Origin of the sequence: Aestuariivirga sp., assembly GCF_037139295.1 — a bacterium.
In the GTDB taxonomy this organism is placed as follows: Bacteria; Pseudomonadota; Alphaproteobacteria; order Rhizobiales; family Aestuariivirgaceae; genus Aestuariivirga.
This window is the reverse complement of record NZ_JBAXGR010000026.1, coordinates 1-44,505: the sequence shown is the minus strand read 5'-3', so window position 1 is coordinate 44,505 and position 44,505 is coordinate 1. Positions and strand designations below refer to the sequence as shown.

Genomic DNA, 44,505 nt, shown 5'->3' with positions numbered 1-44,505 from the left:
GCGACGACTGCCGAACAACCCGCCCCCGAGGCACCGGAGACCGACACCACCCAGCAGACGGCAGCCGCTCAGCCGGAAGCCCCGCCTGAGGCTCCGGCCGCCACAAGCGCCCCCGACAGCGCCGAGATTCCAGCCTTCGACACCGTTCGTGTCGAAAAGACCGGCGAAGCCGTGATCGCCGGAACCGCGGCCCCGGGAGCGGACGTGATCGTCAAGCTCGATGGAAAGCCGATCGGCGAGACCACGGCCAACAGCGATGGCGCCTTCGTGCTGGTGCCCTCGACCCCCCTGCCTGTCGGCAGTGGCGCGCTGACGCTCGAGGCCAAGGCCCCGGGTGCGGCTGCCGCAACGCCGTCCGAGCAGAGTGTCGCCGTCATCGTGCCGGCCGCTGACCAGCCGCAGGAGGCCCTCGTCGCCGTCGTCAGCCCCGACCAGCCCACCCGCGTGCTCCAGAAGCCCGAGGCAAAGCCAGCCGAGACCACCACCGCGCCTGCCGTCACCCCGGCCGCTGAGAAGCCGGCCAAGCTCGTCTCCATCGATGCCGTGGACTATGATCCCGCAGGCAACATCGTGTTTTCCGGCCAGGGCAACGAGGGCAACACGGCCCGCGTCTACATCGACAACAACATCATTGGTGATGCCCCGGTGGGGGCTGATGGCCGCTGGACCTTCTCCGCCACGGCCGAGGTCACCCCGGGCGTTCACACGCTCCGGGTGGACGGCCTCGATGGCGAAGGCAAGGTCCTGAACCGGGTCGAGGTGCCCTTTGTGCGCGAGGAGCAGAAGAAGGTGGTCGAGGCCACCCCGCCTGCCGCAACCGCGGACGCCCCGCAGCCTGAGAGCACGTCCAAGACCGATGCCGAAGCCACCCAGCAGGCGCCCGCCGCGACCACGCCGGCGACTCCGGCCAAGCCCAAGGAAGGCCGTGTCGTCATCCAGCCGGGCAACAACCTGTGGAGGATTTCGCGCGTACTCTACGGCGATGGCTCCAAGTTCACGATGCTCTATGAGGCCAACAAGGACCAGATCCGGGACCCAAACCGCATCTATCCCGGCCAGGTGTTCAAGACCCCGGACGTGGCGGCGAGTTCGGAATCGATCGACCCGAAGCGCCGCGACCAGTTGACGCCTGAGGAAAACGCGGGCTCCGGCCAGTAGTTTCCGCTTCGCAAGGGGGCTCCGGCTACCTATATGCTGCTCTCATGAGCCGCAGGACGCCCCCCAGCATCGACAAGCCCGTTAACGTGGATGGAGACGAATGGTCCATCCTGCGTGACATGCTTCCCTATCTCTGGCCCGCGGGCCACCCCGGCCTCAAGGCACGGGTGATCTTTTCGCTGGTGGCGCTCGTGCTCGCCAAGGTCGTCACCGTGGCGGCTCCCTACGCCTTCAAATATGCAACCGACGCGCTGACCGGCAAGGCGGACGTGGCCACCACCGCCATCACCGCCATCGTGTTCTTCGTTTTGGCCTATGGCTTCGCCCGCATCATGATGGTGGTGCTGGCCCAGATCCGTGATGCGGTCTTCGCCAAGGTCAGCCAGCGCGCGGTGAAGGAACTCGCCGTCCGCACCTTCCGCCATCTGCACGCCCTGTCTCTCAAGTTCCATCTCGAGCGCCGCACCGGCGGCCTGTCGCGCATCGTGTCGCGCGGCACCATGGGCATCGACACGGTGCTGCGCTTCTCGCTGTTCAACACCTTCCCGACGATTCTCGAGATCGCGCTGGTCGCCGGCATCCTCGCCTGGTCCTATGGCTGGCTCTATGCGGTGGTCATCCTTGTCACCGTCGTCGCCTATGTCGGCTTCACCTATGCCGCCACCGAATGGCGCATCAACATCCGCCGTGACATGAACGCGGCGGATACCGAGGCCAACACCAAGGCAGTGGACAGCCTCCTCAACTTCGAGACCGTCAAGTACTTCGGCAACGAAGAGCACGAGGTGCAGCGCTACGCCCGCTCGATGGATAGTTATGAAGTTGCCGCCGTGAAGACCTGGGTGTCGCTCTCCGTGCTCAACTCCGGCCAGGCCGTGGTGTTCTCCATCGGCCTCACCGTGGTGATGATCATGTCAGTGCTCGCGGTGAAGGCCGGCCATGCCACGGTCGGCGACTTCGTGATGATCAACGCGTTGATGATCCAGCTCTACATGCCACTCAACTTTATCGGCTCCTCCTACCGCGAGATCAAGCAGGGCCTTATCGACGTCGAACAGATGTTCACGCTGCTGAAGGTCAATGCCGAGATCGAGGACAAACCGGGCGCGCGCGCCCTGAAGGTCGGTCCCGCCGACGTCGTCTTCGAGAACGTCTCCTTCGCCTATGACGCAGAGCGCCCGATCCTCAAGAACCTGTCGCTGCGCGTGCCGTCGGGCAAGACGGTGGCCATCGTCGGCCCGTCAGGTGCGGGCAAGTCCACCATCTCGCGGCTCCTCTACCGTTTCTATGACGTGAACGGCGGCCGCATCCTGATCGACGATCAGGACATCTCGGACGTCACGCAAAAGTCGCTGCGCGCCGCCATCGGTATGGTCCCGCAGGACACCGTGCTGTTCAACGACACGATCCGCTACAACATCCGCTACGGCCGCCCCGATGCGACCAACGAGGAAGTGGTGGAGGCCGCCCGCATGGCGCAGATCCATGATTTCGTGATGAGCCTGCCCAAGGGCTATGACGCGCTGGTCGGCGAGCGTGGCCTCAAGCTGTCGGGCGGCGAGAAGCAGCGCGTCTCGATTGCCCGCACCATCCTCAAGGGCCCGCCCATCCTCATCCTCGACGAGGCCACCTCGGCGCTCGACAGCTTCACCGAGCACCAGATCCAGGCGGCGCTCAAGAAGGTGTCGGAAAACCGCACCACGCTGGTCATCGCCCACCGCCTGTCCACCGTCATCGACGCCGACGAGATCATCGTGCTGGAGCGCGGCCAGGTGGCCGAGCGCGGCACCCATGAGGAGCTCCTCGCGGAAGACGGCATCTATGCCGCCATGTGGAACCGCCAGCGCCAGGTGGAGCAAGCCCGCGAAATCCTCAAGGAGGCTGAAAATGAAGTGGCCGCCGTCATCGGCATCCGCGACGTCGAGGCGCGTGAGCGCGCCGCGGGGGTCACGCCCTAAACCGCTTTTCAATCCCCTTTCAACTCGGTAGACCTCACGCCCATGTCGATCGCCAAGTCCGTTTCCGAAGTCCTGGTCCCTATCCACAAGGAGGGCTACCGCTTCATCGCCATTTTTGCCGCGGTGACACTGGTGCTGTTCTGGCTTCATTTCGGGCCGCTGGCCTGGATTGGCGTCATCCTCACCCTGTGGTGCGCCTATTTCTTCCGCGATCCTGAGCGCGTGACGCCGGTCCGTGACGGGCTGGTGATTTCCCCCGCCGATGGCCGCATCAGCGCCATCGAAGAGGTGATCCCGCCGGTCGAGCTTGATCTGGCGCGTGAACCGGTCACCCGCATCTCGGTGTTCATGAATGTCTTCGACGTGCATGTGAACCGCTCGCCACTCGATGCCACCATCCGCCGCATCGCCTATGTGCCGGGCCTCTTCGTCAATGCCGACCTCGACAAGGCCTCTCTCGACAATGAGCGCCAGGCCTTCACGCTGGAGCGCGCCAACGGCCAGCGCATCGGCGTGGTGCAGATCGCGGGCCTCGTCGCTCGCCGCATCGTGAAGTTCGTGAACGACGGCGAGCATTTGTCCGCCGGCCAGCGCTTCGGCCTCATCCGCTTCGGCAGCCGGGTGGACGTCTATCTTCCCAGGGGTGCTAAGTCGCTCGCCTGCCTCGGCCAGCGCGCCGTGGCCGGCGAAACCGTGCTCGCCGATCTCGATGCCAGCGAGCCTGAACGCCAGGGGCGCCCCAGCTGATGGAACGCGAGACGGAGAGCGTGGACCAGGCTGTAGGGGTGGATCAGGGCCAGCGCCGCTTCCGCATGGTGCCGGTGCGCTTCCTGCTGCCCAACATGATCACGCTGCTCGCCCTGTGCAGCGGCGTCACCGCCATCCGCTTCGCCTTCGAGGGCCGTTACGAACTGGCAGTGGCCAGCGTCATGCTGGCCGTCGTGCTCGATGCGGTCGATGGCCGTCTGGCGCGCTTCCTCAAAGGCACCTCGCGCTTCGGCGCCGAGCTCGACTCGCTTGCTGACTTCGTGAACTTCGGCGTCGCACCCGCCATCCTGCTCTATGTCTGGTCGCTCAACTCGCTGCGCACGCTGGGCTGGGTCATCTGCCTCGTGCTGGCCATCTGCTGCGCGCTGCGCCTGGCCCGGTTCAACGTGGCGCTGGATGATCCCAACAAGCCTGCCTGGGCCAACCGCTTCTTCACCGGGGCGCCTGCGCCGGCGGGTGCGGGGCTGGCGCTGCTGCCCTTCTACCTCGGCTTTCTCGGCATCATCGACGAGGGCCATGGCTGGGCGCTGCTGATCGGACCCTACATCGTCTGCGTCGCGTTGCTGATGGTCAGCCGCGTTCCCACCTTCTCCGGCAAGCATATGGGCCGCATCCGTGGCGACATGGTGTTGCCGGTGCTCGGCCTCGCCGTGCTCGCCGTGGTGATGCTGATATCCTATCCGTGGGAGTTCCTGTCGATCGTCAGTGTCATCTACCTGGCGCTCATCCCCGTCAGCATCAGGTCCTATCGCAAGCTCAGCGCGGGCGTTGCACACCATAAGGCTTCGGAGCCGCCAGCGGCTAGTTGAACACCGCTGAAACGCTGCCCGTCGATCTGAGCGTGAAGCTGCATTGCGTCTTGCGTCCCCCGCAGATGCCCGACCAGCCGCCGAATATCTTTCCGGTCGCGGGAACTGCCGTCAGCGTGATCCTTGCGCCTGCTGGAAACGGATTGGTGCAGCTGTCACCGCACGTCAGGGTCTGGCCCGATGAGCTGATCTGCACAGTGCCACTGGCCGCCCCGGCCTTGGCATAGCTCAGGGAATAGATCGGAAGCGTCTCGAAATTGGCGCCCACGGACTTTGCTGACGACAACCTCACGATGCATGTCGACTTCTTGCCCCTGCATGCTCCCGTCCAGGTGGTGAGTGCGGCTCCATAGGCCGCGTTGGCTGTCAGTATCACCTTGGTGTTCTTGCCATAGCTGCGCGCGCAGCTGCCGGAGCAGCTCGTCTCCTGCCCATCGGCGAGGACGGAGATCGAGCCTGCGCCGCCGCCTGTCTTGCTGATCGAAAGCGTCGTGGGCGGCCCGGAAGAGATCGGGAAGAACGCGGCGAACACCGATTTCGCTGCGGTCATGGTGATGGTGCAAGTGGCCTGGCCCGCGCAGGCACCGCCCCATCCGGCGAAGGACATGCTGGCGCCTGGCGTCGCCGTCAGGGTCACCGACGTGCCAGGGGCATAGGTGCTCACGCAGCTGGCGGTGCAGCTTGACTTGCTGCCGGCGGGCGAGAACGTCACGGTCCCCTTGCCGTTGATAGTGAGATTGATGGCAAGGCGCCCGTCGCTTGTATCGATCTTTTCGAGCGCCTCCATGACGTCGATGCGCGGCGTGGTGATGGCGGCATTGCGATAGTCGGTCACGGATTGGCCGGTGTCGCGCAGCGTGGTGAGAATGTCGTCGACAGATGCGCCGGGTGCCTTCTGTCGCAGAACCGCGAAAGCGCCCGCCACATGTGGCGCGGCCATGGAGGTTCCGTGCTTCGTGGCATAGGCGCCGCCCGGTATCGACGACAGGATGGGAGAGCCCGGGGCCAGAAGCGAAAGCTCTTCATAGGCGTTGGAATAGCAGGCCACCTTGTCGATAGCGGTGGGTGAACTCGCAATCCCGGCACCACCGCATGTGCCCCAGTTCGAGTCGGAAACCGAACCCACGCTCACTGCGCTGGAGATGCAGGCTGGAAAGCTGATGCTGCTTGAAGACCCGTCATTGCCGCTTGAGATGATGGCCGCGATGCCTGCTGCCTTGAGCTGATTGATCGCGGCCGTCATCGAAGGCAGGGCGTCATCGCAGGTGGTGGAGAATCGGACGGACCATCCGAGGCTCATGTTCACAGCTGAAATGCTGTAGCTGCCCCGCAATTGGTAGACGCGCTCCAGCGCGGCCAGGACGTCGGCAGCATTGGTGCCCGTTCGTCCCCCGCTCGAGGTGAAGACATTGATGGATATGAGCGTGGCATCCGGTGCAATGCCGGAAAAGGCGTTGGAACTATAGCCTGCGGCAATGCCCGCCACATGTGTTCCGTGATCGCATTCGGTTGACCCCACGCAGGGCATGCCCGACCCGCTCGACGTTGAGCTGCTGCTGCCACCAGGGCACTGCCTGTTCGTGTAGCAGGCCTCGGAAACGATGCGCCCGCCAAGGAAGGGGTGGTTCTTGTCAACGCCCGAGTCGATGATGGCGATGGTCTGGTCCTTGCCGGTGTATCCATCCGCCCAGGCTTGGGGCGCCCTTATCAATGCCGCTGATTGGGCGAGGTTCGCCCGGAGAACCATGTTTTCCGTGATGCTGATGACGTCCGGGTCGGTGGAGAGCTTGTCGAGTTCGGCGGGCGTCACTTCGAGGGCGACAAACGGAATGCTGCTGTAGCTGCGGAAGGAGCTTGGCGCACGGGTGATGGCGGCGGCAAAGCGCGCCCGCAGGGCGGTGGAGGCAGCCGCAATCTCCCGGCCCTGCCGCTGGGCTTCGGCAGTGCCAAGCTTCGAGGCGGGGGCGAAAGGAACCTTCAGCCCCACAATGACCTTGACGGTGCCATTGCGCTGGGCGGTGGCCCGCAGGCCCGTGACGGCGGCAGAGGTGCTGAGCGTGGCCCCGCCTTCGATGCTGGCCTGGCTCTGCCCCGCGGCCTGGAGCAGCACCCGCTCGGCGGCCGAGCCGGGTATCGTCTGCCAGAACAACGTCAGGAGGAGAAGGAGAGTCCAGTGCAACCACCGCATGAAACACACCCGTGAGTAGAAAAATACTCACTTTAGTTAATGTACGGCGATACAACTTTCAAGGGATAAATTCTCTGATATTGACTACTTTCCCTTAACTTTTTTGGCAATCCATTTCAGCCTCACAGCACCCGCGCCAGGTCTGCAATCAGGTCGTCCGGGTTCTCGATCCCGACTGACAGCCTGAATACGCCATCCCCCGCATAGTCGCGGTAGCGGCGCAGCTGGTCCGGGTCATGCCGGAAGGTCGAGGTCTGGATATCATCCGTGCCGATCCAGTAGACGAGGCTGCGGTGGTGGCCGAGCGACACGGCGTAATGGATGATTTCGAGGTCCTTCACCATCCGCGCGGCGATGGCGGGGCCTGCCTCCTTCGTCTGGAATGTCATCATGCCGGAGAAGTTCCGCATCTGGCGCTCCGCCAGTTCATGCTGCGGGTGCGACGCGAGGCCCGGGTAGAACACGCGTGACACGGCGGGGTGTTCCTCCAGGAAGCGCGCCACCTTCAGTGCGGCCTCCTCATGCGCCCGCATGCGGATGGGCAGTGTGGCAGCACCCCGGAGGATCAGCCAGGCATTGAACGGCGACAGCACGCCGCCAAAATGCACCGTCGCCTCGAGGTTCAGCGCGTCGAGTTCGGCCTTGCGCCCGATCACGGCGCCACCCATCGCATCGCCGTGGCCGCCAATATATTTGGTCAGCGAATGCACCACGAAATCCGCACCCAGTTTCAGCGGCTGCGTGGCAATCGGCGTGGCATAGGTCGAATCCACGGCCACGTCGCGCACGCCCCTGTCATGCGCGAGCTTCGCCAGGGCCTCGATGTCGCAAAGCTTCATCGTCGGGTTGGCGGGGGTTTCCAGCCACAGCATGCGGGTATTGGGCCGGATTGCCGCGGCAACCTCCTCGATGCGGGAGACGTCGACATAGGACGCCTCGATCCCGAAGCGGGGCAGGGTGTCGCGCGCCAGTTCGGCGATCCCCACGTAATTGGCATCCGGCACGATCAGGTGGTCGCCGCAGCTCAGCCTGCCGCAGATTACCGCATGGGCTGCGGCCACGCCGGAGCCGAAGCACAGGGCCGCCTCGCCACCCTCGAGAGCGGCCAGCTTGGCCCCGAGCTGGCTCACATTCGGACTGCTGACACGACCATAGACAAAGCCCTCGTAGCCCTGCTCGTCACGCGCCGAGAAGCCAGTCACCGTTTCCGGCGCGAAGGTAACCGACATCACGAGGTTGGGCGAAGAGGCGCGGGTGGCCGGATCGACGAACTCCCCGGCGTGAACGGCTGCGGTTTCAGTATGCCAGCCGCGGTTGCTGCCCGGTTTTTCGGTCATGATCCGATTTTTCCTTTCGTGTGAATCTGGCCTATGATGCGGGCGGGCAGGCGAATCCGCAACTGCTGCCGTGGAGAAGATTCAAAGCACAGCATGAGGTGGGACCAACCCCATTGGAGCGGCAAGCCGCGACCTGGCTCCGGGCTGCGGCAAAAGCTGCGACCCAACGCCTTTGCGCGCCTTGCCCGCAGCTGTGCGAATTACCGTATGGTGGTGGTGGCCGTGGCCCTGCTGCTCACTGCGGCCCTGGCGGGCTTTGCCGCCACCCGCCTGTCGATCGACCCGGACCAGCAACCGCGCATCGGGCTCGACCAGGGGACGGCCAACCTGCAGGCGGAGCTTGCTGCCAAATTCCCAGGGGTGGAGCAGACCTTCCTCGCTGTCGTGTCGAGCAGCGATCCCGAGACGGCGCGCCAGCAGGCACTGGCGCTCGCCGCCATGCTGCAGCAGCAGAAGGACCTGTTCCTCTCTGCCTTCGTGCCGGGCACCGGCGCCTTCTACGACACAAACGCGCTGCTCTATCAGGATGGTGACACCGTGCGCGCGCGCGTCGATGCGCTGCTGCAGCTGGAGCCGCTCTATCATGCCATGGCGTCAGCTCCCGACATGGGCGGCTTTGCGGCCCTTGTCACTGAGATCGGCAATGCGGTGGAGCAGGGGCGCTCGCCGCCCGGCCTCGAATCCCTGCTGATGGCCGCCTCCACCGCCATCGAGGCTGAGGTGAAGGGCAAGCCCCGCCCGCTCGACTGGCAGGCGCTGGCCAATCTCGACACGGAAGCCCAGTCACGGCGGTGGTATGTGCTCGCCACGCCCGTTCCCGGCATGGAGCGCGAGGCAGCAGCGGCCTCTCGCAAGGCTTCTGTCGGCATGCAGGACGTGAACTGGCTGTGGCCGCGCCGCGCGCTCGCCTCCAGCCCCAGCGAGCTGCGCGACTTCGTGGTGCCGGCGCTGCTGTCCATCCTGCTGACACTCGTCCTGCTGTTCGCCGCACTCGGCTCGCTGCGCCAGGCGCTGGCCGTGCTGATGACGGGCGCCTTCACCCTGTCCGTGGCAGGCGGCGTGGCGGCGGCACTGGGCTCGCCGCTCGACGGCGCCACCTGGTCATTCGCGGTCGCCGTGCTGGCCCCGGCCATCGTGACGGGCGGCGTCATCGCCGTCGCCTTCGGCCAGGGCCGCTCGCGCGGGCTGGCGCCCATGCAGGCGGTGATGCTGGCCGCGCATCGGCAGGGCAGCTTCGTCTCCTTTGTCATCCTGCTGTTTGGCGTGGTGTGGGCCTCATGGCTGTTGCGCTATCTGCCCTCGCTCAGCCATTTCGCGGCCATCGCGCTGGCGGGCTGTGCTGCGGCGTGGCTGTCATCGCTCACCGTGCTGCCCGCCGCACTGGTTCTCACGACGCCGCGCCAGGCCGAGGTTCCGCCGCACTGGCTCGATGATGCGATGGGCGAGCACGGCGCTCCCGCGGGCAAAGCTGCGCTCGACATTGCCGCCATGGTGCTGCTCGCCGCGGCCGTGTTCTCGATGGTGTTTCTCCCCGGCATGCGCTTCGGAGAGCGCCAATTGCCGTCCTCGCCGCCGCCCTATCTCGAAACGCCCGATGCACGCGGTGCTGTTCACATCCTTGCGCCTGAAGCCGGCGTAAAGGAGATCGTGGGAAGGCTCTCGGCCCTTCCCGAAGTGGGGGCGATCCGCACCGCGCAGCAGTTCCTGCCGCCCGATGCCGGTCCCAAGATAGCCGAGCTGCACCGCCTCACGGCGCTCGGCCCCTTCGACCCGGCCTTCGGCGAGGTCGCCGATGAGGTGACCCTGAACCAGAACTTCCAGGACCTGCAGACCCAGCTGACCAACATCGCCAATGGCCCGGCCTCAACGCCACAGCTGCGCGAGGCCGCGCTGCGCCTGCACCGGGCGCTGGACCTCTTCGTGGCGCCGGAGCCGCCCGACGCGCAGCACGTCGCGGCGCTGGAGAAGTCGCTGTTTGGCGGGCTCGCCGCGATGTCGAACCTGGTGCAGCAGCTGGCGGTGATGCAGCCGCCGGCAGTTGCCGATCTCGAACCACAGCTCCTCCACCGCTTCGTGGCGCAGGATGGAACCTGGCGCATCGAGGTGATGCCGCGGTCCGGCACCGGAGAACTCTCCTTCGCTGCAGCCTTGCGCCGCGCCGTGCCGCAGGCGGCGGGCGAGCCCATCGTCTCGCTCGTTCGCAACGAGATGATTCATCACGAGGCCATCCTCGCTCTCGGCATCGCCCTGCTGGCAGCTGCTGCCGTTGTGGTGGCCGCGCTGCGCAGCCTGCGCGGGCTGGTGCTGTCGATGGCGCCCGCCGCAGCCTTCATCTCGCTCACGGCCGGGGTCACGGTGATGCTCAACATCAGCCTGAATGCCGCGATGCTGGCCGGCATCAGCGCGGCCATCGCGGTGCTGATCACCTGTTCGATGCTGATCGCTGTCAGGCTGCGCGGTGGCGCAGCGGCCATGCAGTCGCATATCCTGCCGTTGCGCGCCGTGTTGTTGCCGCCCATCACCCTGGCGGGGGCTGCGGCACCCCTGGTCATTTCCTCGCGCCCGGCCGTGGCCGAACTCGGCGCCTCGCTGTCGATGCTGTTCCTGATCGTCGCGCTGCTGATCGTCCTCTTGGTTCCCGCACTTGCCCGCTGGCTGGACCTTCTGGCCGAACCCGCTCCCCGGGCCGTCCACCGCCAGGAATGACGTTACTGGCGACAAGTGAAATTTTAGGTGGTATCTTTTTCTGCAGGTGTCACGGCGCGAACACCTCACAGAAACTAGACAGGGAGCAAAAAATGAAAGTGCAGTTCAGTCTCAAATCTTGGCTCATCGGATGCAGCCTGATTGCGATGACAACCACAGGTGCATTTGCCGAGGTCATCTACAACCGGGGCAATTCAGCCGACCCGGAGTCTCTCGACCCGCACAAGACCTCCACCGTCTATGAAGCCAACATCCTGCGCGACCTGTTCATGGGCCTGATGATCCAGGACGCCAAGGCCCAGGTGCAGCCCGGCGCCGCCGAGAGCTTTACCGTTTCGGCCGACGGCAAGACCTACACCTTCAAGATGCGCAAGGGCGCGCTGTGGTCCGATGGCTCGCCGGTGACGGCAGATGACTTCGTCTATTCCTGGCGCCGCCTGGTCGATCCGGCCACCGCCTCTGAATATGCCTACATGCTGGCCCCCGTGACCAACGCCGAGGACATCACCGCCGGCAAGAAGAAGCCCGAGGAACTGGCCGTCAAGGCCATCGATCCCGAGACCTTCGAAGTGACGCTCAACGCGCCCACGCCCTATTTCCTCGAGATGCTCACCCATCAGTCCACCTATCCGGTGAGCAAGGCCAACATCGACAAGCTGGGGGCGGACTTCGTGAAGGCCGGCAAGCTCGTCTCCAACGGCGCCTATGTGCTGACGGAGTTCGTGCCGAACGATCACATCAAGGCGGTCAAGAACGACAAGTTCTATGACGCGGCCAACGTCAAGATCGATGTCGTCAACTTTATCCCCACCGAAGATCGTTCGACCGCGATGAAGCGTTTCGAGGCGGGCGAGCTCGACTCGAACGACGACCTGCCGACCGAGCAGCTCGCCGACCTCAAGGCGAAGTTCGGCGACCAGATCCACATCGGCCCCTATCTCGGCACCTATTACTACGCCTTCAAGATCGACAAGGCGCCTTGGGACAATGTGAAGCTGCGCCAGGCGATCTCGGAAGCCATCGACCGCGACTACCTCGCGGAGAAGGTCTGGCAGAACACCATGATCCCGGCCTATTCCTTCGTGCCGCCCGGCATCACCGGCTATGAGACGCGCACCACGGACTATGCCGAGAAGTCGCAGCTCGACCGCGAGGACGAGGCCAAGAAGGTGCTGGCGGAACTGGGTTACGGCCCCGACAAGCCGCTGAAGATGGAAATCCGCTTCAACACCTCTGAGAACCACAAGAACACTGCGGTCGCCATCCAGGAACAGCTGAAGCCGCTCGGTATCGAGGTGTCGCTCGTCAACACCGACACCAAGACGCATTACGGCCTGCTCGAACAGCACGGCGACTTCGACATCGCGCGCGCCGGCTGGATCGCCGACTACAAGGACCCGGAAAACTTCCTGGCCCTGTGCAAGACCGGCACCGGCAATAACTATGCCGCCTATTCCAACAAGGAATACGATGACCTGATGGCCGCCGCCGCTGCCGCGGCCACGCCGGAGGAGCGCATGAAGCTGCTGTCGGACGCCGAGGCCATCGGCGTGGCGCGCGACCTCTGCGTGGTGCCGCTGCTTTATTACAGCTATCACAACCTCGTCTCGAACAAGGTCAAGGGCTGGGAGAACAACGTCATGGACGTTCACCCCACCCGTTTCCTCGCCAAGGAATAGTCCCGCAACAGTGAATGGCCGCCTTGCTCGCGAAGAGCAGGGCGGCCTCCCACCCAAAGCTTGAGTTGCGGACATGCTGCGTTACGTCCTGAGGCGGTTCCTCACCGCGATCCCGACACTGTTCGTGATCGTGACGATCTCGTTCTTCCTGATGCGCGTGGCGCCCGGCGGCCCCTTCAACCAGGAAAAGGGCCTCAACCCCATCATCAAGGCCAATCTCGAGCGGGTCTTCCACCTCGATCAGCCGCTTTGGAAGCAATACCTGCTCTACCTCAACAACCTGATCCACGGCGACTTCGGCCCGAGCTACAATCTGCCCGATTTCACGGTGGCCGAACTCTTCGCCGACGGCCTGCCGATCTCGATCGAGCTCGGCGGATCCGCCCTCGTGCTGGCACTTCTGTTCGGCGGCATCCTCGGCATCATTGCAGCACTCTACCAGAACAGGCCTGCGGACTATGCCGTGATCGCCACCGCCACGGCGGGTTCGACCATCCCGACCTTCGTCATCGCACCGCTGTTCCAGCTGTTCTTCGCGCTCACTCTCAAGTGGTTCCCGGTCGGCGGCTGGGGTGATGGCGCCTTCATCAACAAGGTCGGCCCCGTCCTTACCCTCATGCTGCCGCAGCTCGCCATCGTGGCGCGCCTGATGCGCGGCTCGATGATCGAGTCCCTGCGCTCCCACCACATCCGCACCGCCCGCGCGCTGGGCCTGTCCGACTATTCGGTGATCATCAAGCACGCGCTGCGCGGCGCGCTGCTGCCCATCATCTCCTATGCAGGCCCCGCCGCCGCTGCACTGCTCACGGGCTCGATCATCGTCGAGACCATCTTCTCCATCCCCGGTGTCGGCCGCTACTTCGTCGAGGCGGCACTCAACCGCGACTACACGCTGGTCATGGGCACCGTGGTGGTCATCGCCATCTTCACCATCGTCTTCAACCTCATCGTCGACATCCTCTATGCCGTGGTCGACCCGCGGGTGCGCTATGACTGACGTGTCGCTCACCCCCGCCACGCAGGGTCGCTCGCTGTGGGCGGACGCCTGGAACCGCCTCAAGGCCAACAAGGCCGCCATGGTGAGCCTGTGGTATCTGCTGTTCATGGGCGTGATCTGCATCGTGGGCCCGTGGTTCACGCCGCATGACTTCACCACCATCTATCAGGACTATACGCGCGTGCCGCCCAGCCTCGAGGCCTATCCAAAGGCCAATGCCATCGATCTTGCTGTGAAGGACGCCGTGAAGCGGAGCCGCCTCGATCTCGTCGGCTGGCAGGAGCGCGACGGCAAGGTCTTCATCACACTCACCTCCGCCAAGCCCATCGACGAGCGCGTGACGCGCTACATCGACCGCTCCGACGTGTTCGAGGGCGCGCAGATATCGGAGAAATCGACCGACGGCATGACGATGACGATCAGTGCCGACGTCCAGAAGAAATACTTCTTCTTCGGCACCGACAATAACGGCCGCGACCTGCTGACCCGCACGCTCATTGCCGGCCGCGTGTCGCTGGCCATCGGCCTTCTCGCCGGACTGGTCGCGGTGTTCATCGGGGTGCTCTATGGTGCCATCTCGGGCTTTGCCGGCGGACGCACCGACGAGGTCATGATGCGCATCGTCGATGTTCTCTATTCGCTGCCCTTCATCTTCTTCGTCATCATGCTGGTGGTGTTTTTCGGACGAAATTTCGTGCTGATGTTCCTCGCGGTGGGTGCCGTGCTGTGGCTCGACATGGCGCGCATCGTGCGCGGCCAGGCGCTGTCGCTGAAGCGGCAGGAATATGTCCAGGCGGCGGAGGCACTGGGCGTTTCACCCGGTGGCATCCTGCTGCGCCACGTGGTGCCGAACCTGCTGGGCCCGGTCGTCATCTACATGACGCTGCTGGTGCCGCAGGTCATCATCCTCGAGAGCTTCCTGTCTTTCCTGGGGCTTGGCGTGCAGGAGCCGATGTCGAGCTGGGGCGTGCTCATCAGCCAGGGCGCCAAGAACATTCCCAGCGCCACATGGCTGCTGATCTTCCCCTCCTTCTTCCTCACCACCACGCTCTTCGCGCTGAATTTCATCGGCGACGGCCTGCGTGACGCGCTTGACCCGAAGGACCGCTGAGATGAGCGAGCGCATCCTCGATCTCCGCCACGTGAAGGTTGAGTTCTCGACCATCGACGGCGTGGTCGAGGCTGTGAGGGGCGTCAACCTGCATGTGAAGGCCGGCGAGACGGTGGCCATCGTCGGTGAGTCCGGTTCCGGCAAGAGCCAGCTGATGATGGCGGCCATGGGCCTCCTTGCGAACAACGGCAAGGCGACGGGCCAGGTCGACTATCGCGGCACCAACCTGCTGGCGATTTCGAAGTCCGCGCTCAACGACATCCGCGGCGCCAAGATCACCATGATCTTCCAGGAGCCGATGACCTCGCTCGACCCTCTCTATTCGATCGGCGACCAGCTGATCGAGCCCATTCGCAAGCACCAAAACCTTGGTGAAGCGGATGCGCGGGCACGCGCCATCGAAATGCTGCGCCTCGTGCGCATTCCGGAACCGGAACGCCGCATGCGCTCCTACCCGCATGAGATGTCGGGCGGCCAGCGCCAGCGCGTGATGATCGCCATGGCGCTCGCCAACAACCCCGACCTGCTGATTGCCGATGAGCCGACGACAGCACTCGACGTCACCATCCAGGCCGAGATTCTTGAGCTCATGGCCAGCCTGCAGCAGCGGCTCGGCATGGGCATGGTTTTCATCACCCATGACCTCAATATCGTGAAGCGTATCGCGCATCGCGTCTATGTCATGCGCCGTGGCGAGGTGGTGGAAGAGGGCGAGACGGTTGAACTCTTCGCACATCCGAAGCACCCCTATACCAAGGCACTGCTTGAAGCTGAGCCCACGGGCCGCAAGCTGCCGGTGGCGCCCAATGCCCGCAAGATGATCGATGCCACCGATGTGCGCGTTACCTTCCGTTTGGGCGGTGGCTTCATGTCCGGCCCGCCGCTGGAGTTGCGCGCGGTGGACCGCGTGTCGATGACGCTCCGCCAGGGCCAGACCATCGGCATCGTGGGCGAGTCGGGTTCCGGCAAGTCCACCTTCGCGCGCGCCGTGCTGCGGCTGCTGCCCAGCGAGGGCGCCATCAGTTTCGAGAACCGCTCGATTCAAGGCCTCACGCGAGAGGAGATGCGGCCCTTGCGCCGCGAGCTGCAGATCGTGCTGCAGGACCCCTTCGGCTCACTGAGCCCGCGCATGACGGCGGGCCAGATCGTCACCGAAGGCTTGCTCGTTCATGAGCCCTCGATCTCGCGTGCCGAGCGCGACAAGCGCGCTGCGCAGGCGCTGGAGGAGGTGCAGCTTGATCCTTCCCTGCGCAACCGCTACCCGCATGAATTCTCGGGCGGCCAGCGCCAGCGCATCGCCATTGCCCGCGCCATCATCCTGAAGCCCAAGGTGGTGGTGCTGGATGAGCCCACCTCGGCGCTCGATCGGCAGGTGCAGAAGCAGATCATCGACCTGCTGCGCGACCTGCAGCAGGCGAACAACCTGTCCTACCTGTTCATCAGCCATGATCTCGCCGTGGTGCGCGCCATGGCTGACCACATCATGGTGATGAAGGACGGAAGGATGGTGGAGCAGGGGACGCCCGACGAAGTGATGGAACACCCGCGCGAAGACTATACACGGCGGCTGATGGCGGCGGCCTTCGCGGAGTGATCAATGCCGGTGCACTCCGGCATCATTCCCGTTCCTCATCATCGCCGGGCTTGTCCCGGCGATCCTCTTTGGTCGCTACCACAAAGGATGCCCGGGACAAGCCCGGGCATGATGAATAACCAAAATACGCCGCCCTCAGATATCCAGCGCCTCGATGTTCATGAAGGCCGTGCGCAGCGCCTTGGACCATTCGGTGGACAGCATCTTGAAGTAAGGATCATCCAGCCCGATGCGCTTGGTGTGCTCGATCTTCAGCGTGCCACGCTCATAGGTCAGGAGGTCGATGGGCAGCCCGACGCTGAGGTTGGACCGCAGCGTGGAGTCAAATGACAGCAGCACCATCTTCGCGGCATCGCCCAGCTTCATGTCATTACGTGCCACGCGGTCGAGGATGGGCTTGCCGTATTTGTGCTCGCCGATCTGGAAGAACGGCGTGTCGACCGTCGCCTCGATGAAGTTGCCGGCGGCATAGATGTTGAACAGGCGCGGGCGCTCCTTGCCGATCTGCCCGCCGAAGATGAAGCTCGCCGCGAAGGCATCGCCATTGGCCTGGAGGTGGTCGCCGTCGATTTCCTTTACATCGCGGATCGCCCTGCCCACGAGACGTGCCGCCTGGAACATGGTCTTGGCGGCATACAGGTTGTTCTCACCCGTCTTCTTGCCACGCGCGGCCTGAATGCCTTCCGTCAGCATGCTGACGACGGCCTGGGTGACGGCAAGGTTGCCTGCGGTGAGCAGCACGAAAACGGCCTCGCCCGGCCTCTCCCAGGTGAAGAGTTTCTTGAACTTGCCGACATTGTCGACGCCTGCATTGGTGCGGGTGTCGGCGGCCATGACCAGGCCCTCGTCCAGCAACATTCCCACGCAATAGGTCATTCCGAGTCGTCCGGGAAAATCAGCGATGGCCTACTGTTGTGCGATCTCGACACGGACTTCAACCCTCATCCGCTCGGTATTTCCACCCCGGCGCGAGCCCCGGATGGGGGCGACCCCTGCCGCGTCCAGTCCGGCCGCAACACGTACGTAGTTATCGGTCGGGCACTTGGCATTGGCGGGGTCGAAGCCCACCCAGCCCAGGTCCGGCACCAGGGCTTCCGCCCAGGCATGGGAGGCGGTGGAGGAGGCGCCCATGCCGGTCACCAGATAGCCCGTCACATAGCGCGCCGGGATTCCGGCGGAGCGGCAGGCGGCGATGAAGATGTGGGCATGGTCCTGGCACACGCCGCGCCCGTCGGCGAAGGCTTCCGCCGCTGTGGTGTGGGCGTGGGTGGCGCCCAGTTCATAGGCGACGTGACCGTGGATCTCGGCCATCAGCGCGTGAAGCCCGGCCAGCACGCTCCGTCCGGTGAACTGTTTCTCGGCCAGCGCGCGGAGCGAGGCGGTTACCGTGGTGGGCCGCGTCTGGCGCAGGAACACCGCATCGGGTGCGGCCATGGTGAGCCCCCTCACGAGGCCTGCCGCATCCGTCACGTCCACCACGCCGTCGGCCACGATGGCCACGGGTCCTTCGATGTTGTCGAAGGTGACCATGTGCACGCGGTTGCCGAAGCCATCGGTGTAGCTCAGCGCCCGGTCGAAGCCGGGTGCCGTGATCGACCACGACACGGTCTTCTGCGCCGCGAAGTCCACCGGCCACAGGTGCAGGCGCTGTGCCGAATAGGCCAGCGGCGTATCGTAGTCGTAGTGGGTCTCGTGGCGGATGGCGAGGCGCATGGGCTACGGGAAGTTGTAAGTGGTGGCGATGGCGTGTGACAGCTTGGCATTTCCGGTGATGAAGTCCTGCAGGAATTCGTGCAGGCCGGACTGGAAAATCTCCTCCATCCTGGCGTTCTTCAGCCGCTCATGCGTGTCATGGGCCTGCTGGTGGCAGTCATATGTTGCGCCGTAATGGCTGGCGAGGCCCTGCAACGACCGGTTCACCCAGCCGTAGGAGAAGATGAGCGAGCGCGGCATTTCCTCGCGCAGGATCAGGAACTCCGAAATCAGCCAGGGACGATAATGCGAGTCGCGGTAGAACCAGCGGTAGGAGCGGTGGCCGGAAACCGAGCGCAGGATCTGCGCCCATTGCTGCATGTCGATGTCGCTGCCCACGTCGGTGGCCTTGGGCAGCAGGATGAAATACTTGACGTCGAGGATGCGCGCCGTGTTGTCGGCCCGCTCCATGAAATTGCCGAGCTGGCTGAAGTGGTAGGTGTCGTTACGCAGCATGGTGCCGAGCAGCGCGCCGCGGAATGACATCACCCGCTGCTTCACCCACTCGAGGAACACGGGCAGCCGGTCCGCCGTCATGGACGAGGGCTTCACCTGGGCGAGTTCATTCCAGGTGGCGTTGATGCTCTCCCACACGTCGCGCGTCAGTGCCGTGCGCACCGCGCGGCCATTGTTGCGCGCCGTCTTGATGCAGGAGCGGATGGAGGATGGGTTGTCCTCGTCGAAGATCAGGAAGTCGATGACCCTGGCCGTGACGATCTCGTCGTGCTTCTCGGCATAGCCATGGTCGCAGGCGCAGGACTGCAGCGTCGAGCGCCATTCGTCGCGGTGGCCCTCGATGGCGCCCGGCATCAGCGAGATGCGGTGACCGACCTCAAGCAGGCGCGCCAGGTTCTCCGCCCGCTCCATGTAGCGCGACATCCAGAACAGGGCTGCGGCGGTGCGTCCGAGCATCAGTCCTCCAACACCCAGGTATCTTTGGTGCCGCCGCCCTGGCTGGAATTGACGACCAGCGAGCCCTTCTTCAGCGCCACGCGTGTGAGCCCGCCGGGCGTGATCCTCACCTTGTCACCCGATAGCACGAAGGGCCGGAGGTCGACGTGGCGCGGCGCCACGCCGGACTTGGTGAATGTCGGCACGGTGGAAAGCGCCAGCGTGGGCTGCGCGATGTAGTTCTTCGGGCGGGCTTTCAGCCGTGAGCGGAAGGCCTCGATCTCCTTCTTGCTCGAGGTGGGGCCGACCAGCATGCCGTAGCCGCCCGATCCGTGCACTTCCTTCACCACCAGTTCCGGCAGGTGGTCGAGCACGTAAGCCAGCTGTTTCGGATCGCTGCAGCGCCAGGTGGGCACGTTCTTCAGGAGCGGCTTCTCGCCGGTGTAGAATTCGATGACGTCGGGGATGTAGGTGTAGATCGACTTGTCATCCGCGATGCCGGTGCCCGGCGCGTTGACCAGCGTGACGCGGCCCGCACGGTAGACATCGAAGATGCCGGGAACGCCGAGCGCGGAGTCATGCCGGAAGGTGAGGGGATCGAGGTAGGCATCGTCGATGCGGCGGTAGACCACGTCCACCCGCTTCGGCGCCTGCGTGGTGCGCATGTAGAGGTAACCACCATCGACGAACAGGTCGCCGCCTTCGCAGAGTTCAACACCCATCTCGTCCGCCAGGAAGGCGTGCTCGAAAAAGGCGGAGTTGTGAATGCCAGGTGTGAGGATGACGACGGTCGGTTCGCCGTTGCAGCCGGCGGGCGCCACGCTCTCCAGCGTCTGGCGCAGCATGGCGGGGTAGTTCTCGACGGGCGCCACGCGCTGCTGGGCGAAAAGCTCGGGAAAGAGGTACATCATCGCCTCGCGGTCCTCGAGCATGTAGGACACACCCGACGGCGTGCGGCAGTTGTCCTCCAGCACGTAGAACTCGTTGGCGGCCACGCGCACGATGTCGATGCCGATGATGTGGGCATAGATTCCGCGTGGCGGCGTCACGCCCACCATCTCCGGCACGAAGGCCTCGTTCTGGATGATGAACTCGTGCGGGATCTTGCCTGCGCGCAGGATGTCCTGGCGGTGGTAGAGATCGTGGATGAAGGCGTTGAGCGCCCGGACGCGCTGCTCGATGCCGGCCGACAGCTTGCGCCATTCGGCAGCGGCGAAGACCCGGGGGATGATGTCGAAGGGGATGAGGCGTTCGGCGGCCTCGTCGTCGCCATAGACCGCGAAGGTGATGCCCTGGCGGCGGAAGATCGCTTCCGCCTCGCGCAGAGCCCGCTCGACGTCGCTGCGTGACAGGGTCTTGAGCCATTCGGCGACCTGGGCATAGGGCTCGCGCGGAGCGCCACCGCCGCCATCCATTTCGTTGAAAATCACCGTCATCCGCCGCCCTTATTGCGCCGCAGTATGGTGACAAGGGCAGCAATGGCGCAAGAAAAACATGCCCCAGAAATTGCACCTGCCCGAAAACTGACCGATTGCCTGCAGCTTGGGCTGCAACATGTATGCAAAAGACGAGAAAACCTGCCCCTTGGGATGATCTGTGATTGCGTGTTCCTTGCGAAGGAACCGAAGAAATGGCATAGAAGAGACATGTGTTTCCACGCGACCATATCCGGGGCGATTTTGCCTATCTGGTCAAAAACCGCGTATGATGAAGTGATGCTTCATTGCGCTCGCATCGGATTCAAGCCGTAAGATCCCCGCATTCTGCCTGATCATTTGCCCCGCTCACGTCGGCGCGGGCCGTTTGCCGTATTCAGTTTGGAGAGTGCCATGAACGTCCTCAACAAGAACATCGACATCGCTGAAGTCGTGCGCAACGACATCGCGCATCATTTCCATCCCTTCACCGACCACAAGTCCTTCCATGCCGAGGGCGGCCCGCGCGTCATGACCCAGGCGGACGGAATCTTCATCTGGGACGGCAATGGCCAAAAGCTTCTGGACGGCATGTCCGGCCTGTGGTGCGTGAACGTGGGCTATGGCCGCAAGGAGCTGGCCGAGGCTGCCTACAAGCAGATGCTCGACCTGCCCTACTACAACACCTTCTTCAAGACGACGACCGTGCCAACGACCGAGCTTGCCGCCAAGATTTCGTCGGTGATGCCGGAGCGCTTCAAGCACATCTTCTTCACCAACTCGGGTTCTGAATCGAACGATACCATCGTCCGCTTCGTACGCCATTACTGGAAGCTGAAGGGCAAGCCCTACCGCCAGCACTTCATCGCCCGCACCCGCGGCTATCACGGCTCCACCATGGTGGCGGCGAACCTCGGCGGCTTCCAGGGCATGCATGAGCAGGTGGGCACCGAGTTCCCCGGCTTCCACCATGTGCAGCAGCCGCACTGGTTCGACCTTGGCGGTGACATGACGCCGGAAGATTTCGGCCTGGCCGCTGCCGCCGAACTTGAAAAGAAGATCCTCGAAGTCGGGCCCGACAATGTGGCCGCCTTCATCGGCGAGCCGATCCAGGGTGCAGGCGGCGTCATCATCCCGCCGTCGACCTACTGGCCGGAAGTGCAGAAGATCTGCCGCAAGTACGGCATCCTGATCATCTCGGACGAAGTGATCTGCGGCTTCGGGCGCACCGGCAACTGGTGGGGTTTCGAGACCATGGGCTTCGAGCCCGACATCGTGCCGATGGCCAAGGGCCTGTCGTCGGGCTACCTGCCGATCGGTGCCGTTGCCTTCGCCGACCACCTGATCAAGGACTTCTTCGAACTGGGTGGTGAATTCTACCACGGCATGACCTATGCCGGCCATCCGGTGGCCGCCGCCGTGGCGCTGAAGAACATCGAGATCATCCAGCAGGAGAAGCTGGTCGAGCACACCCGCGACATCGGCCCGTACTTCGCCAAGGCACTGGCCTCGTTGCGCGACCACCCGATCGTTGGCGAGACCCGCTCCGTGGGCCTCATCGGCGCCATCGAGCTGTCGAACGACAAGGCCAAGCGCAGCCGCTTTGCCAGCCCCGGCCGGGTTGGCGCGATGTGCCGCGACAACTGCTTCAAGAATGGCCTCATCATGCGCGCCTGCTGGGACACCATGGTGCTCGCCCCGCCGCTGGTCATTACCGAGAAGCAGATCGACGAGCTGGTGCGCCTTGCGCGTCTTGCTCTGGATGCAACCTATGCCCAGGTGAAGTCAGAAGTTGCGTGACATTACAAAAGCTTAAGTAGTTTCCTATTGGCCGGGGGGTGGGGGTGGCCTAAATACCCCTCCCAGTTTGTTGCCGCCTCATGCGCCGGCGGTCAAAAGTGATCGGTGCAGAACTTGTGAAAGGAATTGAGAGAATGTCGAATTTCCGTCCGCGGTTCCGTCCCAGCCGCCGCTCGGTCCTTCAGGGAACCGGCGCGCTGTTCGCGGGCCTCACCTTCTTGCCGCGGTTCTCGATGGCTGAAGAAGAAAAGAAACTGAACTTCTACAACTGGGATACCTACATCGGCGAGAACACGCTGGCCGAATTCACCGATGCCACCGGCATCGAAGTGAAGATGGATCTCTATGCCGACAACGACGAGCTCTTCGCCAAGCTCAAGGGCGGCAATCCGGGTTACGACGTGATCGTGCCGACCAATGATTACCTCGAGCGCATGATCAAGGCCGACATGGTGATCCCGCTCGACCACGCGAAGATCCCCAACATGGCGAACATCGACCCGCTGTTCCAGGACGCGACCTTCGATCCGGGCCGCAAGTACTCGATCCCCTACATGTGGGGCACCGTGGGCATCGGCTTCCGCAAGTCGGCCGTCAACGGCACGCCCGACAGCTGGAAGGTGCTGCTCGACTCGGATGAGTATGCGGGCGCCATCTCGCTGCTGGGCGACCAGTCCAATGTGCTGGGTGCCGGTCTCAAGTATCTCGGCTACTCCTGGAACTCGACCAATGCGGACGAGCTCAAGAAGGTCGAGGACCTGCTGATCAAGCAGAAGAAGAACATCAAGGTCTTCGCGCCCGACAACGGCCAGGATCTTCTCGCCTCTGGCGAGGTGAAGCTGTGCCAGGAATGGAACGGCGACATCAAGCAGGTGATGACCGAAGACGAAGACCTCGATTACATCGTGCCGAAGGAAGGCTCGCTCGTCTGGCAGGATACGCTGGCCGTGCCGAAGGGCGCACCGCACCCCGAGAACGCGATGGCCTTCCTCAACTTCATCCTCGACGCTAAGGAAGGTGCGGGCATCGCCACCACCATCCAGTACGCCACCACCAACAAGGCGGCGCGCGAACTGATGCCGGCGGAGTACCAGAACAACCCGGTCATCTTCCCGTCGGCCGAGGTGCTCGCCAAGTGCGAGCCGAACCTCTACCTCGGCGAAGAAGCCATCAAGCAGCGCGACGAGATCTGGACGCGCATTCGCGCTTCCTAAGCGCTATGTTCCGGGGCGGCCACCACAAGGGGCCGCCCCGTTTCGTTTGGAAAGCAGGAGCAACATGCTCAACACCCTGAGACCGCCCGCCCTGCCGCTTGAGGTGCTTCAGGCTTTTGCTGCGCGGACCTACGGCCTCAGCGGCGCGTGGTCTGCGCTTGAAGGCGAGCGCGACCAGAATTTCCGTGTCCTTGGCGCTGACGGCGTAAGCGCCACCTTCAAGGTCTGCCATCCGGCCGAGGGTGACGCGATCTTGCTGTGCCAGGCCTTGGGCCTTGAGCATATTGCCGAAGCCGATCCCGCTCTGCCTTTGCCGCGCCTCATCCGCGCGCGCAGCGGCGAACCGCTGGCACGCATCACGCATGAGGGCGCGGACTATCCGGTGATGGTGTTGTCATGGCTCGAGGGCCATGTGCTGGGCGGCGAGACACTCGGGCGCGGCGGCCTGTTCGACCTCGCGAGTCAATTGGCACGCCTCGGCGTGGCGCTGCGCGGCTTCGTCAACGGTGCCCCGGCGGAGCGTGACCTTGTCTGGGACACGCGCCACGTGCTGCGGCTTGCTGCCCAAGTTGGCAATCTTCCGGAGGAAGACCGCCCACTTGCCATCGAAATTCTCGCGCGCCATGAGGCCGTCACGGCCCCGGCACTGCGCCGCATGCGCAGCCAGATCATCCATGGCGACGTCCATCCCCATAATGTGCTGGTCGATGACGGGCGCAAGGTGACCGGCATCATCGACTTCGGCGACATGGTGCACGGGCCCCTGATCCTCGACCTTGCGAACGCTGCGGGCGATTTCCTGACACCTGCGGCAGACGTTGCGGACACCCTCTTCGAGCTGGTGCGCGGCTACCGCAGCGTGACGCCGCTCGAGGAGGCGGAGGCCGATGCGCTGGTGGACCTGATTGACGTCCGCCTGCTGATGACCCCGCTCATCGATGCGCTGAAGGCCTCGAACGGCATTGCCTCGCAGGACTATTTCCAGACCTTCAACAGCCGCAGCATGCCGATGATCCGCGAAATGCGCCGCATCGGGCATGACAAGCTGCGCGGGCTCATCCGCCGGGCCGCGGCTTTCCCCGCAGTCCCCGTGCATCACGCAGGCACGGCTGCCGAAGCGATCGAGCGCCGCCGCAAGGTGATGGGCGAGAAGCTCTATGTGTTCTATGATCCGCCGCTGCACATCGTGAAGGGCGACGGCGTGTGGCTCACAGCCTCCGACGGTCGCCGCTATCTCGACTGCTACAACAACGTGCCGCATGTGGGCCATGCTCACCCTTACGTGGCCGAGGCCATCGCGCGACAGGCGCGCACGCTCAACACCAACACGCGCTACATCACCGACCAGGCCATCGAATATGCCGAGCGGCTCGCGGCGCTGGCATCCGAGGGGCTCACCTCCGTTACCTTCGTCAATTCCGGCAGCGAGGCGAATGACCTTGCCTGGCGCATGGCCAAGGCTTTCACCGGCCATACGGGCGGCCTGTGCATGGACTTTGCCTATCACGGCGTGAGCGAGTCCATCGACGCTTTCTCGCCTTCGAACTCCGGGCCGCACTGGAACGCACCGCACATCCGTCTTCTGCCAGCGCCCGACGTCTATCGCGGCCCTTACGATGCTGAGCACGCCGATGTCGGCGAACGTTATGCGGCATTGGCCGATCCCCTGATCGCCGACCTTCAGGAAAAGGGTCTCGGCGTTGCCGCCGCGATGGTTGACTCCGCCTTCATGACCAACGGCGTGCTTGATGCGCCTGCGGGCTATCTGCAGGGTATCGTCGCCCGCGTGCGCAAGGCGGGCGGACTGTTCATCGCGGATGAGGTGCAGTCCGGCTTTGGCCGCATGGGGCCGAGCTTCTGGGGCCACCGCCACCATGGCGTGGTGCCGGACTTCATCACCATCGGCAAGCCGGCCGGCAATGGCTATCCCCTCGGCGTGGTCATCACCCGCCCCGAGATCCTGACACACTTCCTTCAATTCGGACCATTCTTCTCCACCTTCGGCGGCAACAACGTTGCCGGCGCGGCCGGCATGGCCGTGCTGGACGTGATCCGGGACGAAAAGCTGGTGGAAAACGCGCATGACGTTGGCGCCTACTTCCGCCTGGGCCTGTCGGACCTCAAGCAGAAGCATGCGCTGATCGGCGACGTGCGCGGGGTTGGCCTCGCCACGGGCGTGGAACTGGTGCATGACCGTGCGGCCAAGACGCCCGCTGGCGACGTGATGCACCGTCTCCTGAACCTGGTGCGGGATGAGGGTGCGCTGATCGGCGGTGAGGGAAAATCGGGCAATGTGCTGAAGATCAGGCCGCCCATCGTATTCAGCCGCGCTGATGCGGATTTCGCGGTTGCCGCCATCGACAGGGCGTTGTCGCGGCTATAGCCGGGGTTGCCGTGGCGTGCCGTGCTGGGGTAGCTTCAAATAAGACGACACTGGGGGAGTGAACGCATCTTGGAGAACTGGAAGCAGAACCCGCGGGTCTTCTGGACCCTGGGGATACCTCCGTCGCTGTGGCTGTTGGCCTTTTTCATCATTCCGCTTGGCTTCCTCTTTGTCATGTCGTTCAGCGACAAGGCCATGGTCGATGGTCAGGTGTCGATCACCGGCTATGACTATCTGACTGGCTTCACGAACTACATCCGTGCCTTCGACTCGCTCTACCTCGGCATCATGTGGAAGTCGGTCTGGATCAGCGCGCTGGCCACCGCGCTGTGCCTGCTGACGGCTTATCCCATCGCCTTCGGCATCTGCTTTGCCAAGGACAAGTGGAAGCCGCTCCTGCTTCTGCTCGTGGTGCTGCCTTTCTGGATCAACCTGCTGATCCGCACCTATGCGCTGATCGCGGTGTTCCGAACGCAAGGCTATTTGAACAAGATCCTGGGCTGGGTGGGCCTTGGCCCCTACGAGATGCTCTACAACAACTTCGCCGTCGTCTTCGGGCTCGTCTATGTCTACATGCCCTTCATGGTGCTGCCGCTCTATGCCACCATCGAGCGGCTCGACAAATCCTACCTCGAGGCCAGCCTCGATCTTGGCGGCTCGCAGTTCCAGACCTTCATGCGCGTCACCGTGCCGCTCACCATGCCCGGCATCATCTCCGGCATCATCCTCGTCTTCATCCCGTGCCTGGGGTCCTTCCTCACGCCGGACCTGCTGGGCGGCGCCAATGCGCTGATGATCGGCAACGTCATCGAACGCCAGTTCAAGGCGGCAAATGACTGGCCCTTCGGCTCGGCGCTGTCCTTCCTGCTGATGTACGCCACTTTCGGCGCGCTGGCGCTGCGCTATCTCTTCACACTGCGCAGCAAGGGAGTGGACGTCTGATGGCCGCCCAGCTGAAACCGGGGCAGGGGCCCCTCGACTATGGCAGCCGCACCTGGCTCAAGGTGCTGTTCGCTGCCATCTTCTTCGTGCTCTATGCGCCGATCATCACGCTCGTCGCCTTCTCCTTCAACACCGACAAGCGCGGCGTCGTCTGGCGTGGTTTCACGCTCGACAATTACACAAAGGCCTGGAACAACGCCTCGCTGATCGAGGCGCTCACCAACTCTCTGGTGATTGCCGTGATCGCCACGGTCATCGCGACGGTGCTCGGCGCGCTCACGGCGCTGTTGATGTGGCGCTTCCGATTTCCCTTCAAGGGTGCCTATGAAGGCTTCATGGCGCTGCCCATCGTCATCCCGGAAATCTGCATGGGCGTGGCGTTGCTGCTGTTCTTCGTGAGTTCCGGCATGATGGGGCTCTTCGTCGCCCTCCCGTGGCCGCTGAACCTCGGCAACATCATCTTTGCGCATGTCACCTTCTGCTTCCCCTTCGTGGCTGTCGTCGTGCGTTCGCGGCTCGTCGGCTTCAACCGCCAGCTTGAAGAGGCCTCCAAGGACCTTGGTGCCAGCGAATGGCAGACCTTCTGGTCGATCATCGTGCCCTTCATGAAGCCCGGCCTCATTGCCGGCGCGCTGCTGGCCTTCACGCTGTCACTCGATGACTTCGTCATCACCTTCTTCACCTCGGGACCGGAAACGGTCACCTTCCCGGTGAAGGTCTATTCGCTGGTTCGCCGCGGCGTTTCGCCGGAAATCAACGCGGCCTCCACTGTGCTGATCGTCATCACCGTGGTTGCCACCGTCCTCGCAATGAAGCTCCAGGCGCCGCCCAAGGCGGACAAGGGTTGAACATCATGTCAGACTCCATCGTTTCCATCCGCAACGTCACCAAGGCCTTCCCCGGCGGCGTCACTGCCGTGGACAATGTCTCGCTCGACATTGCCCAGAACGAGTTCTTTGCGCTGCTGGGGCCCTCGGGCTGCGGCAAGACCACGCTGCTGCGCATGATCTCCGGACTCGAGACGCCGACTGGTGGCCAGATCATCATTGGCGGCGAGGACATGGCCTATACGCCACCCAACAAGCGGCCCACCAACATGGTGTTCCAGTCCTATGCGGTGTTCCCGCACATGACGGTGGAACAGAACGTGGGCTATGGCCTGAAGGTGACGGGTGTCGCTTCTGATGAAATCAAGCGCCGCGTGGGCGAGGCGTTGGAGATGGTGAAGCTCACAGCCCTCGCCAAACGCAAGCCTGACCAGATGTCGGGCGGCCAGCGCCAACGCGTGGCGCTGGCCCGCGCGCTCGTCAAGCGCCCAAAGGTGCTGCTGCTCGACGAGCCGCTCTCCGCACTCGACGCCAAGCTGCGTGACGACATGCGCATGGAACTGACGAGGCTTCAGGAAACCGTCGGCATCACCTTCATCATCGTGACCCATGACCAGGACGAAGCCCTCTCCATGGCGAGCCGCATCGCCGTCATGGACCGTGGTGCGGTCCAACAGGTGGCGACACCCACCGAGCTCTACGAACAGCCCAAGACGCGCTTCGTCGCCGACTTCATCGGCAAGGTGAATCTCATCGAGGCCCGCGTGCACCGCCAGATTGGCCGCAAGATCGACTGCGAGCTGAAGGGCGTGGGCCGCATGGAACTGGCCAGCGACAATCTGGTCGGCGGCCAGGTGGCCGTCGCGGTGCGCCCGGAGAAGCTCAAGATCGCCACCTCGGAACCCTCCACCGCCATCCGGGTTCAGGGCAAGGTGCGCGACGTCGCCTATTATGGCGACACGAGCCACGTCGTCATCGAGGCAGCCGACGGGCTCGACCTGTCGGTCAACGTCCAGAACGACACGCGTCTGGGTGGCTCCGGCGTGGAACGCGGCCAAAGCGTCTGGGTGTCCTGGGCATCCGAAGATTCAATCGTCCTTACGGAGTAGTCGTCATGTCGCTCGAAATGAACCCCAACGGCCCGTTCCCGGGTGATAGCGCATTTCGCCGCGAGAGCCTCAAGGGCACGCAGTGGGAGCCGACCTATGCCGGCGCACTCTCCTTCATGCGTCGCAAGTATTCACGAGACCTCAACGGTGTGGACATCGCCGTCACGGGCATTCCCTTCGACCAGGCTGTCTCGCACCGTTCCGGCACGCGCATGGGGCCGGAAGGTATCCGCAAGGCTTCCGCCGAGAATGCCTGGGGCCCGTTCTGGCCGTGGAAGTTCGATCCCTTCGACACGCTCGCCGTCATCGACTATGGCGACTGCTTCTTCGACTGGGGCCGCAAGGAGAATTTCCCCCAGCGCCTCGAGGACCACGCCACGGAGATCATTTCGTCCGGCGCCGAGATGATTTCGCTGGGTGGCGACCATTACGTCACCTATCCGCTCCTCCGGGCGCATGCCAAGAAATACGGCCCCCTCTCGCTCGTCCACTTCGATGCCCACCGGGACGTCGAGCCCGATGATGGCGGCCGCATCGACCATGGCACCATGTTCGGCTACGCGGTGAAGGAAGGCCTGATCGACCCGAAGAAGTCGGTCCAGATCGGCATCCGCACAGTGTTCGCGGGCGAACGCACCTATGGCTTCAAGATCGTCTATGCCGACGAGGTGCATGAGTGCACGCCTGCGCAGTTGGCCGACATCATCCGCAAGGTGGTGGGCGCCAACAAGGCCTACCTCACTTTCGACATCGACTGCCTCGATCCCTCCGTGGCGCCCGGCACGGGCACGCCGATTCCCGGTGGTCTCAGCTATCACCAGGCTGCTGCGGTCATTCGCAAGCTGACGGACATCAACTTCGTGGCGATGGACGTCGTGGAAGTGTCACCACCCTATGACCACGCCGACATCACCTCGCTGGCGGCCGCGTCACTGATCATGGAATATCTCTGCCTCAAGGCCTGGCAGAAGGGCGCCCGCGCCGCACCGCTTGCCGAATAGTCCTCAGCGAGCGGTTCCTAGCGCGCGGTCCTTGTTGCGCACCGCGTAACCGGCCTGCAGCGGCCAGTTTCCGTAGGTGTCGCCCGCAACCAGATCGCGCATGGCATGGAGCGGCCAGTTTGGGTCGTCCAGCGCTTGGCGGGCCAAGGCGATCAGGTCAGCCTGGCCGTTCTCCAGAATTCTCTCGGCGTCCTCGGCCTTGGTGATGAGGCCCACGGCGGCGGTTGCAACGTCGGCGCCCTTGCGCACGGCCTCTGCCAGAGGCACCTGGTAGAGCGGTCCCACCGGGATCGTGGCGCCATCGAACCCACTCGACGAGCAATGCACCACATCATAGCCGATGGCCTTGAGCTCCCGGGCATAGGCCACGCTGTCGTCAATCGTCACGCCGCCGTCGATCCAGTCGGTGACCGAGATGCGCACGAAGGCGGGCTTGTCCTTCGGCCACGCCGCACGCACCGCGCGCGCCACTTCGAGCGGAAAGCGCATGCGGTTCTCGAGGCTGCCGCCATAAGTGTCAGTGCGCTTGTTGGCGACGGGGGAGAGGAACTGGTTCAGCAGATAGCCGTGCGCCGAATGCAGTTCGATCATGTCGAAGCCTGCCTCTTCCGCGCGCTTCGTGGCGGCCACGAAGCCATCACGCGTGCGCGTGAGCCCAGCCACGTCGAGCCCTTCCGGCACCGGATAGGACATCGTGTGCCGCTCAGGCGATGGTGCAACAGAGGCCCATGACTCGAAGCCGAGTGCGGCCTTCTCTGCCTCCGTCTCGTTGAAGCCGCCGCGCCACGGAATGGGCGAGTTCGCCTTGCGCCCCGCATGGGCCAGCTGGATGCCGGCCTTGGCGCCGTTCTGGTGCAGAAAATCCACGATAAGCTGCAGCGGTGCGATTTGGGCGTCATCCCATAGGCCCAGACAGGCATAGGAAATGCGGCCTTCAGGCAGCACCCCCGCCGCCTCGGCGATGACGAGGCTGAAGCCACCCAGCGCAAAGCGGCCGAGGTGCACCAGTTGCCAGTCATTGGCCATGCCATGCTTTGCCGAATACTGGCACATCGGTGCGACGATGACCCGGTTCTTGAGGGTCATGCCACGATAGGTGACAGGCGAGAACAGCTTGCTCATCAGCTCAATGCGTCCTTCATTCGGTAATACAGCATGGCCGCTGCGAGCAGCGGAACCCGGATCGGGCCGCCGGGGAAAGGATAGTGCCGCACGCGCGACAGCAAGTCGAAACGTTCTGCCGTGCCGCGGATGGCTTCGGCCATCAGCTTGCCGTAGATGCCGGCCAGCGCCACGCCCTGGCCCGAGTAGCCGTGGGCATAATAGGCGGTGGAGCTGAGGCGTCCGCAGTCCGGAATGCGGTTGTTTGTGATGGCGATGTAGCCGCCCCAGGCGAAGTCCACTCTCGCGTCACGCAACTGCGGGAAGATGTTCACCATGCTCTTCTTCATGTCGGGCGCGAGGTGCGCAGGCTCCATGGTGGTGTAGCTCGCCCGCCCGCCGAACAGCATGCGCGTGTCGGAGGTGACACGGAAGTAATCAACGATGAAATTGGTGTCAGCCACGGCCTCACCGTCACGGATGAGCGCGCGGGCGCGGTTCTCGCCCAGCGGCTCGGTGGCGATGATGTAGCTCGTCACCGGCAGCACCTTGCCGTAGAGCTTCGGCACCAGCCGGCCCAGATAGGCATTGCAGGCGATGATCACGAAACGCGCATTCACCTTGCCATGGGCAGTGCGCACGAAGGGCTTGGAACCCGTGTCCACCTCGATAGCCGGTGAGTGCTCATGCACAACCGCGCCCGCTTCCGCCGCCGCGCGGGCAAGGCCCAGGCAATAGTTGAGCGGATGGAAATGGCCGGCACCGCCCTCGCGCAGGGCGCCGTGGTAATGCCGCGTACCGAGCTTGTCCGCGAGCTGTGCAGTGTCGAGGATCTGCGTATCGGTGTAGCCGAGTGCGTCCCACTCGTCCTTCCATGCCTTGAGCTCATCCATGCGGTTGGGTTTGGGCAGCACATGCAGGTAGCCCCACTTGATGTCGCAGTCGATGTTGTAGCGCCTGATTCGGTCCACCAGCAGGCGTTTCGATTCTTCCGCGATGGCGAAGCACTTGCGGGCATCGTCCTTGCCCAGCTGTGCTGCGATCTTGTCCTGACCGGAGGAAAAGCCGGTGCAGATCTGCCCGCCATTGCGCCCGGAAGCTCCGTGGCCGACGGTTTCAGCTTCCAGCACCACAACCCTGTATCCGGCTTCTGCCAGCTCCAGGGCCGCAGAAAGCCCCGTATAACCGGCCCCCACGATGCACACATCGGCGGAAATTTCGCCTTTGAGCGGGGGGTAAGCGGGTGAGGTGGTTGCGGTGGCCTGGTAATAGCTGGGGGCGAAAATGGATTTCGACATGATGCAAAGGGTTTAGCGGCCCCCCTTTTGTTTGGTCAAGCATCCGCGCTACATTGGGTTGTTTCAACAATCCTTGGAATATCATGACCCAATCGCGATTTGAGGAATGGCTGCACGAGCACAAGATCAGCGAGGTGGAATGCCTCGTGGCCGACATGAACGGCACGGCGCGCGGCAAGATTCTTCCGCCAAAGAAATTTCTCTCCGGCAACCGCTCCCGCGGTCTGCGCATCCCTGAAGAAGTCTTCACGCTGACGATCAACGGCCGCTACACGCAGGACACCCGTGCGGTGTCCGACAGCGCCATCGACATCTACATGAAGCCCGACCCGGACACGATCCGCTTCGTGCCGTGGTACCAGGAGCCGACCGCGCAGGTGATCTGCGATGCATTCCACCTCGATGACGAGCCGGTGCTGATCTCGCCGCGCCACGTGTTGAAGCGCGTGCTGCAGGCATATAAGGAGAAGGGCTGGAAGCCGATCGTGGCGCCTGAGCTCGAGTTCTACCTCGTCAAGAAGAACATCGACCCCGATTATCCGCTCGATGCCGCAGTCGGGCGTTCGGGCCGCAAGGAACCGGGCGGCCAGGCCTATGGCATCGACGCCGCCAACGACTTCGACCCGATCGTCGAGGACATCTATGATTATTGCGAGGCACAGGAACTCGACGTCGACACGCTGAGCCACGAAAGCGGCCCGGCTCAGCTCGAGATCAACTTCAACCACGGCGACCCGCTGGAGCTCGCCGACCAGGTGTTCCTGTTCAAGCGCACGGTGCGACAGGCCGCGCTGAAGCATGACATGTATGCAACCTTCATGGCGAAGCCGCATGAGAATGAGCCGGGCTCCTCGATGCACATCCACCAGTCGGTGATGGACATCAAGACCGGCAAGAACATCTTCGCCAACAAGGATGGCACGCCTTCCAAGGTGTTCCTGAACCACATTGGTGGCCTGCAGCGCTATCTCGCGGCGGCGCTGTCGCTGTGCGCGCCGAACGTCAACTCCTACCGTCGCCTTGTGCCGGAGTCGGATGCACCGACCAACGTACACTGGGCCATCGACAACCGCACCGTGTCGCTGCGCGTGCCGTCGTCAGACCCCAGCAACACCCGCGTTGAAAACCGCGTGCCCGGCGCGGATGCCAACCCCTATCTCGCCTTCGCGGCCTCTCTGGCCTGCGGCTACCTTGGCATGATGGAGCGAATCAAGCCGTCGGAACCTGTCACCGGTTCGGCATACCGCTATGCTCACACCCTGCCGATCAGCCTCGACGAGAGCCTGGACAAGCTTAATTATACGAAACCCTTGAAGCAGGTGCTGGGCGAAAAGTTCTGCGAGGCCTATAACGACGTGAAGTATGAGGAGATGCAGAACTATCGCCGCGTGATCAGTTCCTGGGAACGCGAATACCTTCTGCTCAACGTATAAGGGCCAACGACAGATGCGGACGGCGACGAGACTTATCCTTGCAATGCTGCTGTGGGCAGGTTTTGCCGCCACCGCCTATGCCGCACCCGCCACGCCACCAGCTCCGGAGGTGCAGGCGGCGATTGCCGATGTGCTGAACGGGCAGGAGCGCCTGCCGCTGCCGCTGGAACGCATTCGTCCCGCACTGATCGCGCACTACATCCGCGACCAGGCGCCGGTCTACTGGATCGGCACCGGTCGCATGACGCCCTTCCTGCAGCGACTTTCCGATGCGGGTGATGATGGGTTGAACCCCGCCGACTATCCAATCGATGCCCTGATCGAACTGCGCGACACCATCGACCCGGCGGATGCCGACAGCGCGGCTCTCGCTGAGTTGTTCTACACGGCCTTCTTCGTGAACTATGCCACCGACCTGAAGATTGGTCGCCTCACCCCGCAGAAGGTGGACCCCAAGAATTTCCGTAATCGCAAGACCGTCGACGTTCTGGCCATCATGACGGGCTTTGCCGGGCAGGCTGATCCGGGCGACTTCCTCGATACCTTCGAGTCCCACAACCCGCATTACCAGGCGCTGAAGAAGATGTTGTCGCTCTACCGCGCCATGTCGGAGTCAGTCGATTGGGATCCGATCACCATGGCCGGCGACATCAAGCCGGGCGACAGCGACCCGCGTATCCCTGCGATTCGCGAAAGGCTGATGCTCACGGGCGATCATCCCGGCGGCGGTGATGACGACGGTGACGTCTATGATTCCTCCACCGTCCTGGCGGTGCGCAGCTTCCAGCTGCGCAACGGCCTCGAGGCCAAGGGCCTGATCGGAAAGCAGACGATCCTTGCCCTCAATGTGCCGCCAACCGACCGTGCCCGCCAGGTCATGCTCAACATGGAACGCTGGCGCTGGATGCCGGAGGATCTGGGCAATCACCATTACATGGTCAACCTGGCGGCCTTTGAACTCAACGAAGTCCAGAACGAGGATATCATCGATCGCATGGACGTTGTGGTGGGGGCCGTCGCCACACAGACGCCCGAGTTTTCCGACGAATTGGAATATGTCGAAATCAACCCGACATGGACGGTGCCCTATTCCATCGCCACCGGCGAGATGCTGCCGAAGCTGCGCCGCAACCCCTCTGCCTATGCCGCTGAATTCGAAGTGTTCATGAACGGCAAGCTCACCTCGTGGAGCGGCATCAACTGGAACGCCTATGGCAAGGGCAACTTCCCCTTCACCTTCCGCCAGAAGCCGGGCCCTAAGAATGCGCTGGGCAAGGTGAAGTTCATGCTGCCCAACCCCTACAACATCTACCTCCACGACACGCCGGCCAAGGACAAGTTCCTCGCCACCACGCGCGCCTTCAGCCATGGCTGCATCCGCGTGTCGCGGCCGATGGACCTGGCTGATCACCTGGTGGGGGATGTCGTCGGCTGGCCGCAGCAGAAGATTGATGCCGCTTTCGCTGGTGGCAAGACCACGCGCGTGTCGCTTCCCCAGCACATCCCCATCCACCTGATCTATGCCACCGCCTATGAGGGCGATGGCGGCAGCATCGAATTCCGGCCGGACATCTATGGCCGCGACCGCAAGCTCGATGCCGCGCTCACGGGCAAGCCGTCCAGCTGATCAGGATTGCTTCAGCCTCGTTCAGCGTTGTGACATCGGCAGGTAGTCGCGCGCTTCCGGCCCGTCATAGAGCGTCAGCGGACGGATGAGGATGTTGTTCTGCAGCTGCTCGATGCACTGCACCGTCCAGCCCGGCACGCGGCCCACCGCGAAGATCGGCACGAAGAGATCGGGCGCGATGCCATTCAGGTAGTAGATGACGCCCGAGTAGAAATCGACGTTCACGTTCACGCCGAAACGCGCATAGGGTTTCATGGCGTCCACAACCGCCTGCAGGATGGCGAACCACTTGGGCTCGCCCATTTCGCGGGACAGCGTCTCGACTCCGTCACGCATGTGCCGCGCGCGCGGGTCCTCGGTGCGGTAGACGCGGTGGCCGAAGCCCGTGACGGCCTCGCCGGCTGCTCGCTTGGCCTTCACATACGCCGCGGCATTTTCTGGCTCGCCAATCACCTGCGCCATGCGCATCACGTCCTCGGCTGCACCACCATGGGCGGGGCCCGAAAGTGCGGCGATGGCCGAGGTCATTGCGGCATGCAGCGTGGCCTCGGTTCCGATCACCACGCGTGCGGTGAAGGAGGAAGCGTTGCTGCCGTGCTCGGCATGGAGGATCAGGTCGCGATCCATCAGCTGCGCACCCTCGATGGAGGGCTTGCGGCCGGTGATCATCCACAGGAAGTTGGCGGCGTGCGACAGTGCCATGTCAGGCTCCGGCACCGGCCTGCCGTTGCGGATCGCCTCATGTGCGGCCACGATCATCGGCACCTGCGAGGCAAGGCGGATGCCCTTGTCGCGGGTTGCCTCCACCGAATTGTCATAGGCGGCGGGGTCGAAGCCCGCGAGTGCCGAAACGGCGGTGCGCAGCACGTCCATGGGGTGTGACTGCTTCACCGTCTCGATGATCGTCAGGATTTCCCTCGGCAGCTTGCGCGCCGCCTTCAGCCGGGCGTCGAATTCGGCAAGCTGGGCTGCGGTCGGCAATTCGCCATTGAGCAACAGGTAGGCCGTTTCCTCGAAGCTCGAGTGCTGTGCAAGACCGTGGATCGAATAGCCGCAATAGCGCAGCTCCCCTGCCTTGCCGTCGATGAATGTGGTGCCCGAGCGCTCGAAATAGACGCCTTTCAGGCCGCGGTGGATTTCGATCTTTTCTTCTGCTGACATGGCCACCTACCGGAAAGAGAGTCCTGATGAGCGTGATTGACGAAGCCAAGGCCAAAATCAAGGGCAGAGGTCTGAAACTTGTGATGCCAGAGGGCGAGGACGAGCGGATCAGGGCCGCCGCCGAGCGCTTTCGCCGCGAAGGCCTGGCCGAACCGATCGTGTTCGGCGCCGATGATGTGCCGGCTGCGACACAGGCGCATGTCGCCCTTGTGCAGGCCCGGCGCGAGAAGATGTCGGACGCCATGGCGGTGCGCTTGCTGAGGAAGCCTCTCTATCGTGCGGGTGCTGCCGTTGCCACAGGCGAAGCACATGCCATGCTGGCGGGCGCTGCAAATCCCACGGCGCGCGTCATCGAGGCGGCGCTGATGACCATCGGCCCGGCGGCGGGAATCGAAACGCCGTCGAGCTTCTTCCTCATGCAATGGCCTGACCGGCGATTGGTATTCGCCGACTGCGGCGTCAACATCCAGCCCAACGCGGCGGAACTCGCCGACATTGCCATCGCCTCCGCCGCCAGCGCCGCACGCTTTCTGGGCGAGGAGCCGCGCGTGGCGCTGCTTTCTTTTTCCACCAAGGGCAGCGGCAGCCATCCGGATGCCGACAAGGTTGTCGAGGCCCTGCGCATCGCCCGGGCGAAGGCGCCGCATCTCAAGATCGACGGCGAATTGCAGGGCGATGCCGCACTGTCACCCATCGTCGCCGCAAAGAAGCTGAAGGAACCGAGTGACGTTGCAGGCCGCGCCAATGTGCTGGTCTTCCCGGATCTCGACGCCGGCAACATCGCCTACAAGCTCACGCAATATCTGGCAGGTGCACAGGCCATGGGCCCCGTGCTGCAGGGCTTCGCGAAGCCGGTCTCGGACTTGTCGCGCGGGGCCACTGTGGATGATATCGTCGCCACCGGCGCGTTGCTTCTGGCGATGAGCTAGACCAGTTCCTTCACGCCGCGCGCGATCGTCAACTCCTCGTTGGCGGGAACGACATAGACATTCTCCGGCCCGATCCCCAGCCATTTGAGGTGGCCCATGATGCGGGCGCGCACCGCCTCGGCATTCTCGCCCACGCCACCAGTGAACACCATGGCATCAACGCCGCCGAGCGCCGGCACCAGCGATGCGGCATGGCGCGCGGCGGAATAGCAGTAATAGTCCACCGCCTCGCTCGCTTCGGTGCGGTCGCTGGCCAGCAGCACGCGCATGTCAGCCGATATGCCGGAGAGGCCGAGCAGGCCGCTCTTCCGGTAGAGGAGGTCTTCCAGCTGGTCGAGGCTCATGTGCTCGTCGCGCATCAGCGCCACCAGCACGCCGGGGTCGATGGACCCGGTTCGCGTGCCCATCACGAGGCCATCGGCGGTGGAGAAACCCATGGTGGTGGCAACGCTCTTGCCATCGAAGATCGCGCACATCGAGGCGCCGGAGCCAAGATGCGCGGCAAGCAGGCGGCGGGGCAGGGGCTTTCCTGAAACGTGCGGCAGCGCCTCCACAACGTGCTGATAGTTCAGGCCGTGGAAGCCATAACGCCTATAGCCCATGTCGAAATAGTCGCGCGGCAACGGCAGCCTCGTCGCGAGTTCCGGCTGGGTCGCATGGAAGGCCGTGTCGAAGCAGGCGACGTTCGGCACCTCTGGCGCCACGCGGCGCATCTCGCGCAGCACGCCCAGGCCGAAGGGCAGGTGCAGCGGCGCCAGCATGCGCAGCGCGTCGAGGTCTTGCTGGATCGCGTCGTTGACCACGGTTGGCGTCACATATTGCGTGCCGCCATGCACGATGCGGTGGCCGATGCCATCGAACTGCGAGGGTTCATGGCCGTTGTCCGCCAGCCACTCGGCCGCCACCAGAAGTCCATCGCTCGGGCTGGTCACATGCGGCACGTCGCGGCCGGGATGGCCCTCGACCTCGAGCCGCGGCCTGGAGCCAATCCCTGAGACCTGCCCGCGCAGGAGCAGTTCCAGCCTGCCGTTGAACATCGCGAACTTGAGCGAGGAAGACCCCGCGTTGAGAACCAGGAACTTCACTTCAACTCGATCTCGATGAAGGCATATTCGGTGTCGTTGGCGTTGATCACGTCATGCTCGACCCCGGCATGGCGGAAATAGGGGACACCCGCCTTCATCTCGGCATGGGCCGGGCCGGTGGGGGTTTCGAGCCGCACCTTGCCGTCCATCAGCGGGACAACCACATAGTCGAGGCCATGCTTGTGCCAGCCGGTGTTGGCGCCGGGCGCGAAGCGGTATTCTGTGACGATCACCCGGTCATTTTCGATGAAAACCGTGGACTTGGCGGTTCCGTGGGTGTGGTCGGTCATGGCGGCACTCCTGAAATTTCGTGGGCATGGTGGATGGAACTGGAACTTGCCGCAAGCATGTTATATTATAACGTTCATGGCCTTCCCTGCGCCCCACCACAACCACGCCACATGCACCGCCGAGCTCCTTGCCCGGGCCGAGCGCACCTGCGAGCGGCGCGGCTCCCGCCTCACCGGCCAGCGCCGCGAAGTCCTGAACTGCGTGGCCGAAAGCCACTCCGCCGTGGGCGCCTATGACATCATCGAGCGCATGGCGGGCCATGGGCCCAGGCTCGCGCCCATCACCGTCTATCGCGCGCTCGACTTCCTCGAGGCACACGGTCTCGTCCACAAGATCGAGAGCCGCAACGCCTTCATCGCCTGCACCCACCCGCATGAGGGCAAGCCCGCCGCCATGCTGGTCTGCGAAAAATGCGGCCTCGTCGCCGAACTTGATGCGCCGGAGATGTTCGAGGCGCTGCAACTGGCCGCCAACTCGCAGGGCTTTGCGGTGCATCGCAGCGTCGTGGAACTCACCGGCCTGTGCGCCGCCTGCGGGAAGGGAAGCTGATGCTGAAGGTCACCAACGCACTCCTCAGCGCCCGCGACGCCACGCTCATCATCGGTGGCCGCACCATCCTGGACAAGGTGAACCTCGACGTGCGCCCCAACGAGATCGTCACTGTCATCGGCCCGAATGGCGCAGGCAAATCGACGCTCATCCGCTGCCTCTTGGGCCTGCAGCCGCTCACCTCGGGCGAGATCATTCGTTCCAAGTCCCTGCGCATCGGCTATGTGCCGCAGAGATTCCCGCTCACCTCCAACGTGCCGCTCGACGTGCGCCGCCTGCTGTCGCTGACGCTGAAGCCCACCGAAGGCGAGATCGACGACGCGCTGGCCGAAACCGGCATCTCGCACCTGAAGGACGCCAAGGTCGCGCGCCTCTCCGGCGGCGAGCTGCAGCGCGCGCTGCTGGCCCGCGCCCTGCTCAGGAAGCCTGAGCTGCTCGTGCTGGACGAGCCCGTGCAGGCGGTGGACTTCATGGGTGAAGCCCGCATGTACGAGCTGATCTCAGAGGTCAGAAAGCGCCATGGCTGCGGCATCCTCATGGTCAGCCACGACCTGCACATGGTGATGGCGGAGAGCGACCACGTCGTCTGCCTCAACGGTCACGTCTGCTGCGAAGGCGGCCCCACCAAGGTGCAGCAGGATCCGGAATTCGCCAAGCTCTTCGGGCCTTCTGCAGCGCGCATGATCGCGGCCTACACGCACCACCACGATCATGACCACGAAAGCCATGACTGCGGCCATGACCATCACAACCACGATCACCGGCACTAACCGCTGTGCTTGACATCCTCACCCAACCCTTCTTCCAGCGCGCCCTTCTCGCGGGCCTTGCGATCGCCTCTGTGGCAGGCCCCGTCGGCTGCTTCATCGTGTGGCGCCGCATGGCCTATTTCGGCGAAACGCTGGCGCATTCAGGACTCTTCGGGGTCGGTCTCGGCCTGCTGCTCGGCTTCAGCCTCACATTGGGTGCAGTGGCCACCGCCGTCGCCGTGGCACTGCTGCTCATGCTGATGAAGAGCCAGCGGATACTGGCCACCGATACGCTGCTCGGCATCCTGTCGCATTCCTCACTGGCGCTCGGCATCGTTACCGTGGGCCTCGTCACCGGATCGGCGGGCGACCACATGGACCTTTTGTTCGGCGACATCCTGACGGTCAGCTGGCGGGACGTTTCCGTCGTCTGGGCCGGGGGTGCCGCCGTGCTGCTGATCCTCGGATTCCTGTGGCGAGACCTCATCGCCATGTCGGTGCATGAAGAACTGGCCCAGGCCGAGGGCATCAACGTCAAGCGCGTCGAACTGGGCTTCGTGCTGCTCATCGCGCTGATGACGGCGATCTCCATGAAGATCGTCGGCCTGCTGCTGATCACAGCGCTGCTGGTGATCCCCGCCGCCGCCGCCCGCCGCCTGACCAACAGCCCGGAAACCATGGCGCTGGTCTCTGCCGCCATCGCCTGCGTGGCGGTGGTCGTGGGGCTGGCGCTCTCCGCCTTCGCCAATGCTATCACCGGGCCGGCCATCGTCCTCTCGGCGGGCCTGCTCTTCGTCTTGACCTTGCTTCGTCCTCAGGCCAGTTAATCACCCATGAGCTATTCCGCGATCAAGAACCGCCGCAAATCCATCCCCGTGAAGGTAGGCCACGTCACAGTTGGCGGCGGTGCCCCCATCGTCGTACAGTCCATGACCAACACCGATACGGCCGATGCCGAGGGCACCGCCCAGCAGACTGCGGCACTCGCCCGCGCCGGCTCGGAACTGGTGCGCATCACGGTGGACCGAGAAGAAGCAGCGAAGGCCGTCCCCCATATCCGCGAGAAGCTGGATCGCATGGGGGTCAACGTGCCGCTGGTGGGTGACTTCCACTACAACGGCCACACCCTGCTGAATGACCACCCTGCCTGCGCCGAGGCGCTGGCCAAATACCGCATCAACCCCGGCAATGTCGGCTTCAAGGAGAAGAAGGACCGCAACTTCTCGATGATGGTCGAGACGGCGATGAAGTTTGACCGCCCGGTGCGCATCGGCGTCAACTGGGGCTCGCTCGACAATGCGCTGCTGACCGAACTGATGGACCAGAACGCCAAGTCCGCCGACCCGATGGACGTTCGCGAGGTGATGCACGAGGCGGTGGTGCAGTCCGGCCTCATGTCTGCGGCGCGCGCGGTGGAACTGGGGCTCGCGAAGGACAAGATCCTGATCTCAGCCAAGTGCTCCGAGGTGCAGGACCTGATCGCCGTCTATCGCTCCCTCGCCGCACGCTGCGACTTCGCGCTGCATCTGGGCCTCACCGAGGCCGGCATGGGCTCCAAGGGCATCGTCGCCTCGACGGCCGCACTCGGCGTGCTGCTGCAGGAAGGCATCGGCGACACCATCCGCATCTCGCTCACGCCGGAGCCCGGTGGTGACCGCAGCCGCGAAGTGATTGTCGCGCAGGAAATCCTGCAGACAATGGGCATCCGCAGCTTCGCGCCAATGGTCATTGCCTGCCCTGGCTGCGGCCGCACCACCTCCACCACCTTCCAGGAACTGGCGCAGGACATTCAGTCCTACGTCCGCAGCCGCATGCCCGACTGGCAGCGCGACTATCCGGGCTTCGAGACGCTGTCGCTCGCGGTCATGGGCTGCATCGTCAACGGTCCTGGCGAGTCAAAGCACGCCGACATCGGCATCTCGCTCCCCGGCACTGGCGAATTGCCCGCTGCACCGATCTTCATTGACGGCAAGAAGGCCATGACGCTGCGCGGCGAAGATATTTCGGAGCAGTTCCAGGCCATCGTGGAAGACTATGTGAAGGGCCGCTGGGGGTAACCCGTCATCGTCCTCTCCCGCAAGGCGGGAGAGGAGGGGGCCCCAACGCAGTTGGGGTAGGAGAGGGGAAGTGAAGTGCCGATCGATCGTCCTTCACTTCCCCTCATCTACCCGCTGCTTCACAGCGGGGCCCTTCTTCTCCCGCTGAAACGGGAGAAGACGAGATGTTATCTCCGTCTCTCCACAATGAACCGCGCCGCCTCGTTCAGCACGCGGGCCTTGTCGCCGTAGCCAGCCAGGCTCTCCACCGCCTCGTCCACCAGCGCCGCCGCGCGACGCTTGGCCTCGTCCATTCCCAGCAGGTCCACGAAGGTGGCCTTGCCCATTGCCTTGTCCTTCTGCGTCGCCTTGCCCAAGGCCTCGGGCGTCGACTCCACATCGAGAATGTCATCGGCGATCTGGAAGGCGAGGCCGATCTTATGCGCATAGCGGATGAGTGGCGCGGGGTCGGCCTGCCCAAGCATTGCACCCGCCTCGCAGGCATAGCGGAACAGCGCGCCCGTTTTCAGTGACTGGATGAGCCCGATGTGCGCGAGCTCCGCGGCATTCTGCGTCTCCGCCTCGATGTCCAGCATTTGGCCGCCCACCATGCCGGCCACCCCGGCCGCCTTCGCGAGCTTCGAGACCAGCGCCACCCGCACGCCTGCGTCTGGATGAGTGGCCTCGTCAGCCAGGATTTCGAAGGCATAGGTCAGCAGGGCGTCCCCGGCGAGGATGGCGGTCGCCTCGTCGAAGGCCTTGTGGGCGGTGGGCTTGCCGCGGCGCAGGTCGTCGTCGTCCATGGCGGGCAGGTCGTCGTGCACCAGCGAATAGCAGTGCACGCATTCCAGTGCCGCACCAGTCCTAAGTGCGCGTTCGCGCGGCACGCCGAACAGGGTGGCCGATTCGACCACCAGGAAAGGCCTTAGCCGCTTGCCCTGGCCAAGCGCCGAGTAGCGCATGGCCTCGGTCACCCGCGGGGCAGGGAAGGCGTCAAGGGGCAGAAGCCGGTCGAGCATGGCATCGGTTTCGGCAGCGCAGCGGGCAAGGGCATCCTGGAAGGACAAGGCGAAATTCCTGTGCTAAGGCCGCTTCTGATTAGGGTCATGGCCGAAGAAACTCAACCAGCAGCCGTTCAGACAGCGGAACCGTTCCACGCCGTGGAAGCGGAGGCCGCACCTTCCGTCGATCCCGAGCCTGAGCCACCTCCACCCATGCGCCGGTCCCTGAAAAATCGTCTCCCGAAAAACCGCTGGCTGCGCTGGGGCGTCTATCTGCTGGGCTTCCTGGTTGCCTGGCCCATTGTCATGACGCTGGTCTATGCCGTGGTGCCACCGCCCTTTTCCAACATCATGTTGCTGCGCGCCCTGTCCGGCAACGGCATCGACAAGCAATGGGTGAGTCTGGATGACATGTCTCCCGCACTTCCCCGCGCCGTCATCTCCTCCGAGGACGCCCGCTTCTGCGAGCACAATGGCGTGGACTGGATCGAGTTCCAGGGCGTGATCGAGGACGCCATGGACAAGGACGAGGCGCCGGTTCGGGGTGCCTCGACGATTCCCATGCAGACGGCCAAGAACCTGTTCCTGTGGGACGGCCGCCTTGCCATCCGCAAGCTGATCGAAATGCCGCTCGCCCTGTGGATGGACTTCGTCTGGTCCAAGCGCCGCATGATCGAAATCTACCTCAATATCGTGGAATGGGCTCCGGGGGTCTACGGGGCCGAGGCGGCAGCCCAGCACCATTTCCGTAAGTCTGCGAAAAAGCTCACGAAAAAGGAGGCAGCCCTGCTGGCGGCGGTGCTGCCGAACCCCATCAAGCGCAATGCCGGCAAGCCGTCCAAGGGGGTGCGCGGCGTCGCCAACCGGATTCTCATCCGCATGGCTGGCATGGGCCCCTATCTGACTTGCCTTGAGCGCTAGTCTGGGTTATGAGCCCCCCAACTGAAGGGCGTGGGCCGTTCCCGGCGCCTTTTCCGATGGAGTTTTAAATGGCCGTTCCACGCAAGAAAATGTCCAAGAGCCGTATCGGCATGCGCCGTTCGGGCCACCATGAGCAGACCGTGACATGGGTCGAGGACAAGAAGTCGGGCGAGCTTCGCCGCCCCCACCACATCGACCTGAAGACCGGCCTCTACAAGGGCCGCCAGGTTCTCACGGTGAAGGCCGAAGGCTAAGCCTTCCGCCACCGCGGACGCTTTGAAGCCAGCCTCCGGGCTGGCTTTTTGCGTTTTCCCTGAATGCCGTCCACCAGGCGAGTGAGCATCTGTTGGCGTTATCCCGGCAAAAACCCATGTTTTGCCGTCATCCCGGCGAAGGCCGGGATCCAGCTTTGTGTGCCCCCACAAGCTCCCCAGTATTTCACCTCCCCCGGGCTCGAGCCGGGGGTCCTTTTCTCCGACCAAAAGAAGATGCCCCGGTCAAGCCGGGGCAAGGTGATGGGGGAGCGCGCCGTCCCAACAGCTCCTCGCCACTGCGCGGGGCGAGGGGGAAGGGACGGGAACAAAATCGTTCTTGACTTTACTCCTATCATATGCTATATATCCGTCCACTCCCCCCAACTGGGGTCCTGCTCATGACGGTGAGCTCGGGCGGGGTGGAGGGCAGG

The 44,505-nt window shown here is 63.9% G+C and carries 37 protein-coding genes; 25 read left to right on the top strand and 12 right to left on the bottom strand.

Going from position 1 to position 44,505, the window contains the following annotated elements; genetic code table 11:
* The 4 genes from WCJ41_RS09230 to WCJ41_RS09215 all read left to right on the top strand — a co-directional run.
* Positions 1-1,158, top strand: a 1,158-nt coding sequence (locus WCJ41_RS09230) for a LysM peptidoglycan-binding domain-containing protein (RefSeq protein WP_336905561.1), incomplete at its 5' end; no start/stop codon positions are given.
* 44 nt (positions 1,159-1,202) lie between these two features.
* Complete coding sequence (locus WCJ41_RS09225; RefSeq protein ID WP_336905560.1) at positions 1,203-3,116, top strand: ABC transporter ATP-binding protein/permease; 1,914 nt, start codon at positions 1,203-1,205, stop codon at positions 3,114-3,116.
* 42 nt (positions 3,117-3,158) lie between these two features.
* Positions 3,159-3,863, top strand: coding sequence for a phosphatidylserine decarboxylase (locus WCJ41_RS09220; protein ID WP_336905559.1), 705 nt, complete (start codon positions 3,159-3,161; stop codon positions 3,861-3,863).
* Positions 3,863-4,693 (top strand): phosphatidylcholine/phosphatidylserine synthase, encoded by an 831-nt coding sequence (locus WCJ41_RS09215; protein ID WP_336905558.1) that lies wholly within the window; start codon positions 3,863-3,865, stop codon positions 4,691-4,693. Before WCJ41_RS09220 ends, WCJ41_RS09215 begins: the two co-directional genes overlap by 1 nt.
* Here WCJ41_RS09215 and WCJ41_RS09210 read toward each other — a convergent pair.
* Complete coding sequence (locus WCJ41_RS09210; RefSeq protein ID WP_336905557.1) at positions 4,686-6,881, bottom strand: S8 family serine peptidase; 2,196 nt, start codon at positions 6,879-6,881, stop codon at positions 4,686-4,688. The two genes, WCJ41_RS09215 and WCJ41_RS09210, sit on opposite strands and share 8 nt — an antisense overlap.
* Before the next feature lie 122 nt (positions 6,882-7,003).
* Positions 7,004-8,218, bottom strand: a complete 1,215-nt coding sequence (locus tag WCJ41_RS09205) for a PLP-dependent aspartate aminotransferase family protein (protein WP_336905556.1) — start codon at positions 8,216-8,218, stop codon at positions 7,004-7,006.
* 207 nt (positions 8,219-8,425) lie between these two features.
* Here WCJ41_RS09205 and WCJ41_RS09200 point away from each other — a divergent pair, with 207 nt between their 5' ends.
* The 5 genes from WCJ41_RS09200 to WCJ41_RS09180 all read left to right on the top strand — a co-directional run bounded on the left by WCJ41_RS09200 (position 8,426) and on the right by WCJ41_RS09180 (position 16,305).
* Entirely contained in the window at positions 8,426-10,924 is a 2,499-nt protein-coding gene (locus WCJ41_RS09200; RefSeq protein ID WP_336905555.1) for a hypothetical protein, read from the top strand.
* Between the two features lie 146 nt (positions 10,925-11,070).
* Positions 11,071-12,603, top strand: a complete 1,533-nt coding sequence (locus tag WCJ41_RS09195; protein ID WP_336905562.1) for a peptide ABC transporter substrate-binding protein — start codon at positions 11,071-11,073, stop codon at positions 12,601-12,603.
* Positions 12,604-12,676: 73 nt separating this feature from the next.
* On the top strand, positions 12,677-13,600 hold the full coding sequence (locus WCJ41_RS09190) for an ABC transporter permease subunit (RefSeq protein WP_336905554.1): 924 nt from the start codon (positions 12,677-12,679) through the stop codon (positions 13,598-13,600).
* Positions 13,593-14,711 carry an ABC transporter permease subunit gene (locus WCJ41_RS09185; RefSeq protein WP_336905553.1) on the top strand — a complete coding sequence of 373 codons (1,119 nt, stop codon included), beginning with the start codon at positions 13,593-13,595 and terminating at the stop codon, positions 14,709-14,711. Before WCJ41_RS09190 ends, WCJ41_RS09185 begins: the two co-directional genes overlap by 8 nt.
* A gap of 1 nt (position 14,712) precedes the next feature.
* Entirely contained in the window at positions 14,713-16,305 is a 1,593-nt protein-coding gene (locus WCJ41_RS09180) for an ABC transporter ATP-binding protein (RefSeq protein WP_336905552.1), read from the top strand.
* A gap of 135 nt (positions 16,306-16,440) precedes the next feature.
* Here WCJ41_RS09180 and WCJ41_RS09175 read toward each other — a convergent pair whose 3' ends face one another.
* From WCJ41_RS09175 to WCJ41_RS09160, 4 genes are read right to left on the bottom strand one after another with little or no spacing between them, the layout of a single operon-like run.
* Entirely contained in the window at positions 16,441-17,181 is a 741-nt protein-coding gene (locus tag WCJ41_RS09175; protein WP_336905551.1) for a proteasome-type protease, read from the bottom strand.
* A gap of 30 nt (positions 17,182-17,211) precedes the next feature.
* Complete coding sequence (locus WCJ41_RS09170) at positions 17,212-18,018, bottom strand: transglutaminase family protein (RefSeq protein WP_336905550.1); 807 nt, start codon at positions 18,016-18,018, stop codon at positions 17,212-17,214.
* A gap of 3 nt (positions 18,019-18,021) precedes the next feature.
* A complete protein-coding gene (locus WCJ41_RS09165; RefSeq protein WP_336905549.1) occupies positions 18,022-18,969 on the bottom strand; it encodes an alpha-E domain-containing protein in 948 nt (315 codons plus the stop codon).
* A complete protein-coding gene (locus WCJ41_RS09160; protein ID WP_336905548.1) occupies positions 18,969-20,384 on the bottom strand; it encodes a circularly permuted type 2 ATP-grasp protein in 1,416 nt (471 codons plus the stop codon). Before WCJ41_RS09160 ends, WCJ41_RS09165 begins: the two co-directional genes overlap by 1 nt.
* Positions 20,385-20,777: 393 nt before the next feature.
* Here WCJ41_RS09160 and WCJ41_RS09155 point away from each other — a divergent pair, with 393 nt between their 5' ends.
* The 7 genes from WCJ41_RS09155 (at position 20,778) to speB (ending at position 29,639) form a co-directional block, all read left to right on the top strand.
* Positions 20,778-22,163 (top strand): aspartate aminotransferase family protein, encoded by a 1,386-nt coding sequence (locus tag WCJ41_RS09155; protein WP_336905547.1) that lies wholly within the window; start codon positions 20,778-20,780, stop codon positions 22,161-22,163.
* A 134-nt stretch (positions 22,164-22,297) separates the two neighbouring features.
* A complete protein-coding gene (locus WCJ41_RS09150; RefSeq protein WP_336905546.1) occupies positions 22,298-23,377 on the top strand; it encodes a spermidine/putrescine ABC transporter substrate-binding protein in 1,080 nt (359 codons plus the stop codon).
* 64 nt (positions 23,378-23,441) lie between these two features.
* Complete coding sequence (locus WCJ41_RS09145; RefSeq protein WP_336905545.1) at positions 23,442-25,760, top strand: aminotransferase class III-fold pyridoxal phosphate-dependent enzyme; 2,319 nt, start codon at positions 23,442-23,444, stop codon at positions 25,758-25,760.
* A 69-nt stretch (positions 25,761-25,829) separates the two neighbouring features.
* Entirely contained in the window at positions 25,830-26,702 is an 873-nt protein-coding gene (locus tag WCJ41_RS09140; RefSeq protein WP_336905544.1) for an ABC transporter permease, read from the top strand.
* On the top strand, positions 26,702-27,550 hold the full coding sequence (locus WCJ41_RS09135) for an ABC transporter permease (protein WP_336905543.1): 849 nt from the start codon (positions 26,702-26,704) through the stop codon (positions 27,548-27,550). Before WCJ41_RS09140 ends, WCJ41_RS09135 begins: the two co-directional genes overlap by 1 nt.
* Positions 27,551-27,555: 5 nt before the next feature.
* A complete protein-coding gene (locus WCJ41_RS09130; RefSeq protein ID WP_336905542.1) occupies positions 27,556-28,638 on the top strand; it encodes an ABC transporter ATP-binding protein in 1,083 nt (360 codons plus the stop codon).
* Positions 28,639-28,643: 5 nt separating this feature from the next.
* On the top strand, positions 28,644-29,639 hold the full coding sequence (gene speB, locus WCJ41_RS09125; protein WP_336905541.1) for an agmatinase: 996 nt from the start codon (positions 28,644-28,646) through the stop codon (positions 29,637-29,639).
* A gap of 3 nt (positions 29,640-29,642) precedes the next feature.
* Here speB and WCJ41_RS09120 read toward each other — a convergent pair whose 3' ends face one another.
* Entirely contained in the window at positions 29,643-30,761 is a 1,119-nt protein-coding gene (locus tag WCJ41_RS09120) for an NADH:flavin oxidoreductase/NADH oxidase (protein WP_336905540.1), read from the bottom strand.
* A complete protein-coding gene (locus WCJ41_RS09115; RefSeq protein ID WP_336905539.1) occupies positions 30,761-32,038 on the bottom strand; it encodes an FAD-binding oxidoreductase in 1,278 nt (425 codons plus the stop codon). The genes WCJ41_RS09120 and WCJ41_RS09115 overlap by 1 nt, the downstream gene beginning before the upstream one ends.
* 83 nt (positions 32,039-32,121) lie before the next feature.
* Between WCJ41_RS09115 and WCJ41_RS09110 the strand changes: the two genes are divergently transcribed.
* Together WCJ41_RS09110 and WCJ41_RS09105 are read left to right on the top strand one after the other, a co-directional pair.
* Positions 32,122-33,471, top strand: coding sequence for a glutamine synthetase family protein (locus WCJ41_RS09110; protein WP_336905538.1), 1,350 nt, complete (start codon positions 32,122-32,124; stop codon positions 33,469-33,471).
* 13 nt (positions 33,472-33,484) lie between these two features.
* A complete protein-coding gene (locus WCJ41_RS09105) occupies positions 33,485-35,098 on the top strand; it encodes a L,D-transpeptidase family protein (protein WP_336905537.1) in 1,614 nt (537 codons plus the stop codon).
* A gap of 21 nt (positions 35,099-35,119) precedes the next feature.
* On the opposite strand, the gene WCJ41_RS09100 is transcribed toward WCJ41_RS09105, so the two are convergent.
* A complete protein-coding gene (locus WCJ41_RS09100; RefSeq protein ID WP_336905536.1) occupies positions 35,120-36,259 on the bottom strand; it encodes a citrate/2-methylcitrate synthase in 1,140 nt (379 codons plus the stop codon).
* Positions 36,260-36,285: 26 nt separating this feature from the next.
* On the opposite strand from WCJ41_RS09100, the gene WCJ41_RS09095 reads away from it, so the two are divergent.
* Positions 36,286-37,188, top strand: a complete 903-nt coding sequence (locus WCJ41_RS09095) for a phosphate acyltransferase (protein WP_336905535.1) — start codon at positions 36,286-36,288, stop codon at positions 37,186-37,188.
* Here the strand turns inward: WCJ41_RS09095 and WCJ41_RS09090 are convergent.
* Complete coding sequence (locus tag WCJ41_RS09090; protein ID WP_336905534.1) at positions 37,185-38,273, bottom strand: acetate/propionate family kinase; 1,089 nt, start codon at positions 38,271-38,273, stop codon at positions 37,185-37,187. The two genes, WCJ41_RS09095 and WCJ41_RS09090, sit on opposite strands and share 4 nt — an antisense overlap.
* Positions 38,270-38,563, bottom strand: a complete 294-nt coding sequence (locus tag WCJ41_RS09085; RefSeq protein WP_336905533.1) for a cupin domain-containing protein — start codon at positions 38,561-38,563, stop codon at positions 38,270-38,272. The genes WCJ41_RS09090 and WCJ41_RS09085 overlap by 4 nt, the downstream gene beginning before the upstream one ends.
* Positions 38,564-38,639: 76 nt before the next feature.
* Between WCJ41_RS09085 and WCJ41_RS09080 the strand changes: the two genes are divergently transcribed.
* The 4 genes from WCJ41_RS09080 to ispG are packed head-to-tail and all read left to right on the top strand — an operon-like array spanning position 38,640 to position 41,919.
* A complete protein-coding gene (locus WCJ41_RS09080) occupies positions 38,640-39,113 on the top strand; it encodes a transcriptional repressor (RefSeq protein ID WP_336905532.1) in 474 nt (157 codons plus the stop codon).
* Entirely contained in the window at positions 39,113-39,883 is a 771-nt protein-coding gene (locus WCJ41_RS09075; protein ID WP_336905531.1) for a metal ABC transporter ATP-binding protein, read from the top strand. Before WCJ41_RS09080 ends, WCJ41_RS09075 begins: the two co-directional genes overlap by 1 nt.
* A 5-nt stretch (positions 39,884-39,888) precedes the next feature.
* Positions 39,889-40,689 carry an iron chelate uptake ABC transporter family permease subunit gene (locus WCJ41_RS09070; RefSeq protein ID WP_336905530.1) on the top strand — a complete coding sequence of 267 codons (801 nt, stop codon included), beginning with the start codon at positions 39,889-39,891 and terminating at the stop codon, positions 40,687-40,689.
* A gap of 6 nt (positions 40,690-40,695) precedes the next feature.
* Positions 40,696-41,919 (top strand): flavodoxin-dependent (E)-4-hydroxy-3-methylbut-2-enyl-diphosphate synthase, encoded by a 1,224-nt coding sequence (ispG, locus tag WCJ41_RS09065; RefSeq protein WP_336905529.1) that lies wholly within the window; start codon positions 40,696-40,698, stop codon positions 41,917-41,919.
* 167 nt (positions 41,920-42,086) lie between these two features.
* Here the strand turns inward: ispG and WCJ41_RS09060 are convergent, their stop codons facing one another.
* Positions 42,087-42,965 (bottom strand): polyprenyl synthetase family protein, encoded by an 879-nt coding sequence (locus tag WCJ41_RS09060; protein ID WP_336905528.1) that lies wholly within the window; start codon positions 42,963-42,965, stop codon positions 42,087-42,089.
* 39 nt (positions 42,966-43,004) lie between these two features.
* Between WCJ41_RS09060 and mtgA the strand changes: the two genes are divergently transcribed.
* The gene (mtgA, locus tag WCJ41_RS09055; RefSeq protein WP_336905527.1) at positions 43,005-43,820 is read left to right on the top strand and encodes a monofunctional biosynthetic peptidoglycan transglycosylase; all 816 of its coding nucleotides are present in this window, start codon (positions 43,005-43,007) and stop codon (positions 43,818-43,820) included.
* Between the two features lie 68 nt (positions 43,821-43,888).
* On the top strand, positions 43,889-44,074 hold the full coding sequence (gene rpmF, locus WCJ41_RS09050; RefSeq protein WP_336905526.1) for a 50S ribosomal protein L32: 186 nt from the start codon (positions 43,889-43,891) through the stop codon (positions 44,072-44,074).
* Positions 44,075-44,505 lie beyond the last annotated feature (431 nt).

Coding starts and splice junctions, on each gene's coding strand:
- WCJ41_RS09205 (WP_336905556.1), bottom strand. CDS start 8,218: ATGACCGAAAAACCGGGCAGCAACCGCGGCTGGCATACTGAAACCGCA.
- WCJ41_RS09210 (WP_336905557.1), bottom strand. CDS start 6,881: ATGCGGTGGTTGCACTGGACTCTCCTTCTCCTCCTGACGTTGTTCTGG.
- WCJ41_RS09225 (WP_336905560.1), top strand. CDS start 1,203: ATGAGCCGCAGGACGCCCCCCAGCATCGACAAGCCCGTTAACGTGGAT.
- WCJ41_RS09160 (WP_336905548.1), bottom strand. CDS start 20,384: ATGACGGTGATTTTCAACGAAATGGATGGCGGCGGTGGCGCTCCGCGC.
- WCJ41_RS09115 (WP_336905539.1), bottom strand. CDS start 32,038: ATGTCGAAATCCATTTTCGCCCCCAGCTATTACCAGGCCACCGCAACC.
- WCJ41_RS09190 (WP_336905554.1), top strand. CDS start 12,677: ATGCTGCGTTACGTCCTGAGGCGGTTCCTCACCGCGATCCCGACACTG.
- WCJ41_RS09130 (WP_336905542.1), top strand. CDS start 27,556: ATGTCAGACTCCATCGTTTCCATCCGCAACGTCACCAAGGCCTTCCCC.
- WCJ41_RS09155 (WP_336905547.1), top strand. CDS start 20,778: ATGAACGTCCTCAACAAGAACATCGACATCGCTGAAGTCGTGCGCAAC.
- WCJ41_RS09165 (WP_336905549.1), bottom strand. CDS start 18,969: ATGCTCGGACGCACCGCCGCAGCCCTGTTCTGGATGTCGCGCTACATG.
- ispG (WP_336905529.1), top strand. CDS start 40,696: ATGAGCTATTCCGCGATCAAGAACCGCCGCAAATCCATCCCCGTGAAG.
- WCJ41_RS09170 (WP_336905550.1), bottom strand. CDS start 18,018: ATGCGCCTCGCCATCCGCCACGAGACCCACTACGACTACGATACGCCG.
- WCJ41_RS09145 (WP_336905545.1), top strand. CDS start 23,442: ATGCTCAACACCCTGAGACCGCCCGCCCTGCCGCTTGAGGTGCTTCAG.
- WCJ41_RS09120 (WP_336905540.1), bottom strand. CDS start 30,761: ATGAGCAAGCTGTTCTCGCCTGTCACCTATCGTGGCATGACCCTCAAG.
- WCJ41_RS09110 (WP_336905538.1), top strand. CDS start 32,122: ATGACCCAATCGCGATTTGAGGAATGGCTGCACGAGCACAAGATCAGC.
- WCJ41_RS09080 (WP_336905532.1), top strand. CDS start 38,640: ATGGCCTTCCCTGCGCCCCACCACAACCACGCCACATGCACCGCCGAG.
- WCJ41_RS09195 (WP_336905562.1), top strand. CDS start 11,071: ATGACAACCACAGGTGCATTTGCCGAGGTCATCTACAACCGGGGCAAT.
- WCJ41_RS09075 (WP_336905531.1), top strand. CDS start 39,113: ATGCTGAAGGTCACCAACGCACTCCTCAGCGCCCGCGACGCCACGCTC.
- WCJ41_RS09100 (WP_336905536.1), bottom strand. CDS start 36,259: ATGTCAGCAGAAGAAAAGATCGAAATCCACCGCGGCCTGAAAGGCGTC.
- WCJ41_RS09200 (WP_336905555.1), top strand. CDS start 8,426: ATGGTGGTGGTGGCCGTGGCCCTGCTGCTCACTGCGGCCCTGGCGGGC.
- WCJ41_RS09085 (WP_336905533.1), bottom strand. CDS start 38,563: ATGACCGACCACACCCACGGAACCGCCAAGTCCACGGTTTTCATCGAA.
- speB (WP_336905541.1), top strand. CDS start 28,644: ATGTCGCTCGAAATGAACCCCAACGGCCCGTTCCCGGGTGATAGCGCA.
- WCJ41_RS09180 (WP_336905552.1), top strand. CDS start 14,713: ATGAGCGAGCGCATCCTCGATCTCCGCCACGTGAAGGTTGAGTTCTCG.
- mtgA (WP_336905527.1), top strand. CDS start 43,005: ATGGCCGAAGAAACTCAACCAGCAGCCGTTCAGACAGCGGAACCGTTC.
- WCJ41_RS09135 (WP_336905543.1), top strand. CDS start 26,702: ATGGCCGCCCAGCTGAAACCGGGGCAGGGGCCCCTCGACTATGGCAGC.
- WCJ41_RS09150 (WP_336905546.1), top strand. CDS start 22,298: ATGTCGAATTTCCGTCCGCGGTTCCGTCCCAGCCGCCGCTCGGTCCTT.
- WCJ41_RS09215 (WP_336905558.1), top strand. CDS start 3,863: ATGGAACGCGAGACGGAGAGCGTGGACCAGGCTGTAGGGGTGGATCAG.
- WCJ41_RS09220 (WP_336905559.1), top strand. CDS start 3,159: ATGTCGATCGCCAAGTCCGTTTCCGAAGTCCTGGTCCCTATCCACAAG.
- WCJ41_RS09105 (WP_336905537.1), top strand. CDS start 33,485: ATGCGGACGGCGACGAGACTTATCCTTGCAATGCTGCTGTGGGCAGGT.
- WCJ41_RS09185 (WP_336905553.1), top strand. CDS start 13,593: ATGACTGACGTGTCGCTCACCCCCGCCACGCAGGGTCGCTCGCTGTGG.
- rpmF (WP_336905526.1), top strand. CDS start 43,889: ATGGCCGTTCCACGCAAGAAAATGTCCAAGAGCCGTATCGGCATGCGC.
- WCJ41_RS09095 (WP_336905535.1), top strand. CDS start 36,286: ATGAGCGTGATTGACGAAGCCAAGGCCAAAATCAAGGGCAGAGGTCTG.
- WCJ41_RS09175 (WP_336905551.1), bottom strand. CDS start 17,181: ATGACCTATTGCGTGGGAATGTTGCTGGACGAGGGCCTGGTCATGGCC.